Origin of the sequence: Shewanella xiamenensis (genome assembly GCF_014647135.1) — a bacterium.
In the GTDB taxonomy this organism is placed as follows: Bacteria; Pseudomonadota; Gammaproteobacteria; order Enterobacterales; family Shewanellaceae; genus Shewanella; species Shewanella xiamenensis.
In genome coordinates, this window is sequence record NZ_BMOP01000001.1 from 115,344 (window position 1) to 173,014 (window position 57,671).

Genomic DNA, 57,671 nt, shown 5'->3' on the forward strand with positions numbered 1-57,671 from the left:
TCGTTATCAAGGTGGAGAAACCTTTGGTTATCATATCGACAATGCAATTCGCTCGACGAGTGACGGTATGGTGCGTACCGATCTGTCTGCCACCTTATTTTTAAGCGAACCAGACACTTATCAAGGTGGTGAGCTGGTCATCCAAGATACCTATGGCCAGCAAAGCATTAAGCTGGCGGCGGGATCTTTGGTGTTATACCCGTCAACGAGTTTACATCAGGTTACGCCTGTCACATCAGGTGAGCGAACCGCCGCCTTTATGTGGCTACAGAGCATGGTGCGCGATGAGGGGCAGCGCCGCTTGTTATTTCAACTCGATCAATCGATTCAATCTTTGACGTTGCAGGCCGCGCCTGAACAAGAGCTGTTTAATCTAACGGGTGTTTATCATAACTTGCTCAGGCGTTGGAGCGAGTTGTAGCTTTGGTTCAGAGTCGGCTCCTGTTCCTGCATTATCTCCACAAAGCAGGCGGTTTAGGGTATAATCCCGCTTGCTCTGAGGGGCAATAAAACAGTAAACGTTAACTCGTTTACTGTTTTTGTATTTTTACGCTGGCGCTGTATTGCTCATCTGCTGCTTAAGTTAAGGCGCTTTATCCCTCAAAGTTTGAACTTACTGGCAAATTTTAATTACTTGAGTCGATAGTCACGTGTTGAAAAATAATCTTAATGATGGTCTACAGCTCGACCGCACCTTTTCCATTGCACCGATGCTCGATTGGACGGATCGTCATTACCGTTATTTTGCGCGCTTAATGTCGGCTAATGCTTTGCTGTATACCGAGATGGTGACCACCGGCGCGATTTTGCATGGCCGTGGCGATTATCTTGCCTATAACCAAGAGGAACATCCTCTGGCATTACAATTAGGCGGCTCTAATCCTGCTGAACTTGCGCGCTGCGCCAAACTGGCCGCTGAGCGCGGTTATGATGAAGTGAATCTCAATGTGGGCTGTCCTTCGGATCGGGTGCAAAATGGTCGCTTTGGAGCCTGTTTGATGGCTGAACCTGAGCTGGTGGCTGAATGTGTCGATGCCATGAAGCAAGTGGTTGATATTCCTGTGACGGTAAAAACGCGCATCGGGATCGATGAGCAGGATAGCTATGAGTTTTTGACTCACTTTATTGATACTGTCATGGCTAAAGGCTGTGGTGAGTTTATAATCCATGCGCGTAAGGCTTGGCTGCAAGGCTTAAGCCCGAAGGAAAATCGCGAGATCCCGCCCTTAGACTACGAACGTGTGTATCAACTCAAACGTGATTATCCGACGCTTAATATCAGCATTAACGGTGGCATCACTAGCCTTGAACAGGCCCAAACCCACTTGCAGCACTTAGATGGTGTGATGGTAGGACGTGAGGCTTACCAGAATCCTTATATGTTGGCGCAGGTTGACCAACTGCTCTGCGGCAGCCAGAAGACGGTGATTAGCCGTGAGGCTGTGATTGAAGCGATGGTGCCCTATATCGAGGCTCACTTGCAGGCGGGCGGACGCCTAAATCATATCACTCGCCATATGATTGGCTTATTCCAAGGTTTGCCTGGTGCCCGTGCGTGGCGTCGTTATTTAAGCGAAAACGCCCATAAAAACGGTGCGGGCATAGAGGTGGTAAAGCAGGCTTATTTGAGTATTCAAACAGAAATAATTGCTCAATAATCATTCGATTTAAAAAGTGGTGAGATTCACTAAACGTTGTAGTATTTTTCACCACTTTACCTTTCCTAAATATCTCGCTTATCTCGTTCTAGCTTAAAATAAATTTTTAAATCTAATTAAATTAGTGCGTTAGGTTTTATTTGATAAGTTGGCACGCCCTTTGTAATAGTCCCTATGTCAAGTTAATCAATCGAAAGGGACGACATCATGTTTACTTCAAATGTTAAAAAATCAGTTCAAGCAAGTGTGTTATTCGGTGCATTAATGGCGAGTGTTACAGCACATGCTGAAGCGGCTCCTGTATCTGATGTTATGAGCGCCATTGAGCAAACTCTTAGCACCCAAGCGCAGGAGTTGTTAGTGAATACAAAGCGTGAATTGGTGTTATCGCTGCAAACGCAACTGGCTGAAAGTATCTATGACTTTAACAGTCAACTAACACTGAGCGCGGATACCCAAACTGATTCGGCAACCACAGGTGAATTGAGCGCGAATAAGTAAGGATCTGCCTATGTGGTTTGTAGCACCTCTAATGACTTTGCTACTGCTACCAGTGATTAGCCTCGCGTTGTTTTCAGGCATTATCTGCTGGTTTCAGTGGCATAGTGTCAGCGATAAGTAACTCATAAAATTTTGGTGTTCAAAATGAAACGAGCGCAAATACGAATGAACAATTCACAACGTTTGGTCTGTGGTGTTGCATCAGGTATGGCGTGGCAATTTGGTTGGTCCTGTTTTTGGACGCGAGTGGTATGGGCGGGGGCAATTCTGTTTATGCCAGGCGTGAGTCTACTGGTGTATTTTGTGTTGGCTTTGCTTGTAGAACAATGGAAAAGACCGATTTAAGCCAAGTTTTTGTACTCTAGATTGTGGGACATTAATGGGACAGCCTATACACGTTTATGGCCACAATCGTTAGCGAGATGCTATCAACAAGAGGGCACATTGACCCTCATGCCAATAATGAGCACTTGCTAAGTGAGTATCACTTTTTAAGAAAAGCCTGGAATCTGGCTTTTGCTTCATCACTTTTAAGTCTTGCACTAAATTGTTCTAATTCTTGATGCATTTGGTGTTGCACACGGTTTTTATGCGGTCGCATCAATTGACGGGTAATTTGCAGCGCCTGCGGTGGTTGATTGGCTAGTTTTTTCGCTTGGTTAAAGGCATAAACCAATAACTCTTCTTGGGCGATCACATCGTTAATGATGTTCAGTCTGTGGGCGGTATCAGCATCAAAACTTTCTCCGAGCAGCAATAATTCAGCTGCTTTTTGATAACCCACTAATTCGGGTAGGAGTAAACTCGCGCCCGCTTCAGGGACCAAGGCTAAATTAACAAAGGGCAGTTGAAACTTAGCTGTATTGTCTGCGTAAACTAAATCGCAATGAAGTAGCACAGTGGTACCAATACCAACAGCCGCACCAGAAACGGCAGCGACCAGTGGTTTTTTGAGCTCTAATAAACAAAATAAGAAGCGTACCGCAGGATGGTTTGGCCCTAAGTCACTATTTTTCAAAAAGTCTGCAACATCATTGCCCGAGGTGAAACAATTATCTTCACCATGGAGCATAAAGGCACGAATGTCGTTGTCTGCTTCACCTTCGATCAGGTATTCTGTCAGTTGTTTATACATATTAAGATCAAGTGCATTGCGTTTATCTGGGCGATTAAAGCTGATAACACGAACGCCCTGATCATCCCGAACCTGTATATGACTCATGGGTTGTTTTCCTTTACGACGACATTGGGTAGACATGGAGTTTAAGACATTGAAACCGATATTCAAACAGATGTTTAATTGTGTTGCCTTATCCTGTGCTTCATTTTCTGTTTTCGCCAACGTAGTGATGACTGAAGGTCATGTACGTGCAATGCCTGATACCGTTCCAAATACTGCCGCTTACTTTACGCTCGAAAATCACAACGATAAAGCCGTACGCTTGATTGGCGTGACAACCGACGTAGCGAACGAAGCGCAATTGCATGCCATTATTGAAGAGCAAGGTATGGTAAAAATGCGCCATGTTGAAGGCTTTGATATTCCATCCCATGGAAAATTAACCCTGATGCCATCGGGGGAGCATGTCATGCTAATTGGGCTTAAGGCTCCATTAGTGTTAGATCAGCAAGTTAAGCTGCAATTAGAGTTTAACGATGGCGAAAAAATGACGATTACATTGCCTGTCGCTAAGCAGGCCGAGAATGCTGCTGAACCCGAGCATCATCACCATCATTAAGGAGTCGCTTGATGCAAATCACATGGAAGAAGGTCACTGGAGTTAGTTTATGCGTTGTTTTAATTGGTTATGTTGTGAGTGTCTGGTGGAGTATCGAGCCTGATCCGCTGACGCCACAACAGCTTACTGCCACAGAAAAGAATGTTGTTGGTTATGCGACCACAACCTCTTTGATTATGACCGTTGAAACGCTGCTGGATAAGCAAGGTGGTTGGCTATCGAATGATGTTATGCCACCCTCAATCTTTATGGATAACATGCCCGCCTTTGAGTATGGCGCTTTAGAGCAAGCGCGTGATTTGGCGCTGATTATGCGTAAAGAGTTTAGCCGTTCACAGTCGCAATCTACCGCTGATAAAGATTTGAGTGAAGCGCAGGCTAAGTTAAACATCGACCATACCAGTTGGTTAGTGCCGAGTGCTGAAAGCGAATACCGCGATGGTATTAAGCTACTTAAGTTGTACCGGGCGCGAATGATGGATCCGAATAATCAAGATGCACAGTTTTATGCCCGCGCAGATAACCTTAATGAGTGGCTCAAAGAAGTGCAAAAACGTTTAGGCAGTATGTCGCAACGGTTATCTGCAAGTGTAGGTCAAGAACGTCTTAACACCGATTTAGCGGGGGATAATGCTGCGCGTCAATCAACCCCTAATTTAGCCAGCCATCAGGTGAAAACCAGCTGGTGGAAAATTGATGATGTGTTTTATGAGAGCCGAGGCGCCTCATGGGCATTACTGAATTTTATGCGTGCAGTTGAAGTCGATTTTGCTGACGTGCTGAAAAAGAAAAATGCTGAAGTGAGCCTAAAACAGATCATTCGTGAACTAGAGGCAACTCAGCAAACGGTTTGGAGCCCTGTTGTGCTTAATGGCAGTGGTTTCGGTCTAGTCGCTAATCATTCATTGGTTATGGCTAACTATGTATCCCGTGCAAATGCCGCGGTGATTGATTTAACGAACTTGCTATCTCAAGGTTAATTATGAAAAAAATACTCCTGGCCAGTGCAGTATTAGGCTGCATAATGGCTACATCAGCTCACGCGGCCACTGTGGTTGGTTTTAAAATAGGTGGCGATTATTGGCGCGCCGATACTAGCGGTACTTTTTCCGATAAAGGTCAGCCACAACAAGGTTTTGACTACAGCTCATCAGCGCAGGGTAGCTATTGGTTTGCCGTTGAACACCCACTGCCTTTTGTGCCAAATCTGAAAATTCGTGAAAACAGTCTTGATCAAAAAGGTAGCTTGGCGAACGCTGATTTCAGCTTTAATGGTCATGATTTTAAAGGTAATGTGACCAGTTATACCGATCTGAGCAACACCGATTTTGTGTTGTATTACGAACTGCTGGATAACGATATTTTATCTTTTGATTTGGGCGCAGCTTATAAGTTGATGAATGGCTCTCTGCGTGTCCAAGATGCAGGTCATCCAGAAGAGAAAGACGTAGATAGCGGAATTGTTATGGGGTACGCCAGTACCCATGTGAGCATGCCGGGTTTAGGCTTATTTGGCTTTGCAGATTTAATGCTTGGGGTGAATGAGTCGAATGTACACGATTATGCGGTCGGTTTAGGCTGGCAGTTTGATGGTGTTGCGGTGGATACCCGTGTGCGCGTTGGCTATCGTGAGTTTGCCTTTGATGTGAATAATTTCTCTGGCATTAGTGCTGACTCAAAGTTTGATGGCTATTTCGCTGGCGTTGAAATTGACTTCTAAGTCGTAATTCTGACAATAAAAAACCGCCAATCTTGGCGGTTTTTTTATTGGACAATATTGCTTAACTTATTCAGCTTTTAGGCCGTTGTTAATAGCAATAACATCATCTTCGTTTAATGTACCCGCTGCTTGTTTCAGTGCAACAATCGAGTTGATGTAGCTGTAACGCGCATCTGATAATTTACGTTTTGAGTCGTACAGATCGCGTGTACGGTTCAATACGTCAACAATAGTACGAGTACCAACTTCGAAGCCTGCTTGCGTAGCCTTTAATGCACTTTCAGATGAAATTACAGACTGTTCGTAAGCACGGATAGAGCTGATTGACGCCCCCACGTTGTTGTAGTTATTACGAACGTTTTTCACTACGCTACGGTAGGTTTGTTCCAACTTCTCGCTTGCCTCAACATATTGGAACTGCGCTTCTTTGACTTGTGATGAGACTTTAAAGCCTTCAAAAATCGGAATACTTAAGTTAATGCCTGCGCTCATGTTGTCAAAATCAGGTTCATTCGAATTACCTAATTTTTGCTCTAAACCTTTGCTATAACCAGCATTTAAGCTTAGTGATGGCATATGGCCTGCTTTATAGAGGCTAATGGTCTCTTGAGCGATATCTTTGCCAATACGTTGAGTCATTAGATCGACGCTATTGGTCTCGGCAATTTTTAACCAATCACTAGATGAACTCGGTGCTGGTGTGACTGCTGAGAAGCGGTTAGTGTCGAGTACGTTTAAGGCTTTGTGATCGATACCCGTGATTTCGCGCAGTGCTTCATAACTATTGGCAAGGGTATTTTCTGCCAAAATTTCAGAGGCTGAGGCTAAGTCATATTGTGCTTGAGCTTCATGAACGTCAGTAATCGCAGTTAAACCAACGGCAAAACGTTGTTTAGTTTGCTCAAGTTGACGCTCAATCGCGCGTTTTTCTGCACCTTGGAACTCGTAGTTATCTTTGGCCGTTAATACATCAAAGTAGGCTTTAGTCACGCGAGTGATCAAATTTTGCAGTGCCGATGCATAGGTTGAGTCAGCTTGAGAAGCGGCTTTCTCCGCAAGGCTTAAACCTACCCAAGCACTATGGTCATAAATGACTTGATTGAGCTTTAGGTTGCCAGTCAGGCCGCTGCTATCATCTCGAGGATCATTCCATGCCTTGTCATAACCCACGTTTGCACTGATAGTCGGTAACAGTGGCGCACGATTTTGTTCAATCTTTTCAAACAAAGCGTTACGTTGCGCTTGCGCTTGCAACACGAGTGGATCACTTGTCAGTGCCTGTTGATAAATTTGCAGTAAATCATCTGCTTGAACCGCAGGAGCGGAAGCGGCTAGAGTTAATGCTACGCATAGAGAACGGATCTTAAATTTCATTTGCTGTCCTTATTAGACAAAATCTCCAAAAGGAGAAATATATAACTTCGTTTAGACTAAGTAATGCCTTTACCAAGGCGGTTTGCGCTTCCCGACGCTTCCCGATACAGCTAAAACTTAATGACGTAGAGTCTAAAAACTCCCACACGTTCAAGTCAACTGCGAAGTGTAACAGATTTTATTTAAAAATGAGCCAAATTGCCTTGATAATAGGCGAAAATTTAACTGTTAAGGATAAGATATGAAGCCTCAGGTTTTTTCGCAAACAGATATTGAAATCCTCGAAAAAAAATCGCTATATCAAGGCTTTTTTGCCTTAGAGCAATTTACCTTCAAACATAAGCTATTTGCTGGAGGCTGGAGTCAGCCTGTCACCCGTGAGGTCTTTGAACGTGGCCATGCAGTCGTTGTGCTGCCCTATGATCCTAAGTGCGATAAGGTTGTGTTGATTGAGCAAGTTAGATTTCCTGCATTAGCAACCACTAAATCTCCTTGGCTTATGGAGTTAGTCGCGGGTATGATTGCGCCCGACGAAACGCCAGAGGATGTCGCGCACCGCGAATTGTTAGAAGAAACTGGCTTGACCGCTCGCCACATCCATTTTGTGAGCAGTTATCTTGCAAGCCCTGGTGGCAGTACTGAACGTTTCTATTTTTATTGGGCTGAGGTGGATTCATCACAAGCTCAAGGTTTGCATGGATTAGCTGACGAACACGAAGATATTCGATTGCATGTTGTAGACCGTGAGGTTGCCTATCACGGTGTCGTTAATGGCGAAATAGACAATGCATCGACCGTTATTGGATTGCAGTGGTTGCAATTAAACTATCAGCAACTGGTTTAGGCTGGAAAAGGTTTGGCGCATTCAACATCACATCAAAAACCGCGTTATCAACCCAACGTGAGCGACTTTTTAGCGCTATGCGGGCGTAACTATGGCTATATGCAAAAGTGGTTGCCACTGGATATTGCTGTGGGTCAATCTTGGCAACTTGAAGGTGAATTTGGTGTATTAGTTATCCGTATTTTAGAAAATACCAAATATACTCAATTAGTTGAAATCTCACGCCCACTACAAATAGTGGAGTTTGTTAATATTCCCAAGGTGTTAGTGAGAATTTATCATGATGCTAAATTAGCAGAAGTGTTAACTGGTCAACAGATTTACCAACTGCGCCCAGTGTATGATTATCCCAATTTACGTATGTATCATAGTGATGAGAAGTACCAGGTAAATGCATTCCTGGGAGAATTATTGAAGATTGGTGGCCAACAACGTTTGGTTTGCCAGTCTTAGAATTGGGTATTCAATGTGCTGAAAGAGGCTATCTCTTACTCTGTAGCTGATGAAAGTGTGCGCATAGTGCAAGTCACCGACCCGCACCTCTTTGCCGATCCTGAAGCTCAGCTACTTGGTGTTAATACCAGCAAAAGTTTGGCCGCGGTACTCAATACGATCCGTGCCGTTAATTACCCTGCGCATCTTATGCTTGCCACAGGTGATTTAAGTCAAGATTATTCCCCTGAGTCCTATCGCCAATTTGTGTCAGCGGTCGCCCCGCTCAATTTACCTTGCCATTATCTTCCGGGTAATCATGATGATCCGCGGATCATGTTTTTGCATATGCAGGGCGAGCGGATTTTTGGCCAGCAACGTATCTTAGTTGGTAAATGGCAAATTTTGATGCTGGATTCCACCGTGAGAGGAAAACCTGGTGGTCATATGGCCGCGAGTCAATTCGAACTCATTGAACAGGCTATAGCCGCACATCCAGACCGCCATACCTTACTGGTGATGCATCATAATCCTATTTTGGTTAATTGTGCTTGGTTAGACCAACACTGCATGGATAATGGGACGGAATTTTTAAAGTGCGTCGCTCAATACCCGCAGGTCAAAGCTTTGCTGTGGGGCCATGTGCATCAACAATTGGATAGCCTTTACGATGGTCCACATGGTGCGTTGCAATTAATGGCGACACCTTCTACTTGTATCCAGTTTAAACCGCAATCGCCTTATTTTGCCCTCGATGGACTGCAACCCGGTTATCGTTTGCTGGAGCTCAAGGCCGATGGTAGCATCAGCACTAATGTGTATCGCGTACCGGGAAATCTGTTTTCCCCCGATAAAGATTCCAGCGGTTATTAACGCGAGTGACCGCAGCTTGAGGAACTATGCTGCTCTATATTCACGGATTCAACAGTTCTCCTTTCTCTGATAAAGCGGTGATGACGGCACAATATATGGCCGAGCATCACCCGTCCGTCACTTTTCATCAGCCACAGTTACCCAATACCCCCAAAGCAGCGATGGCCTTACTACAGCGCTATGTTGAGGAGGCTTTGCAAGCGGGTGAGCCGCTTAACTATATTGGCTCGTCCTTAGGTGGTTATTTTGCCAGTTACTTGGCTGAGCATTATGGTGGCCGAGCCGTGTTGGTGAATCCGGCAGTAAAACCCTTTGAACTGTTTGATGAATTTATGGGGCCGCAATTTAACCCTTATACCGAAGAGCATTATCAGGTATTGCCAGAGCATAAGCAGGAAGTGACTGAATTTAATACGACTGTTATCCGCAATCCCGATCGTTTTTTGGTACTATTGCAAACGGGCGATGAAGTGCTGGATTATCGCGAAGCGCTACATAAATATCATCATTGCCAATTACGGATTGAATCCGGTGGTGATCACAGTTTTGTGGGTTATGAGCGATATCTGCAAACTGTAAGCCAATTTTTACACTTACCTTGACAAATCGTCATCCACAGCCGCAACATGGCCGGATATAACAACCTATAGCGTACACTATGACTAATCAATACACCTCTGACGCCATTGAAGTTCTTAACGGACTTGACCCAGTTAAACGCCGTCCAGGTATGTATACCGATACCAGCCGACCTAACCATTTAGGCCAAGAGGTCATAGATAACAGTGTCGATGAAGCCTTAGCTGGCCATGCCACTAAAATTGAAGTAGTGCTCCACACAGATAACTCGCTGGAAGTCACTGACGATGGTCGTGGTATGCCAGTGGATATTCATCCCGAAGAAGGTATTCCTGGGGTCGAGCTGATCCTGACTAAACTCCATGCTGGCGGTAAATTTTCAAATAAAAATTATCAATTCTCTGGTGGTTTGCATGGTGTAGGGATTTCAGTCGTTAACGCCCTGTCTCGCAGAGTTGAAGTCACTGTGCGCCGAGATGGCCAAGTGTATGATATGGCTTTCGAAAATGGCTTTAAAGTCGAAGAACTACGAGTCAGTGGTACCTGCGGTCGGCGCAATACCGGTACTCGAGTACATTTTTGGCCTGATGCGAGTTATTTTGATTCGGCGAATTTCTCCAATTCCAAACTTATTTATTTACTGCGTGCCAAAGCAGTATTGTGCCCCGGTCTTAGAATTAAATTCACTAATAAGCACACTAACGAAGTGCATGAGTGGTACTACGAGAGTGGCTTAACCGATTATCTTAAGACGGCGGTAGGCGATAATATCATGCTGCCGGAAGAGCCTTTTATCGGTAGTTTTAAGGGACAAATTGAGGCGGCAGATTGGGCTATTACCTGGTTGCCAGAGGGCGGGGAGTCGATCAACGAAAGTTATGTCAACTTGATCCCAACGCCATTGGGTGGCACCCATGTGAATGGCTTTCGCCAAGGTTTGTTGGAGTCGATGCGTGAGTTTTGTGAGTTTCGTAATCTCATCCCCCGCGGGATTAAGCTCTCTCCTGAGGATATTTGGGATCGCGCAGCCTTCATTCTGTCAGTGAAAATGCAAGACCCGCAGTTTGCGGGACAAACCAAAGAGAAGCTTTCGAGCCGTCAAAGCTCAGCCTTTGTTTCAGGTATCGTGCGTGATGCATTTTCGCTTTGGTTAAATTCGAATACCGAATTAGCCGAGTCATTGGCTGAAATGTGTATTAATAACGCGCAAAAACGCTTAAAAGCAGCCAAAAAAGTCGCCCGTAAAAAAGTCACATCAGGTCCCGCATTACCGGGTAAATTGACCGATTGTAGTGGCCAAGATCCAATGCGCGGCGAACTCTTCCTTGTGGAAGGGGATTCTGCGGGAGGCAGTGCTAAACAGGCTAGAGACCGTGAGTTTCAAGCTATTATGCCGCTACGTGGTAAAATCTTAAATACGTGGGAAGTGGATGCATCTCAGGTATTAGCGTCGCAGGAAGTACATGATATTTCGGTGGCAATTGGTTGTGATCCCGATAGCAATGATATTTCTGAGTTAAGGTATGGCAAAATCTGCATTCTCGCCGACGCCGATTCCGATGGATTGCATATTGCGACTTTACTCTGTGCACTGTTTCTGAAACATTACCGAGTGTTGGTTGAGCAGGGGCATGTTTATATCGCCATGCCGCCACTGTTCCGTATCGATATAGGTAAAGATGTTTATTACGCTTTAGATGAGGCTGAAAAAGAAGGTATTCTCGATCGTATCAGCGCTGAGAATAAAAAAGGTAAAGTTCAAGTAACACGCTTTAAAGGTCTGGGTGAAATGAATCCACTGCAATTGCGTGAAACGACAATGGACCCTAATACTCGCCGTTTAGTGCAGTTAACTATTGATGATGCGGAAGAAACTGATTCTCTTATGGATATGCTGTTAGCTAAGAAGCGTTCACCCGATCGTAAAAACTGGCTCGAAGATAAGGGTGACATGGCGGTACTTTAATGTTGTGCACTATTGCCGATAACAATAACACTTAGGCATAAAGAAAATTACCATGTTGTATATTAAAACGAATAATTATAAATGTTTAAAGGTGTTCTCTGCCTATTGGACCCTACTGGTGAGTATGGCTTTGTTACCGATCCAGACGGCGATTGCAGGGTCTCAGTCGATCATGATTACCGTCTCAAAGGGATTTGGTTTATCGCTCTATGCTTCCGATCTTGGGGATGCCAAACAGATTGCGATGGGGGCAAATGGCACCTTATTTGTCGGCTCCAATAAGAGTGGCACAGTGCATGCACTTGTTGATAGTAACCAAGATGGTCGTGTAGACAAGCGTTATGTCATCGCCAAGGGGTTAGAGTCTCCCGATGCGATCGCGTTCCATAATGGTGATCTGTTTGTGGCAACTGAAAACCGAATTGTCCGCTTTATTGATATCGAGCAGCGCTTACGCCGTCCAAGTCGTCCTAAAGAGATTTATAGCGATTTACCAGATTCTGATAAGAAAAGTGCTCGAGCGATGAATTTTGGTCCTGATGGCAGGCTCTATGTCTCTATCGGTGCACCTTGCAACGTGTGTGAAGCGAGCGCGCCCTATAGCAGTATTATTGCGATTAATGTGGATACCGGCGCCAGTGAGCAAATTGCGTCAGGTATTCGCGATGTGACAGGTTTTGACTGGTCTCCTCAAGACGGCAAATTGTGGTTTGCCGATCAAGGACGCGATTGGATGGGCGATAACTTACCCCCCGATGAGATTAACCGCATCGATGTGGCGGGCAGCCATTATGGCTTTCCGTATTTACACGCATCATCCGTGGTCGAACCTGCCTATGAAAAGCCAAAAAATTTAAAAATTTCTGTACCGATATACGAACTGCCTGCACACGTTGCACCAACGGGACTGGCATTTTACCGTGGTAAGCAATTCCCAGAAATCTATCATAACCAATTGTTTGTTGCTGAAAATGGTTCTTGGAACCGTTCAAGCAAAGTCGGTTATCAAATCGTCATGTTGAAGCTTGAGAATCAACAGGTGGTCAGTCGCGAAACCGTAGTGAGTTTTCTCGACGGTGAGTTTCCTGTCGCCCGCCCCTATGGATTATTGTCCGGTGAAGATGGGGCCATGTACATCTCGGATGATTTGAAAGGTAACCTGTATCGACTGTTCTATAGGGATGGCGATAATACTGAAGAACCACAGGAACTAGAAGAAAATGAGTGACGCAATCAAGTTAAGCTTGGATGGCGTAGAGCAGATGCCATTGCGGCGCTTTACCGAAGAAGCTTATCTGAATTATTCCATGTACGTCATTATGGACCGAGCCTTACCCCATATTGGTGATGGCCTTAAACCCGTACAACGACGGATTATTTATGCTATGAGCGAGCTTGGTTTATCGGCTCAATCAAAGCATAAAAAATCAGCTCGTACAGTGGGTGACGTATTAGGTAAGTACCATCCCCATGGCGATAGTGCCTGTTATGAGGCGATGGTGCTGATGGCGCAGCCATTTTCCTATCGTTATCCACTCGTAGATGGTCAAGGAAACTGGGGGGCACCAGACGATCCTAAGTCATTTGCAGCAATGCGTTATACCGAGGCGCGCCTGTCGAAGTTTTCTGAGCTGTTATTATCTGAGCTGGGACAAGGTACGGTTGACTGGGGGGCAAACTTCGATGGCACGTTAAAAGAGCCCAAAGTGCTGCCTGCACGTTTACCCCATATTTTGCTGAACGGGATCACTGGTATTGCGGTGGGCATGGCGACAGATATACCGCCACATAATGCCAGAGAGTTAGTGAATGCCTGCGTTGCGCTTTTGGACGATCCCAAACTCGACCTTGCGCAGTTGATGGCCTATGTGCCAGGGCCTGATTATCCTACAGAAGCTGAGATCATCACCCCGTCTGCCGATATTGCCAAAATCTATGAAACCGGGCGTGGCTCCTTAAAAGCCCGTGCGGTTTATACTGTCGAAGCCGGTGAAATAGTGATCACCGCGCTACCACATCAGGCGGGTAGTGGTAAGATTTTAGAGCAGATTGCTGCTCAAATGCAGGCGAAAAAATTGCCTATGGTTGCTGACTTGCGTGATGAGTCTGACCATGAAAATCCCGTTCGCTTAGTGATTGTACCGCGCTCAAATCGCGTCGATTGCGATCAACTGATGGCGCACTTGTTTGCGACCACCGATCTTGAGAAAAGTTTTAGGGTAAACCTTAACGTACTGGGCCTGGATGGTCGTCCAAGAGTTAAGGGCCTAAAAGACTTACTCACCGAATGGCTTGAGTTTCGTGTCGATACCGTAAGACGTCGCCTCGAATATCGTTTAGATAAAGTGTTGGCGCGTTTACATATCCTTGAAGCGTTAATGATCGCTTTTCTCAATATTGATGAAGTCATTGAGATCATTCGTTTTCATGATGAGCCCAAAGCGGAGTTGATGGCGCGTTTTAACCTGACAGACAAGCAGGCTGAGGCCATCCTCGAGTTAAAATTACGCCATTTAGCTAAGTTAGAAGAATTTAAGATCAAAGCTGAGCAGGACGAACTGGAAGCTGAACGTGAAAAGTTAGAGCAATTATTAGGTTCTGAGCGCCGTTTAAAAACCTTAATTAAGAAAGAATTAATCCAAGATGGTGAGACCTATGGCGATGATCGCCGCTCTCCTATTGTAGAACGCCATGAGTCCCGCGCCTTAACAGAGCAAGAGCTTACCCCGAGTGAACCTGTGACTGTGGTGTTATCAGAAAAAGGTTGGGTGCGTTGTGCTAAGGGCCATGATATTGATGCCGAGTCTTTATCCTATAAGGCGGGCGATCAATATCTCTGTAGTGCCATCGGGCGTAGTAATCAGGTGGCTGTGTTTATTGACTCATCCGGTCGCGCCTTTGCCACCGATAGTCATAGTCTGCCATCGGCTCGTACCCAAGGTGAGCCCATTACTACGCGCTTTAATATGGCATCTGGTGAGACCATGCAGCATGTTATTTTGGGGGAAGACGAGCAATGCTTCCTCTTAGCAACCGATGCAGGTTATGGCTTTATTTGTACTTTCAATGACATGGTGTCTCGTAATAAGGCGGGTAAAGCGCTATTGAGTTTACCGACGAATGCCAAGTCTTTATCACCCAAACCGATTGATCGTAATCGAGAGATGTCTATCCTTGCCATCACCAATGAAGGTCGTATGCTACTGTTTTCATTGGAAGCATTGCCGCAATTATCTAAGGGTAAAGGTAATAAGATTATCGGTATTCCAAGCGAGCGCGCTAAAAACCGTGAAGAGTTAATGACACATTTACAACTTGTGCCAGCAGATACTCCAGTTACCTTGTGGGCGGGTAAGCGCAAACTCACACTTAAACCAAGTGATTTAGAGCATTATCGCGGTGAGCGCGGACGTCGTGGGGCAAAATTACCACGTGGATTACAGCGTGTTGATAGTGTGGAATTAGGCGAAGGTGCAGAGGTCTTGCCTAGTATTTAACTGTTAATTTGAGGCTGCGTAAGAGGTAGCCACAAGTTATCAAAACCGTTAATCAAAGCTACTCAAGTTTCACTGGAGTGGCTTTTTTATTCTCAGAGTTATGCGCTACAGAGTCACTGTTCTTAAATACAAGGCATAAAAAAACCTACCGCTTGCGGTAGGTTTTTATTAGCGAATATCCGTAAGGATATTAGAAGTCGTAACGTACACCAACAGAGAATACGTTGTCGTCTTGTAGGTCTACTTTGTTACCTGCTACGACATGGTCACCACGGTACATTGCGTATTGACCGTATACCATAGTTGATTTAGAGAAACGGTAGTCAGCACCCACGTTGAAGTTTTGTACGCTGATGTCTGCGCCTTTTAACAGGTTTGTACCAGTGGTAACGTTTTTGTAGTAGTTACCAAAGCCCGTTTCATCAAAGCCGTATTCGGCTTTCAGGTTAACACCGTTTAAAGTGTAAACAACGTTAACAAAGTAAGTGTTACCATCTACTGAGCTATCAGTTACGCTTTCAGAGTTTTGGAATAAACCACCCACTTTGAAATCGCCAAATTTAACTTGTGCTACACCACGGTATGCATCAACACCCGCAATACCTTTGTTATAAGCAACTGCTAAATAGTAGTTTTGATCTTTGAACTTGCTATCACCCAGAGTTGCACTCAGAGCGTATAAGCTTTCGGTGGTTTTTGCAGTAGTGTCGTTATCATCGAACAGGTAAGTGGCGTTTAAGGTCACTAAATCAGCGATTTTTGGTGAGTAGTACCATACACCATCTGCGCTACGAGTTTGTGCGCTGACTAAACGGTCGATATCGGCGTTGGTGTTACCAAATACGTCTACGTTACCTTCTGCTTGCTTAAATACTGTGTCATTACGACCCACTAATACAGTACCTGCATTAGTTTTTAAACCGAGGAAAGTGTTACGAGCTTTGAACACATCACCTGAGCCAGAAGTATTTTCAACTTGGAATTCCATTTGATAAACAACATCATAGCCATCAGCGATTTTCTCAGTACCTTTAACACCTAACAGTGAGAAGTTGTTTTCTAAATAGGTACCAGCATTGTTTTCATCAGCATAGTTTTTAGTATCAACACCATTGGTGCCTGATTGTAGAGTTGCACCTGTTTCAGTATTAGTTAATGCAAGCTCTAAACGACCATAGAAGCTTGGGCCTTCGGCTAGCGCACCGAATGAAGCCAGCGCTAATACTGATGCAACTGATGCAGAGATGAATGTCTTTTTCATGTTTTGTGCTCCCTCGAACCTAAGTTCTTATCCATTTTTCATGGTTTTTGTGTGGTTTAACACGTTTGTTACAGAAATAAGTAACAAAGTTGCCGCCGATTTTTACAGTTTTATGCCTTGCAGGCTGTGTCATAGATCAAGTTTTTAGCTCTCCTTGCCTGTATTCGGGGTTTTTTAGGACATTTCCCTATTACTTGACCGAAAATCGGCGTGTAAGAGATAAAACTGTATTTTTGGCATACTACTAAAGAGGTATGCGAAGTGCCGTAGCATATACAGACCGGCGGGCCTAACTGTAGCATATACTAATGTTGTCGCAAGTTTGTCATATACGCGTGAGTTGGTGTTATTGGGTACCGAGTACAATAAAAAAAACAAGTAAAGTTACTTTTTAGCAACAAAATACCTGCGAGGTTGTTGTTTAATATATTTAAAATTAATTACTTAGCTGATGTTGCTGTTCTGTTGTTTAGATATTGTATTAACTCAGCTAGCATAAGCATTAGTTCAATGCGATAGCCATGATCCTAGACCATAGTATTAGGACGTATTGAGGTTTTGAGTGTGAATTTTGTTCGTTCTGGCAAGCTTGTGCTTGCGATACGTGGAATGATTATTGACGAGTAAAGCCGTCAATCAACGTGGGTTTAGCGCTTACATTTGCATTCGTGCAAACATGTCTGCTCAGTGCCTTAGGAAAGCCAAGTGGTTTAATTTAATATCTAGCTGCATCTTTTAGCTCATGGGTTGAGTTTGATTTCGGTTTTTGGCTTAAATCGTTTAGAATCTTCGGCGCATTTTTCATGCATTATGCTGCGTTGGTAAGTGTTTCTCCTCCTTCTCGTTGCGGCTGGGTTCGCTAGATATAATAAGGTAAGTATTGATGACTGAAGCCTATCAAAATCGCTTTGGTGGCATAGGCCGCTTGTACGGGCAAAAAGCGCTTGCGAAATTTGCAGCATCTCATGTCGTGGTAATTGGTATTGGTGGTGTGGGCACTTGGGCGGCTGAGGCATTGGCAAGGAGTGGTATTGGTCAAATTACCTTAATTGATTTAGATGATATCTGCGTGACCAATACTAACCGTCAAATTCATGCGCTTACCTCAACTATTGGCGATTCTAAGGTTGTAGTTATGGCCAAACGGATCCGCGAGATTAATCCTGATTGCCAAGTCAATGAAGTAGAAGATTTTATTACGGTCGACAATCTGGGTGACTATTTACTAGGTTCTCAGTCAGGCGGCAATATTGATTATGTTGTTGATTGTATTGATGCGGTAAAACAAAAAGCAGCGCTTATTGCTTGGTGTAAACGTCAAAAAATCAAGATTGTGACCGTAGGTGGTGCTGGTGGGCAAGTTGATCCAACTCAGATCCAACTGACTGATTTGGCTAAGACCTATCAAGATCCGTTGCTTGCAAAAGTGCGTAATATTCTTCGCCGTGAATATAACTTCTCCAAAAATGTACAACGTCGTTTTGCTGTGGATGCCGTTTTTTCTAGTGAACAGCTCGTTTACCCTCAAGCTGATGGCTCGGTTTGTAGTACCAAAGCCACCGCCGATGGTAGCATGCGGATGGATTGTGCTTCGGGGTTTGGTGCTGTGACTATGGTCACTGGTACTTTTGGATTTGTGGCGGCGAGCCGTGTCCTTTCTCGGTTGGCACAATTAGCTAACGAATAATCCAATTTGTGTGTTTTATTGTTCTAAATATTTTCAAATAGTGAACTCGTGGTGAGTGGTTATCTTAGGCGCATCGCATTGGTTAAGAGGAATGCGAATGTTAAATTGCGCGCCGCCGAGTGAAGAGTCTGCTTGATAGCTCATTGAACCTTTTAACAAGGTGACTGCATTAAAGGCGGCGGATAAACCTAATCCCGTGCCGCCTTTACTTCTATTGGTGGTAAAGAAAGGCTCGAACATATGTTCAGCGACTTCGGGGGGGATTGCGACGCCATTATTTTGGATGCTGATATTCACAAAACCCTGCTCAATACTGGCGGAGATTTGTATCTGATTATCTTCTCGGTCTTGAAATGCATGGGTATAAGCGTTGGACAATATATTACTGACGATTTGGTTTAATAGACTCACATTAGTTTGAATATTTAAGTTGGGATCGACTTGTAGGTCGGTTTTTGCGTTGAGTTTAGGATGCATTATCAAGCTAGACGCTAAAATCTCTTTAAGCTGCCTTTGCAGATTGATGCACTGATGCTCTTCGTGGCTGCGGTCGATAGCAATAGTCTTGAATTTTTGAATTAGGCTGCTGGCTTTGGTGATATTACGAACTATAAGCTCACAGCTTTGTTGATACTCGTCCAAAATCGCATTGATTTCGTCGAGTGTTGCGTGCTCACTATGGATAAGCTCAATGAGTTCTTCTATATGATTTAATTGTGCGCTTGCCGCCGTTAAGCAAATACCAATGGGGGTATTAATTTCGTGCGCCACACCAGACACTAACCCTCCTAAGGCGGCCATTTTTTCCTGTTCAACTAACACCTGTTGTGCGCGCTTTAGAGCGGCTAAGGATTGCTCTAACTCTTGGGTTCGTTCTTTAACTTGTCTTGCTAGTTCTTCCTTATAACTACGTTCGAGTTTCAGTAAACGCTCTCTATCTTCTAATGCTGTTTGTAACTCTGCTTTAGAACTTTTCAGTGCTTCAAATGAGCTGCGAAGTTGCCCTTGCATGCTGTTAATCGCATCAGCAACTTGTTTAAACTCATCGATTTTCTCCTTACGTTCAAATTGAAGGGGTTCGAAGTCCGCGTCTAAGTTAATCCGTTTGCAGTATTTACTGAGTTTATCGAGATGTTTAGTGATGTTGTACCAGACTAAAAATAGAATAAATCCAGCGACTAAGAAGGTTTTTATGCCATTGGAGAGTAAAATAAGGATGGCTTTATCGTAAAGGCGGTCATAAATGGCATCCATGTCTACTTGTACTTCTAAAGTACCAACGTTGATATTGTCGGTCGGTGATTTATACACCAGAGGAAAGATTTTATTTAAAGTATGAGTTGGTTTTGGGGTTCCTCCGTTCCACGACTGGCCACTATCATCTTTGATTGAAATATAGTTAATATCAGGTAGTTGGATGAGACCATTCAGTTGGGTGTTAATCAGTCTTTCATCTATTACCCAAATACTTGCGGCTAATACATCCAGGTTAGCTTTCTCGATATTAGAAAATACCCGATCAATCCGACTAACATCGCCACGATAATCGCTAATGAGTTGGTAGGCTGTCGTCATTAGTGTGATTAAGGAGCTGAATAGCACAATTGACAAGGTGAGGTGCCTACCAATCGGGCTTTTTATAAATTGACTGAAGAATGTCAGCATCTTAAATAATCTTTATCTGATAGCAAGTTGGATGCTTATAAGCATAGACTCAAGCTTAAAAAATTTCGCATGTTATCCCAGTGAAAAATCCCTCAATATTGAATAAAGCAATGGCATCAAACTTGCTTGGTCTTGGCTAAGTTCAATTTTTTGTCACTGGGATAACACTATGATTAAACTCAAATTCGATTCAGTGAAGTTGTTTAACCCTAAGAAGGTAATGTTTCGGGTTATGCTGTGGCTAATGGTGAGTTGTGCGGTTTTATTGGCGATGCCGTCAAATATTCTTACTTTGCTGGCACTGGATAAGTTTGTACCCGAGCACGCACATTTTGTCGGGCTTGGACTTATTATCTCGATCGCGTATTTTTTAACTCAGTTATTGAACTTGGGATTAGATGAGTCGATTCGTCATTTAAGTGATAAGCGCATCACCGAGACCATTGAAGCAAAAGTTAATTTGCTGGATCGTGCAGAGCGAGCATTATTACGAGAATTCTTTTTGCAAGGAGCCACTATTTTGACATTGCCGCAAAACGAACCCGCGGTCAAAAGTTTGCTCAGTGCCTGTATCCTCGAATGTTTAGGTAATGAACGTCATTACGCAATCCAAGGGCCCACAGCAGACTATAAAATTTCGATGAAAGCACGTATCTACTTAAATCGGGGCGTTTTACGTTTACCTGCAGGGGAACCAAGTGAAGAAGAAATGCAACATCTGATTAAAGCGCGCCCGCAGTTTCTCAATGGCTTAGTACAAAACCGTAAACACGCAGCTTAAGTGTAGCGTTGGCTCTAACTCGAAATTACAGGCATAAAAAATGGGGGTTAATGGAACCCCCATAACAACGTGCAATTTTTACAAGCTACAATGAACAGAATAACAATTTGGAAGCAAAAACTACGATTGTTGCGCTGACTTCACGATAAACATCCAAGTGATATAAGAAATTATCCCTATAGTGCTAAAGATAACGATCATTGAAAGTAAACCAATTGGGTTACCGAACATTAAATCTAACCAAAATGCCATGATTGAAATCCTCTTTCTTGTGAAGTCATCCATACACTAGCGCTCTTACTGTCAGCAAATACTGATCCTGATCAATAAAAAATCGACGTCCCAAAACAATCTTGTAACCAAAGATTAACCCTGTGATCTACCTCAAATTTAGCAGGTGATGAAATTTTATCAAGCTCAATCTTTTGGGCTTTGTTTCTTACTTCATTCGGGACTAGTCTTAAGAGTAGTAACTATTAAGTGATACCAAGAACAAGGTATTTGCTAATCCGTTTTAGCATTGATTGAAGTTAGACTGCATTTTTGAAGGAGCCAAAAATGGCTAGCACCACTGTTAAAAGGGGCACTATGGGATATGGTATTATTTTCGCTCCCATGGTCTTACTTTTATATCCCCTTTATTGTTTGCTTAGTAGCGCGCATTGGGTTGCAACCTTATGTTTAATTGCACTTGCCCTTATTCTATTTTTTAACATTAACAAACTTATCCGTAATCTGAGGCACCTCGAGCGTGCGGCTCATCACTTGGGTGACGGTGATTTGAGTTACCAGCTTGATGAGAAAGATGCGGGAGTGTTTCACACTGTCGTTCACAGCATCAATCGCATGGGTGAAGATGTTAGTCGTACTATTCTATCTCTAGTTGATACCAGCGAATGGATGAAGAAGGTCGCCACCGACATCAAGACGATTAGTGAGCAGGCAAAACAAGGCGTTCTGGAGCAAGAACGTCAAACCGAGCTTGCGGCAACGGCCATGACCCAGATGGTTTCAACCGTACAAGAAGTGTCACACAATGCGGCTAATACCGCGCAAGCCGCTGATATTGCACAGACTTCAGCTAAACATGGTGATGAAGTCATGGGCGCTATTGTCAATAAAATCAGCGATATGACGTCGCAAATTCACCAAACAAAAGCAGTGATTGAACACCTTGCTGCCGATACGAATAGCATTAGCAGCATTATTGAGACTATCTCGCAAGTGGCCGAACAAACCAACTTATTGGCTCTTAATGCGGCGATTGAGAGTGCTCGAGCGGGTGAGCATGGCCGTGGATTTGCGGTTGTTGCCGATGAAGTCCGTAATTTGGCAAAACGTACCTCAGAGGCGACCGCTGAAATTCAACAGCAGATAACCGCATTACAAAAGGGCGCTCAACAAGGGGTTGAAGTGATGTTAAAAAACGTCACTATCGCCGATGAAACCGCCTTGATGGTAGAGAAAGCGCATCAATCTTTGGGTGAAATTGTCACTCACGTTGAAAGCATTACTGATATGTCTCATCAAATTGCCACTGCATCGGAAGAGCAGCATGCCGTTGCAGAGGAAATTAACAAAAATATCAACGCGATGGCTGAATTAGCGTTGAAAAATGCGCATCATACTAATCTAACCAATCTATCTAGTCTTAAGGTTTATAATATGTCTCAGGAGATTGGTTCACTGCTACATCGTTTCCATGTGGATAAGCAGCTATTTACCTCTAATCAAGCCCAAAGCCAACTATTTGTAAAATGGGGGCCTGAACTTGATATCGGTATGCCGGAGATTAACCGCCAGCATCAACGCTTAGTCTCTCTTGTTAACGAATTGCACCGTACCTTAAGCGAAGCCTATGGCCTCGAAGCGATTAAACGGATTGTTCAAGGACTTGTGGATTACACCGCGAATCATTTTTCCTATGAAGAAGAGTTGTTTGCTCGTTTTGGATACCCACAAACTATTGCCCATAAGGAGAAACATGCGCAGCTTGTTGGTCAAGTGCTTGATTTTCAAAAGCGGGTTGGTAGAGGTGAAGATGTGGCTGACGAGTTAATGGTATTCTTAAAATCTTGGTTGGTTAACCATATTCAAAAAAGTGACAAGGAATATACGCAGTTTTTACTTTCCCATGGCGCTGAGTAGATTAAGATGCTGTTTTAAGAGTCATCGAGCAGTATCCAAGGTAAAATTAATAGACGCCGGATTTTTGAGCGGTTAAAACTAATTTGCCAACAAGGTCTTTAAAAGGGCTTGCCATTGTCTTTGGCAAAGGTATAATTCCCACCACTTAGAGCCAGCTAGTTGTTTTTATTAGCTCTAAGTATTGATAATGCCAGAGTGGTGAAATCGGTAGACACAGCGGATTCAAAAGTCACTGCGTTACGATATTAAACTTCACTAAGCTGTTGTTATTAAGAGTTAATTTGAAATAATTAACACGCAAAAGCCTTGCAAAGATTTGCAAAGTTTTTGAAGCTCCAAAGTTGTGCCAGAGTGGTGAAATCGGTAGACACAGTGGATTCAAAATCCACCGCCCTTAAAAGCGTGACGGTTCGAGTCCGTCCTCTGGTACCATACAAATAGCCGACATTAAGTCGGTTTTTTTGTATCTAAAATTCAGCATTGTTAGATACTTACCGCTTTAAGTCCAGCTTTTTGTTGGTACACACATGCCCTTTAAGATCCACCACTCTGCACATATCGATCTAGGTTAGATCTTTAATCGTCGTGGTTTTCCCATTCTCCATTACCGACTTGATCCCGTTGTCCCTTGCTGCGGTACTCGAATACATTTGGCTAGTGCCAATGATCTGATGGTTCGCGGCTTTTAGGTTGAAGTACGGCTTATCGTTTTTCGCCACTTCTTTGGCATATCGGGCTTCGATAGGGGAGTTGGTTTGAACGGATTCGATACCATTCATGGCACCACTCTTACCCGTGTAGAGTTCGCTGGTGAGGATGACTTCTCCGTTACCAGCCTTAAGCACAAACTTAAATTGATCGTTACTGCTTTTGCTTAATTCATACCATCCTGACATGGAATTGCTCCTTCTTCTTTAAGGCATTGCATAGCGCAAGCGAGGAAACCATTTCCTGCTCGTGCCTCAGTCTAGTCGACTTTATCTGGTTTGATATGTGCCGATGCCACATTTTGAGTGTTTTGAGGGTTAGTCTGTCGAAATACTGACATTAAAAACGTCCATTTCCTGCCAGTAACACAAGAAGTTTTGCTCCCAAATTGGGTAAAGCTCTGCTGCCGCTTCAATTACTAATAGTCCGCTAATGGATTGAAACACGCCGCAGCTAAAGTCAAAGTCCAACTCTTTCACTAATTCCCATTGCCCCGCATAGCCGACATAGCAAAAGTCGGTGATGTAGCATAACTGCCATTGGTCAGCATATCTCTCTAGCCTGATTTCCACGGGATGAAAGCCACCTGTTTGTGGACTGTAATCGGGGTCCCGAAAGTTAATGGTGACAGCGTTGCTATCAATATTTTTCACGAGTTCTGCCAGTGCTTTGGTAAAGACAGGTGACACGGGTAATGGTAGGTCGGTATTAATGGTTTTCATTATTTAACCCTCAAAAGTGGCAAAACAAAGGGGGCATCGTGTCCCCCTGTTGTTGGTATGGAATATGGGTGATGTGAGTTGTCACTTACTTGGTTTGGTGGCCTGTTTCTCTGTGTTAGCTGATGTCTTATCGGTTTTGGCCTTCTTGCCTATCTTGGGGGCGGGGGCGAGTAACTGCTCGTCTAACTCGCCTTTCTCCACGGCATCAATCACCACCTTAATCACCGCTGGCAAGTTGGCCTTTTCACCGACATCAATAGCGGGGCAACCTTTTTCCAGTTCGATGGGTTTGTTACTAATCCGCACTTCAAAGTAGTAGTGCTCGTTGTTGTCATAGAACCAAGGTCGGACGATGTAACGGCGGCGAATTTTCTTACGCTCACCAGTCTCAGGGTCTTTAACCGAGCGCTCTTTGTAGGCTTCAAATTCACGGCCTTCAATCATGCATTCGGCTAACGACAATTGCTGGTCTAGCTTGTCGAGTAACTTCATCCGTTTGCCGAGCACAGGTGGCTTAGGGGCAATTTCAGGGCGAGCGATTACCTTGAGAGAACTCAATACTGTGGTCATGGTGTGTTTCCTTTAGTGGGTGTTAGCGGATAAATCCGATACGAGGTTGCCCTTGTTTGCGGCTGTTCTCGGTGGTGAGGAGCGCAAGGGCGGTTGCGCGGTGGTCGCGCTTGGGTTCAAAACGTTGGCGTCTTGCTAAGATGGCAAAGTCGCCGGGCGTTAACTGGTTTAGGCTGTTTAGGGTTGAGACTTCTTCATGGGTTAGGCGTTTAATCCCAAGAACTTGCCGATACAGCGCTTGGCGTTGGTCACTCGTTAAATAGTCACACACCAACTTGAAATCAAAGCGGCGCATGACCGCACTATCAATACTGGCAAGCGCATTGGTTGCTGCGAACACGGGCAGAGTGTTGCACTCAAGCTGTGATAGCAGTTCGTTAACGAGCTGCACTTCATGCAGCGCTTGAGCGCTATCGCGTTTGCTGAGCAAGCTATCGACTTCATCGATGAGCATCAGCTTTTGCTGTTTGTGCGCTTCTCTGAAAAGCCTCGCGATGTTCTGCTCGCTGTCCCCGACATACTTACTGAGTACATCAGAGCATTTGATGTGCATCAGCTCAAAGCCGTGGGTTTCGGCTAAGTGATGTACCCATGCTGTCTTGCCTGTACCAGGGGGACCACTCAGCATCACCCTAATCGGCATGGCCTGCTTAACCGCATGATTAATCGAGTCCAGTGTTTCTACGGTAGTCACACTTGCTGCATCATCACCGCCTTTGAAGTTGACCATGTTGCTATCGAACGCTAGCTCCCCTTGATACTTTGGCGGTGGTGCTTCTTCACCACAGGCTTCTAGGGTGGCATCAATCACTTCATCAATAAGGACTTCAGCCTTGGCACCTTTGAGTTTGAGTGTCATCGCCACATGGGCAGCATTACCAACCATGGCGGGAGTGACATTAGGCTTCTCTGCCAGTAGCAGGTGATAGTCCTGTGATACCTTCAGCGGTGTCAGTAAGTGCTCATTGATGGCATAGGCAAAGGGTTCATCGGGTACAGGGACTTCCATCACCAACTTAAAACGGCGAATAAAGCTGGGTTCTAACAAGCCAACATGGTTGGTAATCCAAATGGCAGGAACAGGATTTTGCTCTAGCGCCTGCATCAATTGTTCTTTGGAATACTGTTCATCGGCTTGCACAAATAATGCTTCACACTCATCGACCAGCAACAAGCTGTCATTGCTGTGAGCCAGTAGACCTTGTAACAAGTTCAGGTGAGCAAGGCGTATGCTGGTTGCCTTTGCGATGTTATCGCTTCGGTATTGGCTCTCGATTAACTGCTGACTTTGGACTTCCAGTAAATTGCGCTTAATCGTCTTTGCCAATGTCCGAGCAAGCTCCGTTTTACCTGTACCCGCTTTGCCATAGAGCAGGATATTGACGCCTACCGAGGGCTTTTGAGTGATGGCCGCAAGGTAGTTAGCCAGTAAGTCAGTGTTCACATGCCCAAATTGCGACAAACTAAATTGTGCCTCGGGGCTTTTGCTGAGCATGGGGGCTAAGAAGTCGACTGCACTGGTTAACTTCTGAGATACTAAAATGGATACCAGTACGCTTGGGAACAGCAATCGATAAGGCGCACCCAAGGTCGCTTCTGCAATCAGTTGGTAACGCTCGAACACCGCCAACTGCGACAGGATGACCTCTAAATCAAGGGTTGTCTTACCTAGTAGCATGCGTTCTAGTACATCAAAGTCATCATCAATCAGTAATTCGGTTAACTCCCTGAGTCCGGCATTGGCATTGATGACAATCAAGAACTCAACTACAGGTTGCATCTGCGGCATTAAGCCAAGCAACTGACCAAGAAACTGCGCGTTATGCTTAACCGTTGCCGTGTTGAGCGGTGCGCGGTCTTTGCTTGGTAGCTTGAGTGATGCATCCTCTAGGCTCAGGCGAAGAAACGGCTCTATCTGCTCGCCTGTGATTGCGCCCAGTATCGAAGATGGCACTTCCTTGTCGACGGTAATGGCGGCAAACATCAATGCTTCACTCAACTGAGAGGCGAGGTAGTGGCAATGATTGGCACGCCATTTACGGGGTGATTTTACACGCTTTAACATCTTGTTTTCCCACCCCGTTCGTTCGGTGCTGACACATAGTTCAGGGTGGCAGCGGCTTCACGCATAAACGCATCACCGCGCTTGTCATAAATGGTGGTAGTACTGATATCTGCATGGCCTGCCATTTGACGCACGGTGTTGATATCGACGTTTTGCTCCAGTAGCCGAGTTATAAAGGTGCGGCGCAAATCATGGGGTGATGCACCTACTACGCCGATATCTCCAAGCTTGTCTTTGACTAACCGATAGAGCGCATCCCGACTCACTGGGCGGTAATGGACGATAGTGCCAGTGGCGCGACAGTGGCAAATGAGTGGTCCCGACTGCATCTTACGCACGTTGAGCCAAGCGATGACATGCTGTTCAACCCAATTGGGTAAGAACAGAATGCGGCTCTTGTTGCCTTTACCTGCAACCACCTTAATCGTTGACGTTGCACTGTCATAATCGGCGAGCATCAGTGCCGCAAGCTCACTACGGCGCAGCCCCGTTCCGAGGAACAGTGCAAAGATAGCTAACGTGCGAAGTCCATACGTGTCTTGGCGCTTGGAAAGCAAGGCGAGTAGCTTAGTGACTTGCTCAGCACTCAGGGGATTGCCCTGATGGGCACCGTGTTTCATGTTAGCGATGCTATTGATATGCGCGACTTGCTGCATATCAGCTTCACCCATTAAGGCCGCGACTTTGACGATACTCTTAATCGCTGTCATCGCACGGTTAATCGAGCGCGCCGACCACTGCTCGTGGATTAGCAATGCGCGTATCTGCATCGCTTGTTGATAGTTAATGCTGCTGAGTTGCTTGCCTATCGCTGCGTCAGGCCAGTCCATTAGCTGTGCAATGCTGCGCATCTGCGAAGCAATCGAGCGCTGACTATTGGGCGCAAGACGGCTCAAATAGAGCGCATAAGCAGTCGCTGTAGTCATAGATAACTCCAGTAAGAATAGTTTGATATGTTGCTAGGGGATTGAAACAGAAGGGAGTAGTGATACCACACTGTAAGTGTATGGTATCACAAGTGCGGCTATTTTTCAGCCGCTGTTTTTGACACGGTTAGCTTGGCTAAGCCTTGGGCGATATGATGCACTTTCGTAACTTACTCAGCACTTTCTCTTGCATCAACTTAAACTGTTTACGATTAATAAACATTGCATGACGCTGAAGCATTTCACTCCGAGCCATAAAGGCGGTTTCATCGTACTCATTTTTCAAATAAACCATTAGACCATCTCTAAGTGCTAATTTGCGTTCTGCCTCATTTAAATTGCTGAGTATGTCAGGATTATAAATTTCGACTGATTTAAACAAGTGACTCATTTTATGTAGGTCTTGTAGCAACAGAGTACTTCCAGACTGCTGGGGGCGGTAGACATTCTCATACCGTGAGATGGATAAGGGGTTACCGTCTACATTAATGAGCATCGATAGCCTATTCTTGGCCTGTTTATGCGACTTCTCTAACAACTTTTCTGACTTACTATAAACAACGATGTGGCTATCACCTTGCTTGCAGATGTACATCGTTTGAACAAAGCGCATTTCCTTATGCTCATGCTGACTGTGGTTACTAAAATGTTTAACCTTTGGCTTATCTACAATCACTAAGGGTGTTGAAACACACAACAAATCTATGGCGACATCACAACGAGTGACCTTAGCGTTTTGCATTTTTGCCTTATAGTCCTTAATGCACTTAGAACGCTTAAGTTGATAGAAAAACTCACTAATCTGTTTGGGTGTAAACCTCGCAGGAATAAGCTCAAATCTTAGCTTATTGTGCTGGGTGGCACGACTTTTAGCGTTATCACCAAAGAAAATGCGTATCTGTGCGGTCTTATCAGTCTTTAATGAGAATGTCAGTACATCACTATAGAATTGGCCATTCTGGCGCTTAGTTTTTTTCTTAGAGCACTTGAATTGAGTGCTTTCGTAGATAGATGGAAATTGACGGTATAGCTCATTCATCTCATCTTCAGCCACATCCACAGTAATATGCAGTTTATCGATGATGGGATAACACGCCCATGCCTGTGGGTTGGCTAATTGAGATGCAAGCAAGATACTCTGGAGGTGCAGGCCTTTCGCGCTATCAGAGACATAACCTACAGTGGCATGTTGTAATGCGTATTTCAGCGCTTTTGTGTCCATCACGTTTGGCGCTGTATGCTCGGCTAGACGTAGGTGCATAGACTTAGAGACAAACGCGTTATGACTAACACGATACTGAGGGATGGCTTCTAGATAGTTATCTGGTTTAATGTGAATATCATTGCTAGTGTGGTCTAAGTACTTAGAACTATTAGACATAGTACTATTAATGATTGATTTAGATGATTTGTGTTTCATTAGGATTCTCTCTGTAAACTGTTAAATAGAGGGGAGGGATGCCTCCCCATCACAAACCGAATCAATCAACGATATTGGCAATTACCTGCCATTTTTCAGAGGGACGTCCGGTCTTCTTGTTGGTATTTACAGATTTAATAACCCCTTCATTGACCAGCACTTCCAGTGCCTTTTTGGCTTTGTCGTTGTCATTTTTGATCCCAGCCCAATTGCGTTGAGTGATATCACGAGTAGTGAAGCAGCGATCTTTATCCATGAGTTTTTTGAGGTTTTTCAAAATTTTAAGTGCATTTTGCATTTTTGGAGTCTTAGAACCCCAAAGTTTTTTCAAATGCATCAGGTAGTGTTTTGCCCAATGTATTGCCATGCGGATATCACTACTTTCGAGTGTTTTGAGTGTGAAAAGTGACTTTGGATCCTTTTCGTATTGACGTAATACCGCGCATATCAGTGCGATGCTCAATACCATATCGGGGTACTTTGAGAGTTTGTTTTTAACATTTTCAGAGATAGCATCTGATTTTTGCTGCTTAGCTAAATTAACCTTGAACTTTTGAAAGATTGATTTTGCTTCATCAGATAAACTGACTTCGATGAGCTGATCTTGTGCAGTGGTATAAAGTTTAATGAGCAGCTTTTTTAGTTTTTTAAGCACTTCATCCGGGTTTACAATATCTCCGGTATACGGTTCTAGATATTTTGAGTTTGGATAGGCGATACATTGTAGGCGATCGAGATAACCGTCGTTGGTGATCTTCTCTTCTAATACTTTGCTAATCAACTTTTTAATCACGCTTGGCTGTGTCGTGCCTAGGATAGACGCAACTGGTGGGCGCACAGAATGATTGCGCTTGTTAGCGGTGACATTGGTATAGTTGCTTTTGCCGTCCATCGTTTCGATTAGGTAGCGTCGAATGTTTCCATTTTTGCGTTCAAATATGTCTTCTAAAAAGACGGCTAGTTCATCTTTGTAAATTAAGACAGGAACCGCTTGGTTAGCTGCAATCTGCATCAAGCCTTTTAGTGTCACGTCTTGTACTGTCAAAATGGTTGAGTAGATGAGCTTTGGTAACTCAACACACTGTTCTAAGACATTATCCAGTTCCTCGCGGAGCTCTTTGGCTTCTTTAGACTGAGGCGGCAAATTGTGTAGAGCATCATTAAGTCGACGAGCTTCCTTTTTGAAATAACAGTTATCCATTTGCTGTTTGATTAGATTTTTTTCGAAGATCTTTGACTGTTCAGCGAATTTCTCTGCTAATTGCAATTGGATTTCATTTATGAATTGCATCAACAATTGTGGCGAAGCCGATTTATTGCTCCCTGGTTCAGCAATAATGATGCCGGAAAGATTGGGGGTTACTGAGTAGGTTTTGTTGTCGATGTAGGGGCGGATTCGGAACTTATTGGCTATTGCACAGCTAAGGACGCAGTGCATCCCAGCAGCAGCAAATTCAATGCATGAGGCTGAGGCAAACGAGATAGACTTCACTAGTTCTAGGCCAAACTTTGGAAGCTTGTCTTCTACCACTAATGGCTTTGTTGGGTCGTAAACAATGTATTCGAATGTGGATATTGAATAGTCTTGAATACCCTTTACTAAATTGCCTTTTAAATTTTTAGTCTTTGTGATGGCCTTTATTTTTGGCTTCTTCTGTGGTGTGATTTTCTTTGTTACCTTACGCAGCTGATTCTCCTTGTTTTTACCTTGTTGCACTTGGGATTTAGAGTGATTTTTTTGTTTCTTCATGGTGTGCTCCTCTAGAAAGTTACCCGACTATTAACACATGAGGCATGAGTAGAAGTTAGGTACAGTCATATTCCATTAGAATCCATGCTGTATCCTAAGTCAGGAGTCTATAAGTATTTGTTAAATATTTATCTTATTGTTTTTAATCATTTAATTAGTAAAATTGCATACATCTTGTGTTCTTTTTGATGAATGATAGTATAGTTGAGCACTTAGCCAAATGAATGGGCGTACTAACAGTTATAGAGAGGAAAGTTATGGCTGATATAGGTACAATTGAAAATCCAATAATTCCTGTCCCTGAGTCAATTACAGAAAAGAAACAGGAAAATTCAATTTATATGGCAAGGTTCTTGCTGGATTACTACTCTGATTTCCAATATTCAGAAGGAAGTGAGGCTGCTGAATTATCTGATTTGAAGTATGAAAAAAATAGTGATTACTTTTGCTCAAATGTCTACTCTAATCCATTTTTGAAAATCAATGAGATAAAGATAGCCCTATTTTTGTATAGCAGATTTAATTCTAGATATTTTTTAGGTGAAGTTTTTTCGGTTTCTAGGAAAAATATTCGAAGAAATAAAAATGGTTTAGGTGGGGGGATTAATGTTGGTGAGTTAGGTTATATTGTTATAGGACATGAAGATGCTCCGTCTAAGGAGGCTATTTTCGAATTTGATGAAATTGAATGTCTGACCGATTTGGTGAGATGTGAGTTGGATATTCGAATTAGTGAGTCTAGACTTATAGAGGTTTTGAAGAGATTGCACAGTTTTTCATATATAACAATGACAAATATCAATTGGTATAACACTAAGTTTGGTATCGAATATCTAAGGGAAATGTTTAAAGATAGATATTATGATTTAGATGATGTTAGGGGGTTTATTTCAGGAAGGTCAGTGCTGAAATATATTAGAATTTGCAAAAGAATGGTTCATTCAGATATGAGTTATCATTGGCTCCTAAAAGCTAGAATAACTGACAATTCATAGTATGACTATATATTAATTTACCTGTAGTTAGCTGGTTGATGAGTTAAGATTAATGTAATTATTATAAATAATCATAGATAGAAAAGTATATTTTATGTGTCAAGAGTTAGATGTGGCTATTTTCCTGGGATATATTAATTGAGGTAAGAGTTGCTCAAAGTGGAGGTGTTGGTGCTATTTGCATTTTTTACTTATTTTTGGAGAAAATGGAAGTGATAAAGTCATTAAAAACCTTATCACTATAAATAAAAATACTTATGCAAGTATTGGTTAGGTGTATCTTCTAACCCATTCTGGCTCATCTAAGCCCACACGAGATAGACTACCACTATACTCTTCGATAATTTTTTGCGCGTACATATCTTTTAATTCAACCACAAACTCAAATGCTTCAGGAATTTGTTCGGAATGGTGGGTAGGGTAAAAAATTCGTTTATTTTCAACTAACTCAGACAAAACACTTCCAGTCACAGAGCCGTTAAACTTAACAGTTCTAAGAGAATATGTACCTTTGTTAACTTTCAGTTTGACACCTGCAGGCGTAAGAAAATCAAATGACTTATCTGTCACCTCAGTTAGAGATAAGAATAGGAAGCGTCTGTGGTCGCCTGTGTACAGTCTAACCGAGTCACATCTTTGTTGAATACATATGTAATAATTATTGTCTACGCTACTTTTTACCACAGTCCCGAGAGACAGGTTTGGAGTATACTCATCACCTATAAGGACGTTTCTGTGTTGGCATAAGTTTGCGAAATTTTGGTTTATTTCATCGTAATTTGTATCTTCGGTAAACAATGTAATAGCAAACTTTGAAGCTAACAGCTCAACCTTTTTGTTTGTTATTTGCGGATTTTCAGGACCTTGAATTATTGCTTTGTACTTGTCTTCGACAACAGCATGAGGCTGAAGAAGTTGTATCAGTTTTCTTTTGTTTAATCTAAATGTAACGTTGTCATTAGTTCCGTCAGCTTTTTTAAACTGATAGTCTCTCTCTTGAACATTTTCATTTAGCCACGACTCTACTAGGTCATTATTGATATAATGGTTCAATCCTTTGTAGCGTAATGTAGACATAAAAGTACTACCTAATAGATCTATAAGCAGCTCATTAGCGTCATGGGTGTTAGGTAGCAAAGACTGATGGGCAAGATATGCGGCATCAAGTTTTTGTGAAAATAGGCTTAGTATGTGGTTAAAGTTACGCCTTACTTCAGATAGGGACTCCATAGCAAAGTTAGATAGTAACCCGCAAGTTAATGATGCAAACTGTTCAGTAATGAATACAGGTAGATTATTGTATGTAACACGTTTCGTTCTCAATAATTCAGCGTGTTGGCCTCCTGCCTCTTCACGATTAGATTTAGCGATAACCATGATTTTACAGAAGCTAGACTTTATTGTGCAGTTATCATTTTCATCAATATTAAAGTCATTCAAATTGTGTTTAGCTAATTCTTCGTGTACATCTGTCGCTATTTGCTCTAGGTCTGTATCACCTGTATATATGAGAATTAATTTGACGCTATTCTTACAGGATTCATCATTTAGTAGTTGCGTTATTATTCTTTTGGTATAAATACCCCTAACATCATCGACTTCTGCATCCGCTTCGTCATCCGTTTCCTCGACTGGTTTATTCTCTTCAATTAATATTTGCCAATCGATTACTGCCACATCAGCTTTTTTTGCTACAGATATTAGAGAATCTATTTCTTGAGTTGATGTAGGCTCGTAAACGGCACATACTTTTCCATTCTCAGAAAAAGCTTTTGTTATCTCTCTTGCATCAAAGTCATGTTGATCTGAAATAGTATTATTTTTGTATGCTTTATCGTCGATAAAAACTATACTTTGTATAAAGTTATCAGTCGCTTTTTCTGATTTTTTAGTAAAGTTAGTCATTATTATTAACCTTGGAAATCTTGAACGTTACTGTGGAATTTTCTCTTGGTTCATCTAGTAATAGGTGATAGCCCGCAGATTCTAGGACTTCATTGCTAATATGAAGCCCCATTCCACGCCCATTGTCTTTTCTCGAAAATCCAAGATTAAAAATTTTTAGCTTATCTTGAGGCTTTATCTCCAATCCATTATTAGATATATATACATTTCCTTCGTTATCAGCATGAAGCCTAATAGTCTTATTCTCGTTTCCACTTTCGTTTAACCAATGTATAGCATTGTCGATTACATTAACAAAAACAGGATAGAATGTAGACCTATAACCAGTTATTTTTGCCCTTGAAAATCCATTTGTATGTTTGAATTCGATATTATGTCGTTTAAATCTGTTCTTAAATAAATCTATTAAGAAGTTCTTTATTTCTAATAGCTTAATTTCTTCTGTACGTCTGGATAATCGTCTATTCAATGGTGTAAATAAGTTTAAGTAACCATCTAGATGTTCAAAATTAACTTTAATGTTTCTGTATACCCCGTCTAGATCTTCATTCACGTCAGACCAAGCTTTTAAATCTTTAAGACTATTTCGAATAGACCTGACAGTGCTATTAAATTCGTGGTGTATAACACCTACTGCTAGTCCTAGTTGACTAAGTTCCACATCGACATTTATTTTTTCACGAAGGCTATCTAACTCCTCACTAAGTGCCCCTGTAATTTGTTCATTAGTGATATAATTGTTTTCTTCATCTTTCTCCCAATATATTCCTTCTAATTGACGAATGATTGTATCTAGAACGTTAGTGTTTCTTTCTGAAATTGACGTTATTTCATTGGATAAAACATTCCGCAAAGCAACTAAATTAATGTCTGGTTCATCATCTATAGAGACGTTTTTAAACCTATCTTTGACTTCTCTAATTTGATTGTCCAAATCAATCATTAAATCATTAGCTAATGATTTTACTCTCTTAGAAATGTCTAGTACGGATTCGTTAGCTAACTTACGTTTCTCTGAGTTTATCTTTTTTGCCTGTTCGGATATCGCCTCTACAGCTTTTTCTAACCTTCTTCTTTTATTTATTTGAATATGAAGATCAGCTACCGTCTCTTCAACGAAAGAGTCTATTTTTATTAGAGCTTTTTCGAAAATATTCAGATTTATTTCATCAAATATCTCCAAGTATGTTTCATAATCTTTTTTTAATTCCCCCTTTACGTAAAATCCTCTAGGAGCTGGTACAATAATATATTTTCTATATTCATTTAATTTTTGTCTCGACTTGGCTTCAATATCAAGGATTTTTTGACCTGCTAAAATTTCATCTTTCTCTATAGATACACTCTTGAAATCAAAATCTATTTCTCGAAGTATGTTTTGGACATGGTCATTGAAAGCATTATCCTTATAAAGTTCAAAAAAGTTAATTAAGCTAGCTTCAAATTTTGATTTTCTTTCCTTTGCCTGCTTCTCTCTTTTTTCTAATGCTTTATAAGTTTGAGTTATCTCAATTCTTTTACTATTCCAAGCCTCTGACTTTGGGGATTCATCATCTGAAGAAAAAAAATCCGCAGCAATCTGTATAAAGAAATTTTTCAGAATATTTTGCATTTGCCGGTAAGATTTATTTTCAATGAAGCCTTCTCTTCCTGCTTTTTCTTTTAAGTCACTATTTTTGTCGTGAGATATGTTAATAACTCCAAACATTCTTCGATATGAGAAAAAGTATGAAAAACGAAAGTTTCTTCTCTTTTCTATTTCGAGGTAATCATAATCTGAATCACCATAAGGCAAAATTCTTATATTATCTTTATATATGTATAAACCACCAAATTTATCAGCCTTTGCTCTTATTCTTGCATGGTTTTCATTATCTAGTATTGATTCGGTTTTTCTACCTTGTATATAAGCAAAGTTTATGGAGAAAGGCCCACATCTAGTTGGTTTAAAGTTATTTTCTGTCCAATTTACAATATGATCAAAAGTCTTTTCATTATAAATTTTCACCATTCCTTGAAATTGACCATATTCATCAAATTTTCCTTCAAAGTGGTGATCTGCTTTTTCAAAATCTTCTACCGAAAAGAAATTTTCTCTATCAATAATATCGATGTAGCTTTCTTCATCATACCTGTAATCTCTAAAGACAATATCCAATGTAGGTGCAGGATGCTTGGGAGTCATAGTATTGTGAAATCCCATCAACATCTTTTCAATTTTTGTGGCTTCTTTTCCTTTATTTGAACCATCGATGTCATTGTTAAAAATTGGATCAATAGACGATATATAGAAAAAAGTACCACCGTTATCTATGCCACTAAGATCGTAGATACCTACTAGTTTTTTGTTGAGGTCTTCAGGAGAAACATTAAAACTATAAAGAGTTGAAAGTAGTGATTCATACTCATCTTCGGACAGATCTCCTTGACTGTTAAGAACGTCAATCGAAGATCGTACCTCAGCTTTCATAGAATCTATGTTGGTCCGGCTAGGTAAAGTACTTAGTGATTGTATGGGTATCGGGATGTCTTCTAGGTTTAAACCAGGGATTTCAAACAATTGCCAGTGAATCAGAGCCACTGTTACATCAGGTTGTCCTTTAGCTTTTGTAACGATTAGGACTATACGTCCTATCGATGCAATTGCGAGCCGGCCAATTCCCTTTTCACCCATAGGTGTTCGAAATTTCTTATTTTTATCGATACGAGGTTCGAGTGACTTTTTATGATTAACTTTTGATTCGGTTCCCAAAGTTAACCAACGATTTTCAAAGTCTTCCCTAGTCATTCCTATGCCATCATCTCGTAGCACAAATAGATCCTTCGAACGGAAGTAGTCTATATCTACTTTATCTGCATATGCATCATGGGAATTTTTTAGGAGTTCGTTAATCGCTGTAGGAATGCCAGCAATTTGCTGACGACCTAACAGGTCTAATGCCCGAGCTCGTGTTTTAAAAGTTGCCATAGACCAATCTCACGCTGCTGCATACAGTTTGTAACTGATTAATAATAAAAAAGAGCCTACATAATAGGCTCTTTTTTTATTCCATTCCATTCATAATGGTTTCGATGAGAACTTTACCTAATTCGGGCGGTACAGCATTACCGATCTGTTTCGCTTGGTTTGTTGTACTTCCAAAGAAAGTAAAGTCGTCAGGGAATGTTTGAAGTCTTGCGGCATGTCTCAATGTTATCCCATGGTTTTTCCAAGGATGAACAAAACGCCCTTTAGAAGGATTGTTGCAGCCTGTTGTAATAGTATTTGCTGGTTGGTGAATGAACATTCTTCCGTACACATCTTTATGACCAGCATAACCGTTTGCATGGCAATCCAACTCAAACTCTTTTCCCGCGTCAGTCCGGCTGCCGTTTAGTCGAGTTCTCTGAAATCGCCTTTTCATTTTTTCTGTAGGTTGCATATGAACTTTGCACGGGTCATCGTCTTTGACTGGTTGCCCTGACTCCAAATTAGATAACAGATTTCTAGCCTCATCAGCACTAAGCTTTGTACGAGGTAAAAAATACTGCTTAATGTAAAGTTCTATCAACTGATTAGTGAGAGGTTCGAACACAGAAGATGCTGTTCGCCATTGGGGTTTTCTATCTTTGGCATGAATTGAACTAGGTGAAAAGTGTGTCTGTTTAGGTGGGAATATTAGTTTTTCATGGTGCACATCTTCACGTATACCAAGTATAAAAGCACGTTTTCGATTTTGAGGAACACCGTAGTCTTTTGCATTCAATGTGCCGCAAAATATGATCTTATAGTTGTGTCTATTTGCCAAATCGATGAACTTATCTAAGTAGCTCTTGTGTCTATCCCAGAAAAGACCGGCTACGTTCTCTACAAGAAAAGCTTTAGGCGAAAAAGACTCAACAAAGTCAAAGTATCTAAGAAGAAGCTGATTTCTTGGGTCATCTACTCCTGCATCCTTAATCCGATGGCTTGAAAAACCTTGGCAAGGTGGTCCACCTAAAATGAGAGAAAGTTCTCCAACCTCTATTCTGAGCTTTTCCCTTAGCTCTTCAGGATTGATTTTAAGAATATCTTCGTTGAGTAGATGGGTTTTTTGGCCCAATCTACTTATAATATTTTGGCTATAAGTTTCAGAAGCCGCAGCATCGAGCTCAATTGCAGCTACGATATCTAAGCCAAGATTATGAGCTGCTAGACTGAAGCCGCCTGCTCCAGCAAATAAATCTATAGCTTTGTATGACATTCAAATGACCTTCGTAATTCTGAGCTTGGACATTCTACTGATTTGTGCCTAAATAGCTATTGTATCATGGTTTTTATGGAAGTAATTTTGGTTATGTGAATTAAAATTTATTTTAATTTCAATGAGCTGTGAATGAGGCTCCAACCATTTTTCAAATAACGTCACTTGATAGCATGCAGTGAGTTCATCAGTCGGCTTTTGCAGATGTGAGTGATGCTATTCGCTCTGTAGAGAAATCGTGAAGCGTTACGACTTTAGCTATGACACGAGCGAACCTTGCTAGTGACAATATACTCGAAAAATGAGTAGTTATGCACTTTTACCTGCATAATAAAAGTTAAATCGAGTTTTGCTATAGTTTGCTGCTGAAACAGCTCAAATATGCGCGAAAACACGCGATTTCTGCATGTTAATAGTTATTAAAGTGCAGGACGTGTTATGTGAGTCGCATACATCCTAATGTACCTCGGCAATGGTTTGATAAAAGTGCAACGGACGCTAAACTGTGTACTAGTTCAGACCTGAACTAGTACACACAGTTAAAAGGTGACCCAATCATATTTCTTAGAAAGAAAGTTCTTAACCTCTTGGGAAAGATGTGGATTATCAGCAAGTGCCTGAATAACAGAGTTTCGATTGTCTTTGGCCAAAATATTCTGCGTCTCATGGTATCTAGTTGCTTGGGCAAGCGATTCTCTTAAGCTGCTCGGACTGTCAGAAGCTAGTATGTTTTGGTCCTCTTTTGTGATTTCAGGTTCACCTCCAAATAATGAAGACATGATTAATTTCGAGTTTGTGAGTGTATAGTAAATAGCTTCAGTAAAGGAATTATTTCCAAGTATTTCAGGTAAAACGTTTTCATTAGAATAAAGCGCAGCTCTCACATATTTTTTGACGTCTTTTGCTAGAATGTACTGCGTTTCTTCAGAAATGTTTGGATTCTCAGCAAGAGCCTCCCTGATGTCACTATCATTATCGTGTACAAGAATAGCTTGGATTGCATGGAGGCAATTACGGTTTTTAGCAAGAGCTAGACGTACATCGCTGCTATCGTCATTTGCAAGTATACTTTGAAGCTCCAAAGAATCCATCGCTCGGCGCGCAATCAGACATCTAGTAGATTGGCTGCAATCATTGATAAGAGCAATCTGAAATTCCAACATACATTTTTCGTTTCCGGCAAGAGCCTCCCGAACATCTTTCTCAGGATCTTTTGCTAAAACACTTTGCAACACTTGCAAGCAATTAGGGTTTTCAGCAAGACAACTGCGAACACCCTTGCACTCATCCTTAACCAAGAGATTTTGTAATTCAGGGAGGCAGTTAACATTTTGTGCAAGGCTTTCCCGAACATTACTTTCACTATTCTTGATAAGAACTAGCTGAATTTCTTTTGTCATTTCAGTATTTCGAGCAAGAGAAGCTCTAACTCTATCGTCACTATCTGCCGCTAGAACATTCTGATTATTGAAGGAAATTGTTGGATTACAAGCCAAACTGCTGCGGACATATTCTTCTCTATCCTTAGTTAGAATCTCTTGAGTCGATTGAGTAAGCCTTGTATTTTTAGCAAGTTCAGAACGAACGTATTCTTCCAAATCATTAACTAAAATATGTTGTGTTTCTTCAGAAATTGTTAAATTGGCTGCAAGTGACTCCCTTACGTAGCGTTCTTTATCTTTTGTGAGCAGGCTTTGAGTCGATTGAGTAAGCCTTGTATTTTTAGCAAGTTCAGAACGAACGTATTCTTCCAAATCATTAACTAAAATATGTTGTGTTTCTTCAGAAATTGTTAAATTGGCTGCAAGTGACTCCCTTACGTAGCGTTCTTTATCTTTTGCCAAAATATTCTGAACATCTTGACAGATATATTCTTTTTCAGCTAATACCGCTCGTTTTAATAATCTTTCGTTATTTGATTCCAGAATTTGTAATTCTGGTGAAACTTGTAACAAACGATTCTGCAGCTCAACTGTGATTGAAGAATTACTTTCTATCCCCTTCCAGAAGTCTAGTGTTGGATTTAATCGCTTTTCTTGTAGCATGACTTCAACTAAATCTAGCGGAATATTCGGATGTCTCGCTGCTAACTCCAACGCTTTATCACGTAATTTTTTCTGCGCTACCGAGATTTCTTGATTTACTTCTGCAGGGCAACACTGGGTAACAACTAAAGCCAATATTTTCTCTGTGCAACATGGATTTTTCAGAACAGCCTCAATAACGCTTTCTTCAATATCTTGGATTAACTTTTCATGTATTGACTCAGGGCAATCTGGGTGTTCTGCAAGCTTGCGACGACGGAGGTGATTTGGATCATCAATCCATTTTTTCATTTGCGCCAAACTTTCACCAACTTGGCGCGATGCGCTACGAAGTTTAAGTTGTTCGAACAAGGTTTCGTAGCTCTGAATCTTATCATGCTGACTCTGGCTCAACGGGACTGTAGCAGCGATAGCTGCGCGCAAGTCGTCTTGGCTCACATTTTGACAGCTACCGAGCACAGTTTTTTCCAGTGCCAAATTGACTGCATTATGGATGTCGGCACCGCAGTAATAGCGGCAGACTGCTGCCAGCGCTTTGAGATCGAGTTCATCAAGGTTTTGCTGCGATTTCTGTAGCCTGACGCGTAAAATAGCTTCGCGTTCCTGTTGGTTTGGAAATCCAACATAAAATACTTCATCAAAACGCCCTTTCCTTAACAGTTCAGGGGGCAATGCTGTGATGTCATTGGCCGTGGCAAACACAAATACTGTTCCCGATTTGTCTTGCATCCAGGTCAAGAAATAGCCAAGTAGGCGTGAAGTTACTTCGGATGCCCCGCCGCCACTGCTGGTCTGGGCAAAGGCCTTTTCCAATTCGTCGATCCATAATATGCATGGGCTGATACTTTCAGCCGTGGCAAGTGCTCGGCGCATGTTCGACTCACTTTCACCAACGTATTTACCAAGAAGGCTACCCATGTCGAGGCGTAGCAATGGTAACTGGAACAGATTAGCCGCAGCTTTAGCTGCAAGCGATTTACCACAGCCAGGCATGCCAGCTAGTAATACACCTTTGGGAGCAGCTATGTTAAATGATTCGAGTTTTTCTATTTGGCGTATCAGTGCTGCGCGTTCGCACAACCACTCTTTCAGTTCTTCCAAACCGCCAAGGTCGTCGATACTTTCATTGACTTTGACCATTTCCAGCACCCCACTTTTGCTGATAAGGTTTTCTTTTTCGTGCAGGATGGCTGTAATAGCGTCACGGTCAAACGAAGAGTGCTTTTTTTTAATTCGCAGAATGACCTGACGAATCTGTTGAAGGGTAAGTCCAGCACAAGCATTGCAGACGGCAGTTCGTTGCTCATCTATAAGCTGCAATCCGAACTGTGCGGCCAGATCATCTATTTGATTGCCTATGTCACCGCGTGACGGTAACGGTAAGGGCAGAATCTGAGTACCAGCTTCGATTTCTTGTGGAAGTTGCATGAATTCGCTGACAAGCAGAACGGCACTTAAGCCTTCGTGATTTCGGTGGATACGATTTAGCAGCTGTTGCAGGCGAGCTCGGGCATGCTGATCCTCCGCCAATGCTGATTTAGCGTTCTTGATGACAATCAGTTTATTGTCGAGATCTTCATCTCTTAAAGTAGGAAGAGATTGCGAGAGCGTAACTAGCTGGTTAACGTCATTCCCCGAAAGAGGTTGTTTGTTTTGTGGATCAACCCAGCCGTAGCCAAGATTCCATTCAAGAATATGAAAACCTTCCTTCTCCGCCAATTGCGCCAGTAGCCCGTCAATACGGACTTCCTCACTAGTCTGAATAAACACACAAGCACAGCCTGAATGTATATAGTCCGTTAGCTTCTCAGTAAAGTTAGGCAGGCTCATGATGTAATTATCCTTTGTCAATGACTAGTCTTAGTTTGCTAATTTTGCGGTATCAGTTAAAAATACTGGAAAATAAATTTTTCATAGAGTTAGCGGCATTCAAGACTGCATCAATGGTCGAGCTAACGACAGATCTAGTAACGTTAACTGCAGTTTTGACTATAGCTTTGCTACCTTCATAAACCGTTTCGCCAAACGTACTGCCAGCAATACCTCCTGCCACTCCGCCAACAAATCCTCCAACAACTGTTCCTACCGGCCCCAATACCGTCCCCCAAGCTGCTCCAATTGCAGTACCTTCAACTGCTCCATAGAAGCCGGCTACTGTTACAACTGATGTTCGTCCGCAGTGATCCAGAGCTTCCTGACCGCTTATTTCGCCTTTTGCATACTTGTACATAGCTTTGGCACTTTCCATACCAATTACCGCTATCTGGGCAATTTTACCTGCAGGCGTTGCTTTGAGCGCATTCCCTAGCCAGCCATTACGACAAGCCACCATCAGACCGCCAGAAACGGCAGTTTGCAAACCAACATCTGCCGCCCCCTTGAGACTACTACAAAAAAACTCCTGCATATCCGCGCTAGTGCTTTGATTTTTTTGCCCCGTGAGGGAATTCCATACACGCCGACTTAGAATACGCACCCCATGAAAACTGGCTGTGATGCAAGCGCTTAACAAAGCCTGTTTACCAATGTGCTTAGCAATTTCAATACGGTTGACCCCGTCCCATTTGTATTGCCGAGCTTCATGCTCGCGCTGCGCTTTTTCTTGCAATACCTTGGCTTCTTCCTTGGATAGAGGAGTGGACGACACACCGTCAGCTTCAATTACCTCGGTGTTCTTTTGGCGAATACCGCCACCCTGTCCTTTAGGCACAAGCTTTTGCTGGCCACGATAATCGCCTTTTTCAAATAGTTCAGAAGTCGCGTCAGCGTCTTTCCCATATTTGGCTTGATAGCGGCGAATGATTTTGCCATTTTCGTTCTTGATGACGATGTCTACCGAGTTTTTCCCATAGCCCTGACCCGGTTCTGGCGACAACACCTCAGCACGCAATTTGCTGCCTTTGGTCACGGCATCAATGTTGAAAGTATCTGCGTGGTGTCTTTCGGCAATAAAACCATCAAGATTACGGGTCTGATTGATTCTACCATCGAGGTTGTGAATAGCATTCCAGTTGTCTCGAGTGGCAGTCTCCAACACCTGATCGATGTCTGATACATATGCACTCACACTAATGGAACCGCTGGCTTGTGCGCCTTCCTCGATTTTTTTCGCGAACCAGCTTTCTTGACTCATCCCCTTATCAAGGTGCTGTTGTAATTCTATTCGGTCATTGTTTCGTTGTTTCACGCTTGCGACTATATCGTGAGCCGAATCCAACAAATCTGTTTCGCTCTCCCAGATGCCGGGGTGCTTGCGCAATTCCTGAATCAACCATGTTTCAAGTTCCATGGAGTGTTTATATTGTGAATAAGAATCGACAAAATCTCTGATGCAAACTGCGGTGTTCTTGGAATTCTCTTCGCAACCAAAGATTTCCGACTCAACTCGTGTAGCAAAAGTCTCCTGATACTCACTACTGTTGAGCAACTCGAAATCTTTTTCTGTGAAAACGATATTTTGTACTGTGATTGAATCCATGATTATCCTTGTTTGCTAATTGAATCATCCAGATTTTTAAAAATTGTATTGCACCCAAATACTGGGACAACACCCTGCTATTAATTTGCGATTTGCTTTTTCAATATCCTTATCAACTATCGCATTGGTCTGTGGATATAACTGTTCTAATTACGATGTATCAGTCATTGAAATTTGATTTTTATTCAGCAATACACGAAGGTGTTCAAATAGCTTTCGTAAAAAATAAACGCACGATTCATTTAATATCTCTTTAAATAGTATCAAAACTAAAACTATGCTTTTGAGATATTTGTTGCAAGTGCAGAGAAAGTTGCTCAAGAAAAGTTTCTGCCTCTATTTCAGGTTTCAGTATTCGCACGTTTGGAAGCCAAAAACGCAGTGTTGGGAATAACTGATCTCGGTGAGCTATTTGAGTTGTAACAATCAACTTACCTTCTGTCGTTTTACTGATGATTTTTTGCTGTGGCAAAATGTTTCGCCGTTCAAAGTAGCGAGCAATCGCTGGTTGAATTTCGACTGTCACTTCCTTTTTCTTCAAGCTAAACCAAGCATCGTCTTCTGTATCGAGATAGCCATTGATATCGGTATCAGCTACGAATGTTGCCTTTTTCACATCTAACCATTCAATGCCACTGACTTGGTAAGCCTTGATGTTGAGTTCGATGTCAGTTGCTGCTAGATACCAAACGCCTTTTAAGCTCATCAATCGGTACGGCTGGACTGTGCGTAATTTACCTTTGTATTGAATTGAGCAAATTTTGCAGTCCTTGATTGCCGAATCTAATCGACTGAAAACTTTTTTCTGATGTTCTGAAGTTAACTGTTCAGGTGGCAAAGGCAAAATTTTGATTCGTTTATATTCTATCGCCGACAGTAAACTAGGTAGTGGGCTTGTTTCAGAAACAGGTAATAACTTTCCTAAACCTGTTTTTTCACTGAGGCTGCTAATATCTGGAAGTTCATCTTTCTTTGGTTTTTCAGTTAATATCCTGTAGACCCCATCCTTTGAGCATGAAACGACCGATCCAATGCGACTCAAATCGCGGTAGATAGTTCTTTCGCTAACATTGAATTTGTTAGCCAGTTCATTTCGTGAGACTTTACCACTCTCGAACAACTGCAGCAGAATCTGAGCTAGGCGTTGTGCTAAAATCTCGTTGCGCGATAGATTATCCATAACCATCTCTCGTTTATTATTTAGATCCACATTATCACAGTATACTGACAGGGTATGTCAGTTCAGAAGTTGTTCATGAACTTTTTTTAGCATCAATATTTCTTGGCTGTATTCAGTGGCTCCACTTCGAAATGAGTCTATAAGACTTCTAATTAAGGAGTGGCGATTCACCTTTATAAAAACAGGTAACCCTCATCTTTTCAAAATGATGTGTCAGATCTCGTATAAGCTAATACACCTTATTATTCATCGTCATTCGCTGAGTCAGAATTTGGATGCGCTTTTACTAATTCATCAAGTCTTTTCTCCGACAACCATTTTAGACGTACCACTTGAGTAATAAGAGTGTTCCGTAATCCATTGTTGACCTTGCGTTCACTAATTATGTGCGAAAGACTCGCAATTGTTGCTGCTCTACGGGCTATTCTTGAGTCCGGATGACTTCTAAGCGCTAGCACTTCAGGGGAAATGATTGTCCCACTAAATGATTCTGGGAGTTCAATATCTAACAGGGGTTGTGGAGGTTCTTTTTCGTTAAGAATCGCACGAAACTTTGACTGTTCTATAGCTAAGTCATGTACTTTTCTTTCTAAAGCATCAAGTACTAACTTCTGATCTTTACCTTTAAAGTCTGTAATCGGCCAGACGCAAATTTGGTACACTTCCATAGGATCAAGCACTGACATTGCCACAGCATCTGTTCTTCGATTTGTTAGGTGTCTTCTGATACGAGTTCTTAAACTTTCTTTGGTCTGTCCAACATAGATAGGTTCTAATTCATAGTCGTAAAATGCATAAACACCAAATTTGTAATTTCCGACCTTTTGCCCATGAAACTCACTATCTAGAAATTTTGATAGGGACTTACGTAATTCTTCAGTCTCAAATGGACTACTTCCTGTACCATAATCAATCACTTCGACAAATCCTCCATTTCATTTTTGGAGTCATTTAATCCTATAAAGAGTAAGAATTGAAGAAGAATTTGCACAGTCAGGCATTTAGTTCGCTATAGTCGCTAGGATTCCGATAGCTGCAATGGAGAGACTTATTTTTCAGTAAGCTTTTTCAGATAAATGGGAAGCAGACGGCGAAATGTTGGGAGTAAATAGAGTATCGAGAGGAAAAATGAAACTTTGGTGGGTCGTGAAGGATTCGAACCTTCGACCAATTGGTTAAAAGCCAACTGCTCTACCGACTGAGCTAACGACCCCTGTCAAAGTGGGAGGCATGTTACCCTGAACACACCCCTCAAGCAAGAGGATATTTATGATTTTAGATACAAAATTGCATGTTTTGGGCACGATAAAGTGTGACTGGGTGAAATTTAACCTGCCAGTTTGTTTATCTTCTGATCTAATTTTGAAATCGCATTTAAATAATCCTTTCTCATCTCATTCTGATTGGCAATGAAGTATGCATTCGTCTTTTCTGCTAAAGGTAAGAGAAGATGCTTACTTAGGTAGCTAACGGCGGGTACAGCTACTGCATCACCCATCGCTTTGTAGCCTTGGTTGTATGTGCCAGGGATGATATAAGTATCACCTGCCCCCATCAGTCTTGCCGTCTCTTTTATTGATAGTAGTCGTGTACCTAATTCACCATTTCTATAAATTACGAGGTATTGCCTACTACTACCCCCTGATGGCGTTCTTAAGCATCCAGCTACATTATCAAAGCGAATTTCTAATACCTGCCTACCATTTCTAATTCTTTTATAACCAGGAAAAACAGTATGACCTTTGCTAATGGCGTCTTTTAGTTTGGCCATATGGTTTTCAGGGATTAAGCTGATGTTATGTTTTACTTTTTCTTCTGAATCGAAAGGTAGGTCTATCTCGATTAGAGCATCTAATCCAATTGTTCGCTTCGTCGGAGGGGTTAAGTTCCACCATATCCAGTTTTGGACTTTTGTTGAAACATTGATAATGGCCTTTGAATGAGCCCAATTTGGACCATCACTAATAAACCCGTCGAGAGGGATGTTCTTATCGATACCAATCACAAAAACTCTTGGACGGGATTGTGGAACCCAATTCTCAGCATCGAGCATGACTGCGCCAACATTGTACCCTCTAGCCAATAAGGAGTTGTGAAGCGCAACGTAATGCTCTCCTTGTTTCGAAGACACTAAACCAACCACATTCTCAGCCACTACGATAGGAGGTTTTTGTGGAATTTCATCTATTATGCGTAACCACTCCCAAACCATCCCACTTCGGCTGCTCTGAATCCCATTCATATGTCCAGCTAAAGACAAATCTTGGCAGGGAAAGCTCGCCCATGAAAGCTCATGTTCTGGTAAATCCATACCACTAACTTTCTCAATTGAATCAAGGTGAAATACAGCAGGGTTGTGATTGGCAATGAAAACTTTTTGCTTTTTTTCGCAAATGTCATTTGCCCACACAGTTTCGAATTCAGCTTTGATTGCTTCAGATACAAGGCCGCTCCCAGCAAAGAAGTCGACACATCTAAACTTAGAATTATCATCTGATACTGAGACTGTCTGACTTGTAGCGTTTTGAATTTTAATGCTATTGCTCATTTTCATAATCTTGTGTTTATTCTTGCTTCAGATGAGAAGTGTAAATATCGGAGATAAAGTGCAATCAAAAGAGTTTTTCGATCTTACATTAGTGAGCTCTTCAGTTGCACCACTTTTGTATCGCTTTTGAGTTCTGTGTTGACAGATGGAGTTGGGGGTAGTCTTATGTAATTGATATTATTTGACATTATAGTGATTGTGAAAATGACTTTTGATTTATTAGTTTCTCATAATTAATCTTTTAAATGTTACTCCAAAGATCTCAAAACCAAACAACTCCTTACTGAATATCTTTGGGATTACATTGCATTAGTTCAGTTCTGGTGTGGTATGTGACTCATAGTCGGTTGCGCCTAAGGCAAAGATTTGGGAGCATCCTGTCTATTGTTATGTGTAGGACTGACTATGAGTATTAAACTGGCAACAGCGGTAACGTTAAGGCAATTGCGCAATGAGGCTGGGTTAAGCCAAGAACAATTGGCAAGGCAATCTGGTATTGATCGCACCTACATTTCGGGAGTTGAACGCTCCATTCGTAACATCACCCTTGATTCGCTTGAAGGGCTTATTGGCGCACTAGGCGTGACTTCTGAAGAGTTTATCCGTAGGTTACATGATGAACTGATTAAACAGAGGTCATAGCTGCTCAGTTTGAGTCACTTTCATAGGCGGCCAGCATTTCAGATAATACGTAGTACCAAAGTGACGTTGTTAAGCCAACTCATTAGTTAACACAATCATTGAGTTATCATACCTTTTATTTCCTTGGAGAACTCTATTGGCTTCGGTCTCGGCAGCGTACCAAGCCTGACCCAGCTCAGAATCCGGAGCCTGCTTGTAGGCCGCATAACATTCAGCGGGGTCTAAATCGTTTTCCTCAAAGTAAAGAACCGCTGATTCCAATCCCTCTTGTGCCAGATAGTCTGGTACATCACCAACACCTTCAGCGCCTAACTCAAATTTATTCATCATATTATTCCTATACTTCATTTGGATTCAAATGCTTGCAATAGCCTGCGCGAAATTCATCTGGATTGTGTGCCCAAGATTAATGTGCCGTGGCTAATTGTCTCAGATACGCCGTTAATTCTGATGGGCTTTCAGTTGCCAGTACCACTTCGCTCCCTTCATCTGCGTATATTTCTGGCTCAGTATCTGTTCCTTCATTGGTGGCTGTCATTACGACATAGCGCTCTTGCCCAAGTTCGCGGCTATCAGGTTCTTCATAGTCCACCCAAAGGACTAGGTACTGGGAACCTGCTTTAAAAGTAAAGCTAGGGCAGACATCATTGTGCCAACTCTTATCAACCAACCAAGGGAATTCGGAATGGTCAAAGCCTAAATTAAAGCTTTCACCAAACTCGCGTTTATATAGTGTCATTTTAAGCTCCTAAATTTGTAAGCTATGAATGTTAAGTGATTGAGGCCAAGTTAAATGCTATTTGGTTTAGATACAACCCACTTTTTTGTAGTGCATTTCCCACTCTTTATATTTTTCTTTCAATATATTAAGGTGCTTTTCACTGCGTTTTCTAATCGATTTTTTGACTGTTACTTCACCGAGGTCAACACCAGATAACTCTTTACTGAACATCTTAGGGATTACATGGCTGTAGTGCTTTTCAATCATCGCAACACTAGTACCACATTGTTTAGCCAAGACTTCCATATTCACCCCCGCTAAGAGTTGCCAAGTGATATAGCTGTGGCGTAAGGAGTAAAGCGACCTATCACCATGTGGGGAGTTCTTTAAACCTGCGTTTTTCAACGCCTTTTCAAAGGTCTTCGTTAGCTCGTTAGTTGTGTTTCCATCGGCTAAACGGAAGAGCTTGTCTGTGGGTTTCCGGTTTGGGAATCGTTCGCGTAATGATTGTAAGCTCGACAGAACCTCTTCACGACACACAATCTCACGAGTCCCAGTATGCTTTATGGTTTTGCCTTTGGTGACGGTAATAAATAAATGAACGGCAGTGCCGTTGGTCTGGAAGCGGATATCGCCCCACGTTAAATTATCCATTTCAGTACCAGCCCTGATACCTGTGTAGACTGCAAATTCCATATAATCGATTAGCAATTCACGGATTTGTCTGGTCTTTTCTTTACGGCTGTTTTCCTCCAAGGCAACCACGGCATCAAAGGCTTTTTCATACTCTTCTGGTGTGAAGTGTGCGCGTCGTTGTGACTCAGCACCTTTAGTCGATAGGGACGGCACTTGAGCGGCTAGCATCCATTTCTGGTCTACCGCTTCTTTGAATACTAACTGCATGGCAGCATTGTGGTTCAGTAGCGTCGATTTTGCTGGCTCACGGCCGAAATGCTCTATTCGCCATTTATCAAATTCACGTAGCTTATCGCTGTCGATAGAGGTGATGTAAGTGCGGTCGAAAAAGGGGATATGGTACTTGCGGAGTACCTGAATGTAGGTTGTTAGCTTGTGCTTTTTTGGATTCTGTTTGTCTTTGTCTTTGTCTTTGTCTTTGTCTGTCTTATTTTTCTTTTCGGTATCGATTTTGATAATAACTTTCATGGCACTAATGGCTTTTTCTGCTACATCGCGAAAACGTTTGGAGCTAACAAAAAGGCCACGTTCCTGCAATATCCCAAATTCCATTTGTAGGCGGAGAGCCATGGCTATGGCTTTCTCTTTTTCCTTTTGCTTTGTGGCTTTGGCAATCCACTTGCCAGCAACTTTAATCCGCGCGTACCAACGCTCGCTATTGTCCTGCTTATAGACGTATAATTCGTCTGAGATATCGTGTCGTTCGAGTTGTTTGCTCATGGTCAGTGTCTGAGGTGTTTTTGCAAAGAATTTGCAAAGTTGATATTAGCACAAGCTAATTTTTGATAACTTACTGAAAAATAATACCTAAAAATTTGAGTTTTGATAAGAAATAAAACACTATCTTTTCAAAATCCGCCGCCCTTAAAAGCGTGACGGTTCGAGTCCGTCCTCTGGTACCATCCCTTTCAAAGGGACTCAAACCGACCTAGAGTCGGTTTTTTTGTGTCTTAAATTTGCTTCAAACATGCAACTTAGTGGGACTCGGCAATATCCATTTGTGTCATAGTCACGCCTTTGATTTGGGCATAGATAGCCTTTCCTGGAGCGAGTTGTAACTCGTCACAAGCCCATGGGGTGATATTGGCCCACAGTTCTTCTTTGCCAAGGGCAATTTTTAGCTGAATTTGCTCGCCATTATCGCTGGGGTAGAGCTCTTTTATGTTTCCTCTTAGTAAATTACGAATACTCGAGCCTTTAGGTTCCTCTGTGCAAACCGAAACATGGTTCGCTTGAATGCGCACCTTTAACTGTTTATGGGTGGGCGGTAATTGGCCGCTGACCCAGAGCTGATTGCCGTCATCCATCAACAGTCTGGTCATTGGATAATCAGGATGTCTGTCGGCGATTCTGGCGCTCAGCAGTGAACTTAATTCCTGCAATGGTACCCAGGGGCGCATCTGTTCACTATTCCATACCTGTGTTAGCGGTCCTTGGGCGATCATTTTTCCTTGATGCAACACCAACATATGGTCGGCAAGTTGTAGGATTTCATCCAAGCTGTGGCTCACATAGACGATTGGTAGCTTCAATTCCTGCGCTAGGGTTTGTAGGTAAGGCAGCAATTCGCGTTTTCGGGGTAAATCGAGGGAAGCTAAGGGCTCATCCATCAATAGCATTTGCGGCGAGGTGAGTAGGGCTCGGCCAATGGCGACCCGTTGTTTTTCACCGCCAGACAGTGTGCTGGGATAGCGGCTTAAAAGTTTTTCTATACCCAGTAGCGAGACAACTTTATCAAACAATTCAGGTGCTTTATAGCGCATTCCATAGGTGAGATTGCCCTTCACACTGTAATGGGGAAATAATCTCGCTTCTTGAAAGACATAGCCAATTCGGCGTTTTTCAGGGGGCAGATTAACGGTTTTATGTTTAAACAACAGCATATCACCAAGGCTAATCTCGCCTTTGTCTGGCGTGGTTAATCCGCCGAGTAAATTCACTAAGGAGGTTTTGCCCGCTCCTGAGCGGCCGAATACGGCGGTGACGCCCTGTAAAGGTAACTGGGTGTTCACCTTAAGTTGTAGTTGGCCGAGTTGTTTTTCAATATTGATGTTTAACATACGCTTGCCGTTCTTTTGAGGGCTTTTTTTGTGAGCCATTGGGAGGCGAGTAAGGAGGCCAGCGCTATCACTATCGAGATGATACACAGGCGCATTGCCTGATATTCCGCCCCCGGTGTTTCGATAAAGGAATACATGGCCAGCGGAATGGTGCGAGTTTCGCCGGGAATATTGGAGACGAAGGTAATTGTCGAGCCAAATTCCCCTAGGCTGCGGGCAAAGGCGATGATCATTCCCGACACTATTCCGGGCGAGGTGAGCGGCAGGGTGATGGTCAAAAATACCCGCCAGCGGCTGCTTCCCAAGGTGCGCGCCGCCTGTTCGAGGCGAATATCGACGGTTTCGAAGGACTGACGTATGGCTCTGACCATTAAAGGAAAGGAGACCACTGCGGCAGCGAGTGCCGCGCCGCGCCAGCTAAAGCTAAAACTTACGCCAAACCAGTTATAGATCCATTGTCCGATTACGCCCTGACGCCCCATGCTGATGAGCAGCAGGTAACCCACCACCACTGGTGGTAACACCAGCGGGAGATGCAGGAGACTGTCGAAGACAGCCTTACCGGGGAACTCTACGCGTGCCAACAACCAAGCGCATAAAATGCCTAAGGGTAAACTGGCGAGCACGGCAACCGCCGAGACTTTGAGGCTCAGCAGTAGCGCGGTGGTTTCGTATTCGCTGAGGAGTGGCCCGTCAAACAGCGAGCCACTTACTAAAACATCACTCAGCACTAGTTCACTCCAAAGCCATATTTTTCAAATACTGCTTTTGCACTTGAGCTTTGAAGGTATTGATTAAAGTCTTTAGCGCTGGCGGTGGATTCCTGCTTTGTTAAGGCGCTGGGATATTCAATCGGGCTATAGCTGGTGGCGGGGAAGGTTGCCACAATTTTAATCTTTTGCGCGACTTTGGCATCGGTCGAGTACACGATACCGAGCGGGGCTTCGCCCTGTTCCACTAATGCTAAAGCGGCGCGGACATTGTTTGCTCTCGCCAGCAGTGGCTCGGCGGTTTTCCAAAGATTCAGGTTTTCAAGCGCTTGCTTGGCGTATTGTCCGGCTGGGACATGATCAGGGTCGCCCACCGCTAAGCGGCTGCCATTGACCGCGGCCTTAATATCCCAATCGCTGTTTAGGGTGATTTGGTCTACTGGGCTATTCTTTTCGGCAATCAGCACTAAGGTATTTTTTAACAGGGTAATGCGGCTATTGGCATTGACCGCCTTGGCCTCGACGAGGTAATCCATCCATTTTTGGTTGGCGGAGATAAACAGATCGGCGGGCGCACCATTAGCGATTTGTTTGGCGAGTGTTGAGGAGGAGGCGAAGGAGAAAATCACTTTCGTTTGATGTTCCTTTTCGTACTGCTGGCCAATCTCATTAAGCGCATTCGTGAGGGATGCGGCGGCAAAAACCGTTACTTGTTCTTGGTCTGCGGCAAAGCTGATGCTGCAACTGAGGGCTAAGCCAACGACTGAGGCTGTGGTAAAGCGTAAAAAGTGTTTGAGCGAGCTCATGGTGTTCCTCCGTGATAAAAAGTGATCGTTATATACCAATCTATATATCGATCGTTCAAGTCCCGATGCGTAAATTAGTGATCTCGGCTCGGTTTATTGGCGAAAACGCTAATACCTCGGCGGAGAATTCCGACCGTACGTATTGGTATCTCAAGATTGATCGGGGACAATAGCATTCACTTAAGCTAAGGCGCGCAGGAACATGGACTTACACGCACTATTGACATTGTCATTGGGGGATAAACCCTTCGCCAATCCTCGGCGGATAGCTTTGCTACGCCAAGTGGCTAATACTGGGTCTATCAGCCAGGGCGCTAAGTTGGCGGGGATCAGCTATAAGGCCGCGTGGGATGCAATAAACGAGATGAACACCACTATGCCCGAGCCCGTCGTCAGCAGCGAAAAGGGTGGTAAGGGCGGTGGTGGCGCCAAACTGACCGAGTTTGGTGAGCGTTTACTTAAGGTGTATTCCATCACCTCGCAGGTGCAGGAAATGGCCCTGTCAGCGTTGCTGGATGATTCGGTCGATATGCACAGTTTGTTGGATGTGATGGCGCATTTCTCCCTTAAAACCAGTGCCCGCAACCAGTTAACGGGGCGTATCCACAGCATTGAGTCACTCGGTTTGAATGACAGCCTGAAGGTGACATTGGCGGGGGGGCAACAGATCCAAATCTCAGTGACCCATGCCAGTTTTGAGCGTCTGCAGTTAGCCTTGGACCAATCGATTTTATTGTTGTTTAAGGCACCCGCAGTGACGGCCAGTCGTTATGCCTGCCAGAGCATTGGGCAAAACTGCGTCAGTGGGCACTTACTGAGTGTGACTGAACTTGCCGATAAGGCTGAACTAGCCATAGAAATTGGCGGTAAAGAGATTATCTATTCGGTGATGCCATTGGCCGATATTCAAACGCTCAAAGTAGGCGAGCCATGCTTTGCCTGTTTTGATGCCACGCAAGTGATTGTTGCCAGTATGAATTAAAGCATGCAGCAAGGATGCTAGGCATCCCGTGGCAGGCCTTTTTGAATGACCCGAACCAGTCGTTCGGTTTTTCGGTTATTGGCTTGTGAGCCGCCCGCATGTTGCCGCGCTAGGGCCCAATCGATATGTTCTTTCACCATATCATCGATATCCGCTTGGGCTTTACGTTGCTCGAGGGCGGCAATGATTTGTGGCGAACTCGGCGCATTGCCGAGTGCTACGGCGATATTGCGTAGCCAGCGCTGATGACCAATACGGCGAATAGCGCTGCCTTCGGTCTGTTTGAGAAACTCGGCTTCGCTCCAAGCGAATAAGGTAAGCAGTTCTGGCTGCTTGAGCTTAGGCCGAATATGGAAATCACTCTCCAGGGTCAGTGGTGCTTCGCGATTGACCGGGCACACCAACTGACAATCATCACAACCGTAAATGCGATTGCCCATCAAAGGGCGAAACTCTTCTGGAATGGCACCCTGCAATTCGATTGTTAGATAAGAAATACAGCGCCGAGCATCCACGGTATAAGGCTCAACAATGGCGCCTGTCGGGCAGGAGGTGATGCAGGCCACGCAGGTGTGGCAGTCTTCTTGAATCGGAATGTCTACGGGTAAGGGCAGGTTGATCAGCAATTCTCCGAGGAAGAACCAGCTACCGGCATCGTGATTAAGGATAAGTGAGTGCTTACCTGTCCAACCTATGCCAGCTTTTTCGGCGAGTGGACGTTCCAGCACAGGGGCAGAATCGACAAAGGGCCTAAAGTCGGCGGCATCAAACCCCAAGGCGACAAGCTCGCTACTGATTTGATCGCCCAGCTTTTTTAAGCGGGCACGGATGAGTTTGTGGTAATCCCTGCCGCCCGCATAACGCGAGATATAGCCCATATTCGGTGAAGCTAAGTTAGTGGCAAAGCCCGCCTCCGGTGGCAAATAATCCATCCGTGCTGAAATCACTCGAACTGTGCCTGGATGCAATTCATGGGGGCGAGCGCGCATCATGCCATGGGTAGCCATGTAGGCCATTTCTCCGTGATATCCTTTATCTAACCACGCTTCCAACTTAGCTTCTTCCGCGGTTAAATCGGTGTCACAAATCCCTATTTGGGCAAAACCGAGCGCCTTTCCCCAGTTCTTGATTTGCATGGCAAGACGACTAAGTGTTGCTGCGTCGGGAATATTGGCGGGAGAGGTTGCTGTGGTTGACATGGAAGCTGCGTTGAACTTAATAAGATGGCTCTATGATAGCAGTTTTAAGCCGCTACGGACGAGTTTAGTGTTTCGGGGATTTAAGCCAAACAGCAATTGTTACTTTCTTCTGTGCGTAAATTAGATCTATGATTAAGATTAACCTCCCCTTCGGCCTTGCCTATGTTATCCGCCATTTCCAAGTACTGCTATCGATTGTTATTAGGTGTGAGCTTAGGTTATTCAGGGCTAAGCTTTGCGGTAGCCGCTCCAGTGCGTTTAGTCACAGAAGCTTGGCCGCCTATGAGTTTTGAGCAAGATGGTGTACCCACTGGTTTTGGGGTGGAACTGGTGAATATGCTGCAAGCTCGCCTTGGACAGCAAGAAAAAATTGAAGTATTGCCTTGGGCGCGGGCGTATTCGATCGCGAGTACAACGGCAAATGTGCTGCTGTTTGCGACATCTATTAGCGATGAGCGGGAAGCCAATTTTGATTTTATTGGCCCCATCGCGACTAGCAACATTACTCTTTACACCAGAGCGGACGATCCTATCAGCATCAATCACTTGTTAGATGTGAATACGGCGGGAATCGTTGGTGTGTATCGAGAGTCTGTGGGGGCACAACTGTTGCAACAGCAGGGAGTTAATGCCCTCTTAGTGGCAAGTTTTCCACAGCAATCGGCTAAACAGCTGTTGTTTTCGCGGATACGATTCTGGTGTCAGGCTGATCTGGCGGTAAAGCATATACTTGAAGATGTTGGGGCGAAGGAGTCGGCTATTAAACCTGTTTATATTATCGCTGAAATCCATCTTTATCTTGCTTTCTCGAAGGGGACACCTGCCGAGACTGTGCAGCGTTGGCAAGTTGAGTTAGAAAAGCTAAAAGAGTCAGGGGAGTTTGCAAAGGTCTATCAAAAATGGTTTGGCGCACTGCAGCCCCCCCTCGACAATCAGATTTTTTGGCGTAAAAATAATTCAGCTAGCAGGTAAGTTCTGCAGCTTTAACACAGTTTCTTCCGGCATTTTTGGCTTCGTACAGCGCGCTATCTGCCCGTTTCAGTAAACGGGCAAAGCTTTCATCTTGAGGCTTTGTCTCTGGACATAAGGTGGCAACTCCTGCACTGACGGTCAGTTTTAACTCTTCCGGTAAATTAATGGTGCCGTAACGGCTGATTAAGCTTTGTAATTCATGGGCCAGCTCCCAAACGCGTTCAGCGCTGGTATTGGGTAATAAGATCAAAAACTCCTCACCGCCGATCCTGCCGACTTGATTGCGGTCCGCGGCAAATTCTTTGCAGGCCTGGGCTATGGTTAAAAGTGCTTGGTCGCCAATTTCGTGGCCGAAGTTATCGTTGATTTTTTTAAAATGATCGGCATCGAAGATGATGATCGAAAAAGGCATTTGCTGTTTAATCGCTTGCTGAAAATACTGTTCTGCTTGGGCATATATATGCCTGCGATTAGGCAATTGGGTGAGATAATCGGTTAAGGCGATGGTTTGTAGTTGGCGGTTTCTGTGCACTTGCTTATAGGCAAATAGCGACACTATGCCCAAAATACAGCCCGTCAACAGCAGAATGATAAGCTGTAGTGACTTATTTTTTTCGAGCAAGGCTAATTCTTGCTCTTTTAATTTTTGGTTATCAATCAATCGCTTGTTTTCAGATTCGATCCTACTGGTATCAAATTTTACTTTTAATTCCGTTGTCTGGTGAGCCGTGGAGTTGTTATCAACTTTCTTCGTTAGATCAACAAATTGCTGCAGAGTATAGTAGGCTTGCTGTAAGTCCCCCATCGCAGCATAGATATCACTCTTGAGTTGTAACAGTTGAACAAGACCACGGTCATTATGCATGGTCCGAAAAGCATTTTCGGCTGAGGCTAGTTCAGTTAGCGCCTCTGGGTAAAGAGCTTGTTGAAAAAGGATTTTTGCCATAAACAGCTTCATAAAACTATAAGCTCCGGGCTCTTTCTCTGTAATGTCGAGTGCAGCCTCCTTTAAATAGTTTTCCGCTTCCTGTAACCGGTTTAATTGAATAAGACTGTAGGCAATATTCGTTGCATTTATTGCAGCCACAAGCTTGTACTTGTGATCTTTAAAATATTGGTAACTAAAGCGAAAGTTCTCTATTGCTTGCTCATGCTCCCCTATTTCATCTAGGGCGAGTCCAATATCTGAAGTTACACCAGCAACTTGATCCATATTGCCATTTTTTAAATATAACTCTTTGAGTTTTTGATAGTATTTTATTGCGCTTTCAGGGTCGCCATAGCGTCTAAAGCTGGTGGCAATATCGGTCAAGTTTATATTGGCCCAGCCTGTGAGATTTAATGATTCATAAAGCCCTTGGGCGGTGACAAGATCGTCTAATGCCTCTGAAAAGTCACCAATATAGGAGTGTAGTGCTCCACGAAGACTGCGGGCATCGGCAATGAGTTTTATATCTTCATGCGCGTATGCGCTTTTCACGCCTTTATTATAACCTTCCATAGCTCCGCTAATATCACCACTTAGCTGTAAAAACCAAGCATGGCAAAGGGTTATATCGGTAATAAAATGGGCCGAAGCGGTAGATGGAATATGTGAGAGCATTTGCTCGGCATAATTAAGCG

Annotated in this window: 49 protein-coding genes and 2 tRNA genes (2 of these 51 cut by a window edge); 22 read left to right on the forward strand and 29 right to left on the reverse strand. The window is 43.1% G+C overall.

Features of this window, described 5'->3' with window-relative positions; genetic code table 11:
* From IEY09_RS00455 to IEY09_RS00470, 4 genes are all read left to right on the forward strand, one after another.
* Positions 1-421 carry the 3' portion of a Fe2+-dependent dioxygenase gene (locus tag IEY09_RS00455; RefSeq protein WP_055647698.1) on the forward strand. The gene continues 254 nt to the left of window position 1, outside the view, so 421 of the gene's 675 nt are visible here — the last part of the coding sequence; the start codon falls outside the window, past its left edge; it ends in the stop codon at positions 419-421.
* A 229-nt stretch (positions 422-650) separates the two neighbouring features.
* The gene (gene dusA, locus IEY09_RS00460; protein ID WP_055647699.1) at positions 651-1,658 is read left to right on the forward strand and encodes a tRNA dihydrouridine(20/20a) synthase DusA; all 1,008 of its coding nucleotides are present in this window, start codon (positions 651-653) and stop codon (positions 1,656-1,658) included.
* Positions 1,659-1,865: 207 nt separating this feature from the next.
* Positions 1,866-2,159 (forward strand): hypothetical protein, encoded by a 294-nt coding sequence (locus tag IEY09_RS00465; protein WP_037422125.1) that lies wholly within the window; start codon positions 1,866-1,868, stop codon positions 2,157-2,159.
* Positions 2,160-2,303: 144 nt separating this feature from the next.
* Complete coding sequence (locus IEY09_RS00470) at positions 2,304-2,504, forward strand: PspC domain-containing protein (RefSeq protein ID WP_037422129.1); 201 nt, start codon at positions 2,304-2,306, stop codon at positions 2,502-2,504.
* Positions 2,505-2,643: 139 nt separating this feature from the next.
* Here the strand turns inward: IEY09_RS00470 and IEY09_RS00475 are convergent, their stop codons facing one another.
* Entirely contained in the window at positions 2,644-3,381 is a 738-nt protein-coding gene (locus tag IEY09_RS00475) for an enoyl-CoA hydratase-related protein (protein WP_037422131.1), read from the reverse strand.
* Between the two features lie 34 nt (positions 3,382-3,415).
* On the opposite strand from IEY09_RS00475, the gene IEY09_RS00480 reads away from it, so the two are divergent.
* The 3 genes from IEY09_RS00480 to IEY09_RS00490 are packed head-to-tail and all read left to right on the forward strand — an operon-like array spanning position 3,416 to position 5,618.
* A complete protein-coding gene (locus IEY09_RS00480; RefSeq protein ID WP_140906616.1) occupies positions 3,416-3,898 on the forward strand; it encodes a copper chaperone PCu(A)C in 483 nt (160 codons plus the stop codon).
* A gap of 11 nt (positions 3,899-3,909) precedes the next feature.
* Complete coding sequence (locus IEY09_RS00485) at positions 3,910-4,878, forward strand: DUF2333 family protein (protein WP_037422138.1); 969 nt, start codon at positions 3,910-3,912, stop codon at positions 4,876-4,878.
* Positions 4,879-4,880: 2 nt separating this feature from the next.
* Positions 4,881-5,618 (forward strand): TIGR04219 family outer membrane beta-barrel protein, encoded by a 738-nt coding sequence (locus tag IEY09_RS00490; RefSeq protein WP_037428021.1) that lies wholly within the window; start codon positions 4,881-4,883, stop codon positions 5,616-5,618.
* A gap of 66 nt (positions 5,619-5,684) precedes the next feature.
* Here the strand turns inward: IEY09_RS00490 and tolC are convergent, their stop codons facing one another.
* On the reverse strand, positions 5,685-6,992 hold the full coding sequence (gene tolC, locus IEY09_RS00495) for an outer membrane channel protein TolC (RefSeq protein ID WP_037422145.1): 1,308 nt from the start codon (positions 6,990-6,992) through the stop codon (positions 5,685-5,687).
* A gap of 241 nt (positions 6,993-7,233) precedes the next feature.
* Between tolC and nudF the strand changes: the two genes are divergently transcribed.
* From nudF to parC, 7 genes are read left to right on the forward strand one after another with little or no spacing between them, the layout of a single operon-like run.
* Positions 7,234-7,836 (forward strand): ADP-ribose diphosphatase, encoded by a 603-nt coding sequence (gene nudF / locus IEY09_RS00500; protein ID WP_037422148.1) that lies wholly within the window; start codon positions 7,234-7,236, stop codon positions 7,834-7,836.
* Between the two features lie 12 nt (positions 7,837-7,848).
* The gene (locus IEY09_RS00505; protein ID WP_037422150.1) at positions 7,849-8,289 is read left to right on the forward strand and encodes a DUF1249 domain-containing protein; all 441 of its coding nucleotides are present in this window, start codon (positions 7,849-7,851) and stop codon (positions 8,287-8,289) included.
* 15 nt (positions 8,290-8,304) lie between these two features.
* A complete protein-coding gene (gene cpdA / locus IEY09_RS00510; protein ID WP_055647702.1) occupies positions 8,305-9,141 on the forward strand; it encodes a 3',5'-cyclic-AMP phosphodiesterase in 837 nt (278 codons plus the stop codon).
* A gap of 26 nt (positions 9,142-9,167) precedes the next feature.
* Complete coding sequence (locus IEY09_RS00515; RefSeq protein WP_069454281.1) at positions 9,168-9,743, forward strand: YqiA/YcfP family alpha/beta fold hydrolase; 576 nt, start codon at positions 9,168-9,170, stop codon at positions 9,741-9,743.
* Between the two features lie 56 nt (positions 9,744-9,799).
* On the forward strand, positions 9,800-11,686 hold the full coding sequence (gene parE, locus IEY09_RS00520) for a DNA topoisomerase IV subunit B (protein WP_037422159.1): 1,887 nt from the start codon (positions 9,800-9,802) through the stop codon (positions 11,684-11,686).
* Positions 11,687-11,738: 52 nt separating this feature from the next.
* Positions 11,739-12,914 (forward strand): PQQ-dependent sugar dehydrogenase, encoded by a 1,176-nt coding sequence (locus IEY09_RS00525; protein ID WP_188869394.1) that lies wholly within the window; start codon positions 11,739-11,741, stop codon positions 12,912-12,914.
* A complete protein-coding gene (gene parC, locus IEY09_RS00530; RefSeq protein ID WP_055647704.1) occupies positions 12,907-15,183 on the forward strand; it encodes a DNA topoisomerase IV subunit A in 2,277 nt (758 codons plus the stop codon). Before IEY09_RS00525 ends, parC begins: the two co-directional genes overlap by 8 nt.
* Positions 15,184-15,373: 190 nt before the next feature.
* Here the strand turns inward: parC and IEY09_RS00535 are convergent, their stop codons facing one another.
* A complete protein-coding gene (locus IEY09_RS00535) occupies positions 15,374-16,444 on the reverse strand; it encodes a porin (protein WP_037428011.1) in 1,071 nt (356 codons plus the stop codon).
* A gap of 883 nt (positions 16,445-17,327) precedes the next feature.
* Between IEY09_RS00535 and tcdA the strand changes: the two genes are divergently transcribed.
* Entirely contained in the window at positions 17,328-18,131 is an 804-nt protein-coding gene (gene tcdA / locus IEY09_RS00540) for a tRNA cyclic N6-threonylcarbamoyladenosine(37) synthase TcdA (protein ID WP_188869396.1), read from the forward strand.
* 33 nt (positions 18,132-18,164) lie between these two features.
* On the opposite strand, the gene IEY09_RS00545 is transcribed toward tcdA, so the two are convergent.
* A complete protein-coding gene (locus IEY09_RS00545) occupies positions 18,165-19,796 on the reverse strand; it encodes a sensor histidine kinase (protein ID WP_047539347.1) in 1,632 nt (543 codons plus the stop codon).
* Positions 19,797-19,965: 169 nt separating this feature from the next.
* Between IEY09_RS00545 and IEY09_RS00550 the strand changes: the two genes are divergently transcribed.
* Positions 19,966-20,577: a superinfection exclusion B family protein gene (locus IEY09_RS00550; protein WP_047540754.1), complete on the forward strand. Its 612-nt coding sequence runs from the start codon at positions 19,966-19,968 to the stop codon at positions 20,575-20,577.
* 120 nt (positions 20,578-20,697) lie between these two features.
* Here IEY09_RS00550 and IEY09_RS00555 read toward each other — a convergent pair whose 3' ends face one another.
* A complete protein-coding gene (locus IEY09_RS00555) occupies positions 20,698-20,829 on the reverse strand; it encodes a DUF3149 domain-containing protein (protein ID WP_011715898.1) in 132 nt (43 codons plus the stop codon).
* A 306-nt stretch (positions 20,830-21,135) separates the two neighbouring features.
* On the opposite strand from IEY09_RS00555, the gene IEY09_RS00560 reads away from it, so the two are divergent.
* Positions 21,136-22,725 carry a bacteriohemerythrin gene (locus tag IEY09_RS00560; RefSeq protein ID WP_188869398.1) on the forward strand — a complete coding sequence of 530 codons (1,590 nt, stop codon included), beginning with the start codon at positions 21,136-21,138 and terminating at the stop codon, positions 22,723-22,725.
* A gap of 345 nt (positions 22,726-23,070) precedes the next feature.
* Positions 23,071-23,157 (forward strand) — tRNA-Leu (locus IEY09_RS00565).
* 131 nt (positions 23,158-23,288) lie between these two features.
* Here IEY09_RS00565 and IEY09_RS00570 read toward each other — a convergent pair.
* The 7 genes from IEY09_RS00570 to IEY09_RS00600 all read right to left on the reverse strand — a co-directional run bounded on the left by IEY09_RS00570 (position 23,289) and on the right by IEY09_RS00600 (position 30,886).
* A complete protein-coding gene (locus IEY09_RS00570; protein WP_011073636.1) occupies positions 23,289-23,621 on the reverse strand; it encodes a YegP family protein in 333 nt (110 codons plus the stop codon).
* A gap of 129 nt (positions 23,622-23,750) precedes the next feature.
* Positions 23,751-24,155, reverse strand: a complete 405-nt coding sequence (locus tag IEY09_RS00575) for a DUF2787 family protein (RefSeq protein WP_188869400.1) — start codon at positions 24,153-24,155, stop codon at positions 23,751-23,753.
* 81 nt (positions 24,156-24,236) lie between these two features.
* Positions 24,237-24,725 (reverse strand): hypothetical protein, encoded by a 489-nt coding sequence (locus IEY09_RS00580; protein WP_188869402.1) that lies wholly within the window; start codon positions 24,723-24,725, stop codon positions 24,237-24,239.
* A 22-nt stretch (positions 24,726-24,747) separates the two neighbouring features.
* Positions 24,748-26,790 (reverse strand): AAA family ATPase, encoded by a 2,043-nt coding sequence (locus tag IEY09_RS00585; protein WP_188869404.1) that lies wholly within the window; start codon positions 26,788-26,790, stop codon positions 24,748-24,750.
* Positions 26,784-27,716: a tyrosine-type recombinase/integrase gene (locus IEY09_RS00590; protein ID WP_188869406.1), complete on the reverse strand. Its 933-nt coding sequence runs from the start codon at positions 27,714-27,716 to the stop codon at positions 26,784-26,786. The genes IEY09_RS00585 and IEY09_RS00590 overlap by 7 nt, the downstream gene beginning before the upstream one ends.
* Before the next feature lie 136 nt (positions 27,717-27,852).
* Positions 27,853-29,136 carry a hypothetical protein gene (locus tag IEY09_RS00595; protein ID WP_188869407.1) on the reverse strand — a complete coding sequence of 428 codons (1,284 nt, stop codon included), beginning with the start codon at positions 29,134-29,136 and terminating at the stop codon, positions 27,853-27,855.
* 61 nt (positions 29,137-29,197) lie between these two features.
* Entirely contained in the window at positions 29,198-30,886 is a 1,689-nt protein-coding gene (locus IEY09_RS00600; protein WP_188869409.1) for a DUF3987 domain-containing protein, read from the reverse strand.
* A gap of 257 nt (positions 30,887-31,143) precedes the next feature.
* Here IEY09_RS00600 and IEY09_RS00605 point away from each other — a divergent pair, with 257 nt between their 5' ends.
* The gene (locus IEY09_RS00605) at positions 31,144-31,881 is read left to right on the forward strand and encodes a hypothetical protein (RefSeq protein ID WP_188869411.1); all 738 of its coding nucleotides are present in this window, start codon (positions 31,144-31,146) and stop codon (positions 31,879-31,881) included.
* A gap of 270 nt (positions 31,882-32,151) precedes the next feature.
* Here IEY09_RS00605 and IEY09_RS00610 read toward each other — a convergent pair whose 3' ends face one another.
* The 9 genes from IEY09_RS00610 to IEY09_RS00650 all read right to left on the reverse strand — a co-directional run bounded on the left by IEY09_RS00610 (position 32,152) and on the right by IEY09_RS00650 (position 47,260).
* Positions 32,152-33,786: a response regulator receiver domain gene (locus tag IEY09_RS00610; RefSeq protein ID WP_188869413.1), complete on the reverse strand. Its 1,635-nt coding sequence runs from the start codon at positions 33,784-33,786 to the stop codon at positions 32,152-32,154.
* The gene (locus IEY09_RS00615) at positions 33,779-36,754 is read right to left on the reverse strand and encodes an ATP-binding protein (protein ID WP_188869415.1); all 2,976 of its coding nucleotides are present in this window, start codon (positions 36,752-36,754) and stop codon (positions 33,779-33,781) included. The genes IEY09_RS00610 and IEY09_RS00615 overlap by 8 nt, the downstream gene beginning before the upstream one ends.
* Before the next feature lie 76 nt (positions 36,755-36,830).
* Positions 36,831-38,009, reverse strand: a complete 1,179-nt coding sequence (locus tag IEY09_RS00620; RefSeq protein WP_188869417.1) for a DNA cytosine methyltransferase — start codon at positions 38,007-38,009, stop codon at positions 36,831-36,833.
* A 539-nt stretch (positions 38,010-38,548) separates the two neighbouring features.
* Complete coding sequence (locus IEY09_RS00625; protein WP_188869419.1) at positions 38,549-41,884, reverse strand: AAA family ATPase; 3,336 nt, start codon at positions 41,882-41,884, stop codon at positions 38,549-38,551.
* A gap of 52 nt (positions 41,885-41,936) precedes the next feature.
* Entirely contained in the window at positions 41,937-43,532 is a 1,596-nt protein-coding gene (locus IEY09_RS00630) for a hypothetical protein (protein WP_188869421.1), read from the reverse strand.
* Positions 43,533-43,785: 253 nt separating this feature from the next.
* On the reverse strand, positions 43,786-44,712 hold the full coding sequence (locus IEY09_RS00635) for a helix-turn-helix transcriptional regulator (RefSeq protein WP_188869423.1): 927 nt from the start codon (positions 44,710-44,712) through the stop codon (positions 43,786-43,788).
* A gap of 242 nt (positions 44,713-44,954) precedes the next feature.
* Positions 44,955-45,629, reverse strand: a complete 675-nt coding sequence (locus IEY09_RS00640; RefSeq protein ID WP_140906588.1) for a GIY-YIG nuclease family protein — start codon at positions 45,627-45,629, stop codon at positions 44,955-44,957.
* Positions 45,630-45,849: 220 nt separating this feature from the next.
* Positions 45,850-45,925: transfer RNA gene (locus IEY09_RS00645), tRNA-Lys, on the reverse strand.
* 114 nt (positions 45,926-46,039) lie between these two features.
* The gene (locus IEY09_RS00650; protein WP_188869425.1) at positions 46,040-47,260 is read right to left on the reverse strand and encodes a DNA cytosine methyltransferase; all 1,221 of its coding nucleotides are present in this window, start codon (positions 47,258-47,260) and stop codon (positions 46,040-46,042) included.
* A 405-nt stretch (positions 47,261-47,665) separates the two neighbouring features.
* On the opposite strand from IEY09_RS00650, the gene IEY09_RS00655 reads away from it, so the two are divergent.
* Positions 47,666-47,902, forward strand: a complete 237-nt coding sequence (locus tag IEY09_RS00655; protein ID WP_188869427.1) for a helix-turn-helix domain-containing protein — start codon at positions 47,666-47,668, stop codon at positions 47,900-47,902.
* Positions 47,903-47,971: 69 nt separating this feature from the next.
* Here the strand turns inward: IEY09_RS00655 and IEY09_RS00660 are convergent, their stop codons facing one another.
* The 6 genes from IEY09_RS00660 to modA all read right to left on the reverse strand — a co-directional run bounded on the left by IEY09_RS00660 (position 47,972) and on the right by modA (position 52,895).
* Positions 47,972-48,232, reverse strand: a complete 261-nt coding sequence (locus IEY09_RS00660) for a hypothetical protein (protein ID WP_188869429.1) — start codon at positions 48,230-48,232, stop codon at positions 47,972-47,974.
* 76 nt (positions 48,233-48,308) lie between these two features.
* Positions 48,309-48,641: a hypothetical protein gene (locus IEY09_RS00665; RefSeq protein ID WP_188869431.1), complete on the reverse strand. Its 333-nt coding sequence runs from the start codon at positions 48,639-48,641 to the stop codon at positions 48,309-48,311.
* Positions 48,642-48,707: 66 nt separating this feature from the next.
* The gene (locus IEY09_RS00670) at positions 48,708-50,039 is read right to left on the reverse strand and encodes a tyrosine-type recombinase/integrase (RefSeq protein ID WP_188869433.1); all 1,332 of its coding nucleotides are present in this window, start codon (positions 50,037-50,039) and stop codon (positions 48,708-48,710) included.
* A gap of 254 nt (positions 50,040-50,293) precedes the next feature.
* Positions 50,294-51,379, reverse strand: coding sequence for a molybdenum ABC transporter ATP-binding protein ModC (gene modC, locus IEY09_RS00675; RefSeq protein ID WP_188869435.1), 1,086 nt, complete (start codon positions 51,377-51,379; stop codon positions 50,294-50,296).
* A complete protein-coding gene (gene modB, locus IEY09_RS00680; protein WP_051714210.1) occupies positions 51,373-52,110 on the reverse strand; it encodes a molybdate ABC transporter permease subunit in 738 nt (245 codons plus the stop codon). The genes modC and modB overlap by 7 nt, the downstream gene beginning before the upstream one ends.
* The gene (gene modA / locus IEY09_RS00685) at positions 52,110-52,895 is read right to left on the reverse strand and encodes a molybdate ABC transporter substrate-binding protein (protein WP_037422185.1); all 786 of its coding nucleotides are present in this window, start codon (positions 52,893-52,895) and stop codon (positions 52,110-52,112) included. Before modA ends, modB begins: the two co-directional genes overlap by 1 nt.
* 202 nt (positions 52,896-53,097) lie before the next feature.
* Here modA and IEY09_RS00690 point away from each other — a divergent pair, with 202 nt between their 5' ends.
* Positions 53,098-53,877, forward strand: a complete 780-nt coding sequence (locus tag IEY09_RS00690) for a TOBE domain-containing protein (protein ID WP_140906579.1) — start codon at positions 53,098-53,100, stop codon at positions 53,875-53,877.
* Positions 53,878-53,894: 17 nt separating this feature from the next.
* On the opposite strand, the gene queG is transcribed toward IEY09_RS00690, so the two are convergent.
* On the reverse strand, positions 53,895-55,076 hold the full coding sequence (gene queG / locus IEY09_RS00695; protein WP_037422189.1) for a tRNA epoxyqueuosine(34) reductase QueG: 1,182 nt from the start codon (positions 55,074-55,076) through the stop codon (positions 53,895-53,897).
* 162 nt (positions 55,077-55,238) lie between these two features.
* On the opposite strand from queG, the gene IEY09_RS00700 reads away from it, so the two are divergent.
* On the forward strand, positions 55,239-56,048 hold the full coding sequence (locus IEY09_RS00700) for a substrate-binding periplasmic protein (RefSeq protein ID WP_037422191.1): 810 nt from the start codon (positions 55,239-55,241) through the stop codon (positions 56,046-56,048).
* Here IEY09_RS00700 and IEY09_RS00705 read toward each other — a convergent pair.
* Positions 56,038-57,671: the 3' portion of a GGDEF domain-containing protein gene (locus IEY09_RS00705; RefSeq protein ID WP_051714211.1), read on the reverse strand. The gene runs 307 nt beyond the window's last position; the window shows 1,634 of its 1,941 coding nt (coding positions 308-1,941); the start codon falls outside the window, past its right edge — the gene reads right to left on this strand; it ends in the stop codon at positions 56,038-56,040. The genes IEY09_RS00700 and IEY09_RS00705 overlap by 11 nt on opposite strands.

Bases quoted from the DNA above. Each gene is read 5' to 3' on its own strand.
- IEY09_RS00465 (WP_037422125.1), top strand. From the start codon at position 1,866: ATGTTTACTTCAAATGTTAAAAAATCAGTTCAAGCAAGTGTGTTATTC.
- IEY09_RS00470 (WP_037422129.1), top strand. From the start codon at position 2,304: ATGAAACGAGCGCAAATACGAATGAACAATTCACAACGTTTGGTCTGT.
- IEY09_RS00475 (WP_037422131.1), bottom strand. From the start codon at position 3,381: ATGAGTCATATACAGGTTCGGGATGATCAGGGCGTTCGTGTTATCAGC.
- IEY09_RS00480 (WP_140906616.1), top strand. From the start codon at position 3,416: ATGGAGTTTAAGACATTGAAACCGATATTCAAACAGATGTTTAATTGT.
- IEY09_RS00485 (WP_037422138.1), top strand. From the start codon at position 3,910: ATGCAAATCACATGGAAGAAGGTCACTGGAGTTAGTTTATGCGTTGTT.
- IEY09_RS00490 (WP_037428021.1), top strand. From the start codon at position 4,881: ATGAAAAAAATACTCCTGGCCAGTGCAGTATTAGGCTGCATAATGGCT.
- tolC (WP_037422145.1), bottom strand. From the start codon at position 6,992: ATGAAATTTAAGATCCGTTCTCTATGCGTAGCATTAACTCTAGCCGCT.
- nudF (WP_037422148.1), top strand. From the start codon at position 7,234: ATGAAGCCTCAGGTTTTTTCGCAAACAGATATTGAAATCCTCGAAAAA.
- IEY09_RS00515 (WP_069454281.1), top strand. From the start codon at position 9,168: ATGCTGCTCTATATTCACGGATTCAACAGTTCTCCTTTCTCTGATAAA.
- parE (WP_037422159.1), top strand. From the start codon at position 9,800: ATGACTAATCAATACACCTCTGACGCCATTGAAGTTCTTAACGGACTT.
- IEY09_RS00525 (WP_188869394.1), top strand. From the start codon at position 11,739: ATGTTGTATATTAAAACGAATAATTATAAATGTTTAAAGGTGTTCTCT.
- parC (WP_055647704.1), top strand. From the start codon at position 12,907: ATGAGTGACGCAATCAAGTTAAGCTTGGATGGCGTAGAGCAGATGCCA.
- IEY09_RS00535 (WP_037428011.1), bottom strand. From the start codon at position 16,444: ATGAAAAAGACATTCATCTCTGCATCAGTTGCATCAGTATTAGCGCTG.
- tcdA (WP_188869396.1), top strand. From the start codon at position 17,328: ATGACTGAAGCCTATCAAAATCGCTTTGGTGGCATAGGCCGCTTGTAC.
- IEY09_RS00545 (WP_047539347.1), bottom strand. From the start codon at position 19,796: ATGCTGACATTCTTCAGTCAATTTATAAAAAGCCCGATTGGTAGGCAC.
- IEY09_RS00550 (WP_047540754.1), top strand. From the start codon at position 19,966: ATGATTAAACTCAAATTCGATTCAGTGAAGTTGTTTAACCCTAAGAAG.
- IEY09_RS00555 (WP_011715898.1), bottom strand. From the start codon at position 20,829: ATGGCATTTTGGTTAGATTTAATGTTCGGTAACCCAATTGGTTTACTT.
- IEY09_RS00560 (WP_188869398.1), top strand. From the start codon at position 21,136: ATGGCTAGCACCACTGTTAAAAGGGGCACTATGGGATATGGTATTATT.
- IEY09_RS00570 (WP_011073636.1), bottom strand. From the start codon at position 23,621: ATGTCAGGATGGTATGAATTAAGCAAAAGCAGTAACGATCAATTTAAG.
- IEY09_RS00575 (WP_188869400.1), bottom strand. From the start codon at position 24,155: ATGAAAACCATTAATACCGACCTACCATTACCCGTGTCACCTGTCTTT.
- IEY09_RS00580 (WP_188869402.1), bottom strand. From the start codon at position 24,725: ATGACCACAGTATTGAGTTCTCTCAAGGTAATCGCTCGCCCTGAAATT.
- IEY09_RS00585 (WP_188869404.1), bottom strand. From the start codon at position 26,790: ATGTTAAAGCGTGTAAAATCACCCCGTAAATGGCGTGCCAATCATTGC.
- IEY09_RS00590 (WP_188869406.1), bottom strand. From the start codon at position 27,716: ATGACTACAGCGACTGCTTATGCGCTCTATTTGAGCCGTCTTGCGCCC.
- IEY09_RS00595 (WP_188869407.1), bottom strand. From the start codon at position 29,136: ATGAAACACAAATCATCTAAATCAATCATTAATAGTACTATGTCTAAT.
- IEY09_RS00600 (WP_188869409.1), bottom strand. From the start codon at position 30,886: ATGAAGAAACAAAAAAATCACTCTAAATCCCAAGTGCAACAAGGTAAA.
- IEY09_RS00605 (WP_188869411.1), top strand. From the start codon at position 31,144: ATGGCTGATATAGGTACAATTGAAAATCCAATAATTCCTGTCCCTGAG.
- IEY09_RS00610 (WP_188869413.1), bottom strand. From the start codon at position 33,786: ATGACTAACTTTACTAAAAAATCAGAAAAAGCGACTGATAACTTTATA.
- IEY09_RS00615 (WP_188869415.1), bottom strand. From the start codon at position 36,754: ATGGCAACTTTTAAAACACGAGCTCGGGCATTAGACCTGTTAGGTCGT.
- IEY09_RS00620 (WP_188869417.1), bottom strand. From the start codon at position 38,009: ATGTCATACAAAGCTATAGATTTATTTGCTGGAGCAGGCGGCTTCAGT.
- IEY09_RS00625 (WP_188869419.1), bottom strand. From the start codon at position 41,884: ATGAGCCTGCCTAACTTTACTGAGAAGCTAACGGACTATATACATTCA.
- IEY09_RS00630 (WP_188869421.1), bottom strand. From the start codon at position 43,532: ATGGATTCAATCACAGTACAAAATATCGTTTTCACAGAAAAAGATTTC.
- IEY09_RS00635 (WP_188869423.1), bottom strand. From the start codon at position 44,712: ATGGATAATCTATCGCGCAACGAGATTTTAGCACAACGCCTAGCTCAG.
- IEY09_RS00650 (WP_188869425.1), bottom strand. From the start codon at position 47,260: ATGAGCAATAGCATTAAAATTCAAAACGCTACAAGTCAGACAGTCTCA.
- IEY09_RS00655 (WP_188869427.1), top strand. From the start codon at position 47,666: ATGAGTATTAAACTGGCAACAGCGGTAACGTTAAGGCAATTGCGCAAT.
- IEY09_RS00660 (WP_188869429.1), bottom strand. From the start codon at position 48,232: ATGATGAATAAATTTGAGTTAGGCGCTGAAGGTGTTGGTGATGTACCA.
- IEY09_RS00665 (WP_188869431.1), bottom strand. From the start codon at position 48,641: ATGACACTATATAAACGCGAGTTTGGTGAAAGCTTTAATTTAGGCTTT.
- IEY09_RS00670 (WP_188869433.1), bottom strand. From the start codon at position 50,039: ATGAGCAAACAACTCGAACGACACGATATCTCAGACGAATTATACGTC.
- modC (WP_188869435.1), bottom strand. From the start codon at position 51,379: ATGTTAAACATCAATATTGAAAAACAACTCGGCCAACTACAACTTAAG.
- modA (WP_037422185.1), bottom strand. From the start codon at position 52,895: ATGAGCTCGCTCAAACACTTTTTACGCTTTACCACAGCCTCAGTCGTT.
- IEY09_RS00690 (WP_140906579.1), top strand. From the start codon at position 53,098: ATGGACTTACACGCACTATTGACATTGTCATTGGGGGATAAACCCTTC.
- queG (WP_037422189.1), bottom strand. From the start codon at position 55,076: ATGTCAACCACAGCAACCTCTCCCGCCAATATTCCCGACGCAGCAACA.
- IEY09_RS00700 (WP_037422191.1), top strand. From the start codon at position 55,239: ATGTTATCCGCCATTTCCAAGTACTGCTATCGATTGTTATTAGGTGTG.